Annotated in this window: 54 protein-coding genes and 2 pseudogenes (1 of these 56 running past the window's edge); 34 read left to right on the top strand and 22 right to left on the bottom strand. The window is 46.3% G+C overall.

Annotated features, from left to right (window positions below; all coding sequences use genetic code 11):
• On the top strand, positions 1 to 201 hold the 3' portion of the coding sequence (locus BUC01_RS18845) for a DUF3795 domain-containing protein (protein WP_051568851.1). The gene continues 192 nt to the left of window position 1, outside the view; 201 of the gene's 393 nt are visible here — the last part of the coding sequence; its start codon lies beyond the left edge, outside the window; it ends in the stop codon at positions 199 to 201.
• Between the two features lie 45 nt (positions 202 to 246).
• Here the strand turns inward: BUC01_RS18845 and BUC01_RS18840 are convergent, their stop codons facing one another.
• The 4 genes from BUC01_RS18840 to BUC01_RS18825 form a co-directional block, all read right to left on the bottom strand.
• On the bottom strand, positions 247 to 1,578 hold the full coding sequence (locus tag BUC01_RS18840; RefSeq protein ID WP_175560901.1) for an MATE family efflux transporter: 1,332 nt from the start codon (positions 1,576 to 1,578) through the stop codon (positions 247 to 249).
• A 50-nt stretch (positions 1,579 to 1,628) separates the two neighbouring features.
• Positions 1,629 to 1,904, bottom strand: a complete 276-nt coding sequence (locus tag BUC01_RS18835) for a putative quinol monooxygenase (protein ID WP_007667714.1) — start codon at positions 1,902 to 1,904, stop codon at positions 1,629 to 1,631.
• A 57-nt stretch (positions 1,905 to 1,961) separates the two neighbouring features.
• Positions 1,962 to 2,339, bottom strand: a complete 378-nt coding sequence (locus BUC01_RS18830) for a VOC family protein (protein ID WP_021968346.1) — start codon at positions 2,337 to 2,339, stop codon at positions 1,962 to 1,964.
• A gap of 120 nt (positions 2,340 to 2,459) precedes the next feature.
• The gene (locus BUC01_RS18825) at positions 2,460 to 3,263 is read right to left on the bottom strand and encodes an AraC family transcriptional regulator (protein ID WP_025834537.1); all 804 of its coding nucleotides are present in this window, start codon (positions 3,261 to 3,263) and stop codon (positions 2,460 to 2,462) included.
• A gap of 248 nt (positions 3,264 to 3,511) precedes the next feature.
• Between BUC01_RS18825 and ung the strand changes: the two genes are divergently transcribed.
• The gene (gene ung, locus BUC01_RS18820; RefSeq protein WP_025834538.1) at positions 3,512 to 4,174 is read left to right on the top strand and encodes a uracil-DNA glycosylase; all 663 of its coding nucleotides are present in this window, start codon (positions 3,512 to 3,514) and stop codon (positions 4,172 to 4,174) included.
• Between the two features lie 24 nt (positions 4,175 to 4,198).
• On the opposite strand, the gene BUC01_RS18815 is transcribed toward ung, so the two are convergent.
• A complete protein-coding gene (locus tag BUC01_RS18815) occupies positions 4,199 to 4,903 on the bottom strand; it encodes a TIGR02757 family protein (RefSeq protein WP_025834540.1) in 705 nt (234 codons plus the stop codon).
• Positions 4,904 to 5,088: 185 nt separating this feature from the next.
• Here BUC01_RS18815 and BUC01_RS18810 point away from each other — a divergent pair, with 185 nt between their 5' ends.
• Positions 5,089 to 5,949, top strand: a complete 861-nt coding sequence (locus BUC01_RS18810; RefSeq protein WP_025834542.1) for an AraC family transcriptional regulator — start codon at positions 5,089 to 5,091, stop codon at positions 5,947 to 5,949.
• 109 nt (positions 5,950 to 6,058) lie between these two features.
• Here the strand turns inward: BUC01_RS18810 and BUC01_RS18805 are convergent, their stop codons facing one another.
• Positions 6,059 to 6,493: a GNAT family N-acetyltransferase gene (locus tag BUC01_RS18805; protein ID WP_034524664.1), complete on the bottom strand. Its 435-nt coding sequence runs from the start codon at positions 6,491 to 6,493 to the stop codon at positions 6,059 to 6,061.
• A gap of 136 nt (positions 6,494 to 6,629) precedes the next feature.
• Between BUC01_RS18805 and BUC01_RS18800 the strand changes: the two genes are divergently transcribed.
• Positions 6,630 to 7,052: a DUF2867 domain-containing protein gene (locus BUC01_RS18800; protein ID WP_025834545.1), complete on the top strand. Its 423-nt coding sequence runs from the start codon at positions 6,630 to 6,632 to the stop codon at positions 7,050 to 7,052.
• Between the two features lie 153 nt (positions 7,053 to 7,205).
• Here BUC01_RS18800 and BUC01_RS18795 read toward each other — a convergent pair whose 3' ends face one another.
• On the bottom strand, positions 7,206 to 8,060 hold the full coding sequence (locus BUC01_RS18795) for a DUF6845 domain-containing protein (RefSeq protein WP_073314512.1): 855 nt from the start codon (positions 8,058 to 8,060) through the stop codon (positions 7,206 to 7,208).
• 268 nt (positions 8,061 to 8,328) lie between these two features.
• Here BUC01_RS18795 and BUC01_RS18790 point away from each other — a divergent pair, with 268 nt between their 5' ends.
• Entirely contained in the window at positions 8,329 to 9,210 is an 882-nt protein-coding gene (locus BUC01_RS18790; RefSeq protein ID WP_073314498.1) for a DMT family transporter, read from the top strand.
• 9 nt (positions 9,211 to 9,219) lie between these two features.
• Here the strand turns inward: BUC01_RS18790 and BUC01_RS18785 are convergent, their stop codons facing one another.
• Positions 9,220 to 10,260, bottom strand: a complete 1,041-nt coding sequence (locus tag BUC01_RS18785) for an N-acetylmuramoyl-L-alanine amidase family protein (RefSeq protein WP_025834546.1) — start codon at positions 10,258 to 10,260, stop codon at positions 9,220 to 9,222.
• 119 nt (positions 10,261 to 10,379) lie between these two features.
• Between BUC01_RS18785 and BUC01_RS18780 the strand changes: the two genes are divergently transcribed.
• From BUC01_RS18780 to BUC01_RS18760, 6 genes and pseudogenes are all read left to right on the top strand, one after another.
• The gene (locus BUC01_RS18780; protein WP_007667750.1) at positions 10,380 to 11,660 is read left to right on the top strand and encodes an O-acetylhomoserine aminocarboxypropyltransferase/cysteine synthase family protein; all 1,281 of its coding nucleotides are present in this window, start codon (positions 10,380 to 10,382) and stop codon (positions 11,658 to 11,660) included.
• Between the two features lie 132 nt (positions 11,661 to 11,792).
• Positions 11,793 to 12,908 (top strand): annotated as a pseudogene (locus tag BUC01_RS18775) (ATP-binding protein); the annotation flags it as partial.
• 165 nt (positions 12,909 to 13,073) lie between these two features.
• Positions 13,074 to 13,142, top strand: a pseudogene (locus tag BUC01_RS26245) (transposase); the annotation flags it as partial.
• A gap of 367 nt (positions 13,143 to 13,509) precedes the next feature.
• The gene (locus BUC01_RS18770; protein WP_139261890.1) at positions 13,510 to 14,097 is read left to right on the top strand and encodes a helix-turn-helix transcriptional regulator; all 588 of its coding nucleotides are present in this window, start codon (positions 13,510 to 13,512) and stop codon (positions 14,095 to 14,097) included.
• 122 nt (positions 14,098 to 14,219) lie between these two features.
• A complete protein-coding gene (locus tag BUC01_RS18765; RefSeq protein ID WP_240795330.1) occupies positions 14,220 to 14,390 on the top strand; it encodes a hypothetical protein in 171 nt (56 codons plus the stop codon).
• 90 nt (positions 14,391 to 14,480) lie between these two features.
• Positions 14,481 to 15,467, top strand: coding sequence for a hypothetical protein (locus BUC01_RS18760; protein ID WP_139261889.1), 987 nt, complete (start codon positions 14,481 to 14,483; stop codon positions 15,465 to 15,467).
• Between the two features lie 21 nt (positions 15,468 to 15,488).
• Here BUC01_RS18760 and BUC01_RS25260 read toward each other — a convergent pair whose 3' ends face one another.
• Positions 15,489 to 15,797, bottom strand: a complete 309-nt coding sequence (locus BUC01_RS25260) for a hypothetical protein (protein ID WP_139261888.1) — start codon at positions 15,795 to 15,797, stop codon at positions 15,489 to 15,491.
• Position 15,798: 1 nt separating this feature from the next.
• Here BUC01_RS25260 and BUC01_RS18755 point away from each other — a divergent pair, with 1 nt between their 5' ends.
• From BUC01_RS18755 to BUC01_RS18735, 4 genes are all read left to right on the top strand, one after another.
• Positions 15,799 to 16,182 carry a hypothetical protein gene (locus BUC01_RS18755; protein ID WP_025834558.1) on the top strand — a complete coding sequence of 128 codons (384 nt, stop codon included), beginning with the start codon at positions 15,799 to 15,801 and terminating at the stop codon, positions 16,180 to 16,182.
• Positions 16,183 to 16,443: 261 nt separating this feature from the next.
• Positions 16,444 to 16,914 carry an HU family DNA-binding protein gene (locus BUC01_RS18750; protein ID WP_073314496.1) on the top strand — a complete coding sequence of 157 codons (471 nt, stop codon included), beginning with the start codon at positions 16,444 to 16,446 and terminating at the stop codon, positions 16,912 to 16,914.
• 252 nt (positions 16,915 to 17,166) lie between these two features.
• Positions 17,167 to 17,361, top strand: coding sequence for a hypothetical protein (locus tag BUC01_RS18740; protein ID WP_007667778.1), 195 nt, complete (start codon positions 17,167 to 17,169; stop codon positions 17,359 to 17,361).
• Entirely contained in the window at positions 17,355 to 17,705 is a 351-nt protein-coding gene (locus BUC01_RS18735; RefSeq protein ID WP_007667779.1) for a type II toxin-antitoxin system RelE/ParE family toxin, read from the top strand. Before BUC01_RS18740 ends, BUC01_RS18735 begins: the two co-directional genes overlap by 7 nt.
• Positions 17,706 to 17,778: 73 nt before the next feature.
• Here the strand turns inward: BUC01_RS18735 and BUC01_RS18730 are convergent, their stop codons facing one another.
• A complete protein-coding gene (locus BUC01_RS18730) occupies positions 17,779 to 18,072 on the bottom strand; it encodes a nucleotidyltransferase family protein (RefSeq protein WP_025834561.1) in 294 nt (97 codons plus the stop codon).
• A gap of 223 nt (positions 18,073 to 18,295) precedes the next feature.
• Between BUC01_RS18730 and BUC01_RS18725 the strand changes: the two genes are divergently transcribed.
• Positions 18,296 to 18,619, top strand: coding sequence for a nucleotidyltransferase domain-containing protein (locus tag BUC01_RS18725; RefSeq protein WP_021968358.1), 324 nt, complete (start codon positions 18,296 to 18,298; stop codon positions 18,617 to 18,619).
• A complete protein-coding gene (locus BUC01_RS18720; RefSeq protein WP_007667786.1) occupies positions 18,616 to 19,008 on the top strand; it encodes a HEPN domain-containing protein in 393 nt (130 codons plus the stop codon). Before BUC01_RS18725 ends, BUC01_RS18720 begins: the two co-directional genes overlap by 4 nt.
• A 100-nt stretch (positions 19,009 to 19,108) precedes the next feature.
• Here the strand turns inward: BUC01_RS18720 and BUC01_RS25940 are convergent, their stop codons facing one another.
• Both BUC01_RS25940 and BUC01_RS25935 read right to left on the bottom strand, forming a co-directional pair.
• Positions 19,109 to 19,249: a hypothetical protein gene (locus BUC01_RS25940; RefSeq protein ID WP_244895767.1), complete on the bottom strand. Its 141-nt coding sequence runs from the start codon at positions 19,247 to 19,249 to the stop codon at positions 19,109 to 19,111.
• A gap of 159 nt (positions 19,250 to 19,408) precedes the next feature.
• On the bottom strand, positions 19,409 to 19,876 hold the full coding sequence (locus BUC01_RS25935; protein ID WP_244895766.1) for a hypothetical protein: 468 nt from the start codon (positions 19,874 to 19,876) through the stop codon (positions 19,409 to 19,411).
• On the opposite strand from BUC01_RS25935, the gene BUC01_RS25930 reads away from it, so the two are divergent.
• The 4 genes from BUC01_RS25930 (at position 19,757) to BUC01_RS18700 (ending at position 26,511) form a co-directional block, all read left to right on the top strand.
• Entirely contained in the window at positions 19,757 to 21,169 is a 1,413-nt protein-coding gene (locus BUC01_RS25930) for a tetratricopeptide repeat protein (RefSeq protein ID WP_394363925.1), read from the top strand. The genes BUC01_RS25935 and BUC01_RS25930 overlap by 120 nt on opposite strands.
• Positions 21,170 to 21,258: 89 nt before the next feature.
• Complete coding sequence (locus tag BUC01_RS18710) at positions 21,259 to 22,158, top strand: OmpA/MotB family protein (protein ID WP_073314495.1); 900 nt, start codon at positions 21,259 to 21,261, stop codon at positions 22,156 to 22,158.
• Between the two features lie 296 nt (positions 22,159 to 22,454).
• Positions 22,455 to 24,743, top strand: a complete 2,289-nt coding sequence (locus BUC01_RS18705; RefSeq protein WP_025834143.1) for an NADP-dependent malic enzyme — start codon at positions 22,455 to 22,457, stop codon at positions 24,741 to 24,743.
• Between the two features lie 430 nt (positions 24,744 to 25,173).
• Entirely contained in the window at positions 25,174 to 26,511 is a 1,338-nt protein-coding gene (locus tag BUC01_RS18700; RefSeq protein WP_025834146.1) for an NADP-specific glutamate dehydrogenase, read from the top strand.
• 65 nt (positions 26,512 to 26,576) lie between these two features.
• On the opposite strand, the gene BUC01_RS18695 is transcribed toward BUC01_RS18700, so the two are convergent.
• The 3 genes from BUC01_RS18695 to BUC01_RS18685 form a co-directional block, all read right to left on the bottom strand.
• Positions 26,577 to 31,400, bottom strand: coding sequence for a RecQ family ATP-dependent DNA helicase (locus BUC01_RS18695; RefSeq protein ID WP_025834148.1), 4,824 nt, complete (start codon positions 31,398 to 31,400; stop codon positions 26,577 to 26,579).
• Positions 31,401 to 31,515: 115 nt separating this feature from the next.
• Entirely contained in the window at positions 31,516 to 32,838 is a 1,323-nt protein-coding gene (locus tag BUC01_RS18690; protein ID WP_139261887.1) for an McrC family protein, read from the bottom strand.
• Positions 32,835 to 34,241: an McrB family protein gene (locus BUC01_RS18685; protein ID WP_159106528.1), complete on the bottom strand. Its 1,407-nt coding sequence runs from the start codon at positions 34,239 to 34,241 to the stop codon at positions 32,835 to 32,837. Before BUC01_RS18685 ends, BUC01_RS18690 begins: the two co-directional genes overlap by 4 nt.
• Positions 34,242 to 34,643: 402 nt before the next feature.
• Here BUC01_RS18685 and BUC01_RS18680 point away from each other — a divergent pair, with 402 nt between their 5' ends.
• Positions 34,644 to 35,258, top strand: a complete 615-nt coding sequence (locus BUC01_RS18680; protein WP_025834154.1) for an HU family DNA-binding protein — start codon at positions 34,644 to 34,646, stop codon at positions 35,256 to 35,258.
• Between the two features lie 14 nt (positions 35,259 to 35,272).
• On the opposite strand, the gene nadD is transcribed toward BUC01_RS18680, so the two are convergent.
• From nadD to BUC01_RS18650, 6 genes are all read right to left on the bottom strand, one after another.
• Entirely contained in the window at positions 35,273 to 35,842 is a 570-nt protein-coding gene (gene nadD, locus BUC01_RS18675) for a nicotinate (nicotinamide) nucleotide adenylyltransferase (RefSeq protein ID WP_025834156.1), read from the bottom strand.
• Complete coding sequence (locus tag BUC01_RS18670; protein ID WP_243462645.1) at positions 35,839 to 36,030, bottom strand: hypothetical protein; 192 nt, start codon at positions 36,028 to 36,030, stop codon at positions 35,839 to 35,841. Before BUC01_RS18670 ends, nadD begins: the two co-directional genes overlap by 4 nt.
• Positions 36,030 to 36,593, bottom strand: a complete 564-nt coding sequence (gene gmk, locus BUC01_RS18665) for a guanylate kinase (RefSeq protein ID WP_073314493.1) — start codon at positions 36,591 to 36,593, stop codon at positions 36,030 to 36,032. The genes BUC01_RS18670 and gmk overlap by 1 nt, the downstream gene beginning before the upstream one ends.
• Positions 36,594 to 36,614: 21 nt before the next feature.
• The gene (locus BUC01_RS18660; protein ID WP_025834158.1) at positions 36,615 to 37,493 is read right to left on the bottom strand and encodes a YicC/YloC family endoribonuclease; all 879 of its coding nucleotides are present in this window, start codon (positions 37,491 to 37,493) and stop codon (positions 36,615 to 36,617) included.
• 84 nt (positions 37,494 to 37,577) lie between these two features.
• On the bottom strand, positions 37,578 to 38,507 hold the full coding sequence (locus BUC01_RS18655) for a DUF3137 domain-containing protein (protein ID WP_025834159.1): 930 nt from the start codon (positions 38,505 to 38,507) through the stop codon (positions 37,578 to 37,580).
• Between the two features lie 15 nt (positions 38,508 to 38,522).
• Positions 38,523 to 39,074 carry a LemA family protein gene (locus BUC01_RS18650; protein ID WP_025834161.1) on the bottom strand — a complete coding sequence of 184 codons (552 nt, stop codon included), beginning with the start codon at positions 39,072 to 39,074 and terminating at the stop codon, positions 38,523 to 38,525.
• A gap of 225 nt (positions 39,075 to 39,299) precedes the next feature.
• Between BUC01_RS18650 and tsaB the strand changes: the two genes are divergently transcribed.
• The 7 genes from tsaB to rseP all read left to right on the top strand — a co-directional run bounded on the left by tsaB (position 39,300) and on the right by rseP (position 46,248).
• Positions 39,300 to 39,992 carry a tRNA (adenosine(37)-N6)-threonylcarbamoyltransferase complex dimerization subunit type 1 TsaB gene (gene tsaB, locus BUC01_RS18645; RefSeq protein WP_025834163.1) on the top strand — a complete coding sequence of 231 codons (693 nt, stop codon included), beginning with the start codon at positions 39,300 to 39,302 and terminating at the stop codon, positions 39,990 to 39,992.
• Between the two features lie 81 nt (positions 39,993 to 40,073).
• A complete protein-coding gene (locus BUC01_RS18640) occupies positions 40,074 to 40,694 on the top strand; it encodes a DUF4290 domain-containing protein (RefSeq protein WP_073314491.1) in 621 nt (206 codons plus the stop codon).
• An 82-nt stretch (positions 40,695 to 40,776) separates the two neighbouring features.
• Positions 40,777 to 42,081 (top strand): UDP-N-acetylglucosamine 1-carboxyvinyltransferase, encoded by a 1,305-nt coding sequence (murA, locus tag BUC01_RS18635; protein ID WP_025834165.1) that lies wholly within the window; start codon positions 40,777 to 40,779, stop codon positions 42,079 to 42,081.
• Between the two features lie 12 nt (positions 42,082 to 42,093).
• A complete protein-coding gene (gene rimM / locus BUC01_RS18630; protein ID WP_025834167.1) occupies positions 42,094 to 42,630 on the top strand; it encodes a ribosome maturation factor RimM in 537 nt (178 codons plus the stop codon).
• 33 nt (positions 42,631 to 42,663) lie between these two features.
• Positions 42,664 to 43,524: a M23 family metallopeptidase gene (locus BUC01_RS18625; RefSeq protein WP_025834169.1), complete on the top strand. Its 861-nt coding sequence runs from the start codon at positions 42,664 to 42,666 to the stop codon at positions 43,522 to 43,524.
• A 17-nt stretch (positions 43,525 to 43,541) separates the two neighbouring features.
• Positions 43,542 to 44,693 (top strand): 1-deoxy-D-xylulose-5-phosphate reductoisomerase, encoded by a 1,152-nt coding sequence (locus BUC01_RS18620; RefSeq protein WP_025834171.1) that lies wholly within the window; start codon positions 43,542 to 43,544, stop codon positions 44,691 to 44,693.
• 220 nt (positions 44,694 to 44,913) lie between these two features.
• Positions 44,914 to 46,248 carry an RIP metalloprotease RseP gene (gene rseP, locus BUC01_RS18615; RefSeq protein ID WP_025834173.1) on the top strand — a complete coding sequence of 445 codons (1,335 nt, stop codon included), beginning with the start codon at positions 44,914 to 44,916 and terminating at the stop codon, positions 46,246 to 46,248.
• 130 nt (positions 46,249 to 46,378) lie between these two features.
• Here the strand turns inward: rseP and BUC01_RS18610 are convergent, their stop codons facing one another.
• Positions 46,379 to 47,278 carry a diaminopimelate dehydrogenase gene (locus BUC01_RS18610; protein ID WP_025834174.1) on the bottom strand — a complete coding sequence of 300 codons (900 nt, stop codon included), beginning with the start codon at positions 47,276 to 47,278 and terminating at the stop codon, positions 46,379 to 46,381.
• Between the two features lie 251 nt (positions 47,279 to 47,529).
• On the opposite strand from BUC01_RS18610, the gene ruvA reads away from it, so the two are divergent.
• The 5 genes from ruvA to BUC01_RS18585 form a co-directional block, all read left to right on the top strand.
• Positions 47,530 to 48,135 carry a Holliday junction branch migration protein RuvA gene (ruvA, locus tag BUC01_RS18605; RefSeq protein ID WP_025834176.1) on the top strand — a complete coding sequence of 202 codons (606 nt, stop codon included), beginning with the start codon at positions 47,530 to 47,532 and terminating at the stop codon, positions 48,133 to 48,135.
• Between the two features lie 77 nt (positions 48,136 to 48,212).
• Positions 48,213 to 48,413: a hypothetical protein gene (locus tag BUC01_RS18600; protein WP_073314489.1), complete on the top strand. Its 201-nt coding sequence runs from the start codon at positions 48,213 to 48,215 to the stop codon at positions 48,411 to 48,413.
• Between the two features lie 26 nt (positions 48,414 to 48,439).
• A complete protein-coding gene (gene sov / locus BUC01_RS18595) occupies positions 48,440 to 55,909 on the top strand; it encodes a T9SS outer membrane translocon Sov/SprA (protein ID WP_073314487.1) in 7,470 nt (2,489 codons plus the stop codon).
• Positions 55,910 to 55,976: 67 nt separating this feature from the next.
• A complete protein-coding gene (locus BUC01_RS18590) occupies positions 55,977 to 56,978 on the top strand; it encodes a DUF3843 family protein (RefSeq protein WP_025834190.1) in 1,002 nt (333 codons plus the stop codon).
• A 328-nt stretch (positions 56,979 to 57,306) separates the two neighbouring features.
• Positions 57,307 to 57,671: transposase (locus BUC01_RS18585; RefSeq protein WP_139261886.1), on the top strand; the 365-nt coding region annotated here is incomplete at its 3' end.

Here is a 57,671-nt window from a genome sequence, read left to right as displayed (position 1 = left end):
AAGCGACTGAAATATTTAGATAAGCAATACCGACTAAAATACAAGATGAGTATTCTTGAAAATCTCGATTACATCAAGCAGAAAGGAGAAGAGGCATTTATTGCCAGTCAAAGCCAGAAATATACTTGTCCGGATTGCGGCAAACTAAGAACCGTACATTATGAATATTGCATCTATTGCAAACAGGAAAAGAAGAAATAACCTTCCGGATGCCTGAGGTAGTTTCAAGTCTTTTCTCTATGACTATCAGATACGTTTGTTCCAATCCCGATTCTTCAAATAGAAATAGGAAAGAAGCAGCAACATACCTCCATAAATATACTCGCTGGTCCAGGCTACGGCCACATCTACCTTGAAGTACATAACCATGACGACAACATAAACGACATAAACAGCAATCGTCATCAACATGATTCTCATGGACTGGTTCGTGTTTCCTGTTCCTGAAACCGCATTGAACAAGACTAATCCGGGGGCTGAAAGGAAATATCCCACCAACATGACGTAGGTAGTAGGCAAAGCTGCCTGCACAAGTTCCCCATTGTTTGTATAAATCTGCAACAGGGCAGTCGGAAATAACGCGGCCAGCAGCAAGAACGGAATTCCAATCAGATAAGTCAGCTTTATCGCCCGCCTGCATGCAAGCCGGATTTCACTTTTATCTTTGCCACTTCCCAAGAGATTACTAACCATAGAACTGGCCGTATCGGCAAATGCAAATATCACCATAAAGAAGCAGGTGTTAATGCTGCGCATAATATTAGCTATCGCCAAAGAACGCTCTCCCAAATGCTCTATCGCGATGAAAAACAGAAACCATTGCGATGGAAATAGTATGGATTGGAGCATCGTCCAACAAGAAATACTCCAAATCCGCTTGAACTCCGACAGCCGGAAAGCGAACCGCTGAAACAAGGCATATTTCTTTTTATCCACTTTCAACCAGGTATATACTACGTAAAACAGCAAAGACACCAGTTCGGCCAGCGACGAACCAATAGCCGCCCCCGCAATGCCTAATGCCGGAAAACCGAACTTTCCGAATATAAGAATATAATTGAAAACAACGTTACTGAGCACCATCACAACAGAGTTAAGCGTCAGCGTGCGTGTCTCAGTAATACCGATGTAGAAAGCGCGAAACAGGATAGCGATAAAAGAGAAGAAAAGCCCGTATCTTCTCCATTCCAGATAAGAAGCTGCGGCAGCATAAACCTGATCGGAAGATATCAGTCGGCCGAGAATATGCGTTGTGATATAGTCGCACAAGAAAAACATGACAGTGGCCAATGCCAACAGGAAAAAGGCGCCTTGCATGAATATTCTGCCAATTTCACCATACTTCTGTTCGCCATTTCTACGCGCTATCAGTATCTGAACCCCAATGCTAAATCCAAACCCAAGCATATAAATAGCCATATAGAGCACACCCGCCAGCGCAGATGCTCCCAACTCCACTTCGCCTACATGACCTAAGAATGCCGTATCCGTAACATTTATCATGTGTTCCATCAGCAAGCTGATGAGAATAGGATACGCAATTAACCAGATTTGCTTATAGCTGAAATTCATATATATAAGAGCAGTTCAGAGGATATCCCCCTTGTGGAGCATATCCTCTGTTGATATCAGAAATCAAACTTTTCGAGCTTCATGGAAGCCAATCCCTGTATTTTGGGAACCAACGTCACGAAATGTTCCGCTTTCTCATGGGCAGATAACGATTCTGCATCCTGCCATGTTTCGCAAATCATCAGGACATCATTACGGGTAGCGCTTTCAAAAACATCATAGGCAATGCAGCCTTTGTCTTTCAAAGAAGATGCTACCAACTCTTTTGCAGCTTCCAACACCGCAGCACGGTTACTTTCGCTTACTTGAATAAAAACATTCAGTCTAATCATATTTGTAGAATTTTAAAAGTACGCTGCAAATGTAAACAGAAAAGTCGGAACTCTGATTCACTTGTCTGCATAAATACCGATGCGGTTGCCTTCCGAATCGGCAAATACTGCAAAATAACCTTTGCCATCGGCTTCTATCTTCGTGCAGGGAATGAGCACTTTCCCGCCCTTCTGCAACACACGTTCAAGGGTAGTTGCTATGTTATCCGTATTGAAATGGATAAGTACACCTTTCTCAGAAGGCTGAAAATCGGGCAGGAGGTCAAAAGATTGTGAGATGGCTCCTACAGTCTCACCGTCTTCGGTGAAGCATGCCATCTTCTCCTGTTCACACTCAAAGACCGGAAGTTTCATGTTCAGCACGGTTTCATAAAAATCTACAGCCCGACGGAAGTCTGTAGCCGGAATCTCAAAAAATGCAATCAACTTTTTCATTTTGGTTTCTTTTTTAAGGGTTATTACTATGCCTTTGCAAAGACAGGACAAAAGTAGGGCAAGACGAGAAACCTCCATAGAAGAAAACGGACATCTTTAGAGAGAAGAAAAAAAGTGTCTTTAGAGAGTGGAAAAATAATCGGAAACGGGAGCACATACAGACAAGTATTCCGCAGGGGTGTAACCGGAGAAGAGTTTAAACTCTTTAATCATGTGCGACTGGTCGGAGAAGCCACATTCATAGGCCACTTGCGCGAAAGGTGAACCAGGATTCTGTTGCAGGACGTATAAGGCGCGCTGCATACGCACGATGCGAAGAAAATCTTTGGGGGTGGTACCGATATAATCGGTAAAGACACGGCCGAACTGCTTGGTGCTGAGACAAGCCACATCGGAAAGTTGCAAGGTGTTTACCTGCGGATGAAGATTGATTTCGTCCAGAACAGTCGATAACCGTTTCAGGTTATATTCGGAACCGGAGGCCAGGCGACGGAAAAAGAATTGTTCAATCAGCCGGATGCACTGGTCGTTATCCGGAGTATCTGTTATCCGGTAGGATAAATCGGAAAGTTCCCTGTCTTCCACTTCATCCGTGGAAACATTCTGTCCGTTGAAAAGATGCAGGGGAATTTGCAGAAAGACTTTTGCCGCATAGGGCTGAAAGACAACCGTTATCATTTCTATAACTCCTGTCGACACGACGTCGGAGAAACCGAAAGACTGGCCGCTAATAAAGGATTGCGGTTGCAACCGCGACTCTTGTAGGCACATCAAGCGTTTGCCTTTATGAAATACCAGTTGCACACAGCCGACGGGCAAGGTACGTTCCGATACCGGCAAAGCGGCATCATCCCGCAATATCCAGTAGTAACGGATATAGGGAGACAATGCAGGAGCTGGTTTTACGATACGGAAAGTTTGCATAGTGCAAATATACGGGATTTGATTATTGCGGCAAAGGTAGGCAAAGGGTTTTAGGGGGAATAGTAAAAAAGGGACATTATTTATAAGATCTGCCTGTTTACAGTAAAATGGAGTATCGCCAACTGCAAAGTTTGCAGTTGAAAATAAGCAAACGACTGAAAATATCAACGAAAGAAAAAGAAACAGAGCCCCCCATAACAACTTTTTTGTACTTTTGCCCTATCACGACCTGTAAACGCATAAAAACAATGAATGTCAAGATAGAGGCAAGCTGGCAAAAACGCCTGCAAGAAGAATTCGACAAACCTTACTTTGAAAGGTTAGTGACCTTCGTAAAAAGTGAATATGGACGGACAAATGTTCTTCCACCTGGTCATCTTATCTTCCATGTATTTAATTCGTGCCCTTTTGAGAATGTAAAAGTCGTCATCTTAGGACAAGATCCTTATCCTAACCCCGGACAATATTACGGAATATGCTTTTCTGTCCCCGAAGGAGTTGCTATTCCCGGTTCATTAAGTAACATATTCAAAGAAATACATCAGGACTTAGGCAAGCCAATCCCGACTTCCGGTAATCTGGACCGTTGGGTAGCTCAAGGTGTTTTTCCAATGAACTCCGTCCTCACAGTACGTGCTCACGAAACAGGTTCGCACCGAAATATGGGCTGGGAAACATTTACTGACGCAGTTATCAAGAAATTAAGTGACGAACGGGAAAATTTGGTATTTATGCTTTGGGGAGCGTATGCCAAAGAAAAGGCGGCTTTAATTAATCCGGAAAAACATCTTGTGCTGACCACAGTCCATCCTTCTCCCCGATCTGCCGATTATGGTTTCTTCGGCTGCAAACACTTCAGCAAGGCCAATGAGTTTCTGAGAAGCAGAGGGATTCAAGAAATAGATTGGTAATCCGGTAAAGTGTTTTTAACCTAACTATTTATTATTCACCCCATACCCGAACAAAGCGAAGTCTCCGAAACAGGGATCATCCGGAAATACTTCCGCCAATGCGGCAGTTATCCTTTGTGCGTTTTTCAGAGAAAAGGTTTCCGTCTCGGTCAGTTCCAGCAAGCGGGCTACACGGCAGACGTGTGTATCCAAAGGAATAATCAATTCCCGGCAATCAAAACTGTCCCAAATACCGAAATCAACTTCCGGTCCTCTCCGTATCATCCAGCGCAGGAACATATTCAGTTTCTTCTGCGGACTTTTGTACGAAACTTCCAGAAACCGGCAAAGCTTCTCCATCGGCTTTCCCGGATATACCAGCAATGCATCTTCCAGACTGTCATAACCCGAATAAGCCGTATGCAGGCGTTCAAAATAAGAATGGAAGTCCGCATACGAAAGCATCCGGTAAAAACTGCGCCGCTCTTTCACAGGGAAATCCTTCTCCCACCGACGCGAAAGAACATATTGATAAGGAGATGCCCCCATGCACGCATGCAATTCATCTGCTTTCTTCAGAATCTGCCTGCGGTTGCCAAAACTCATGATGGCGGTCAGCAGTCCGCTGATTTCTATATCCTGCTTCAGCGTATAGCGATGGGGGAACTGTACCGGGTCATTCTGAATAAAATCGGCACAATGATAGGTCGCAGCCCACTCTTGTAGTTTCTTTTTTATATCTTTGGTCATTTCTTTAAGATCAGGAGGATGCAAAGATAATGCAAATCGAATGCAGAACTTTCATGCTTGCATGAAAAAGTTATGCTGGGATGCCGCTTATCTTATTCCAAAGATATTGAATTTATAGCAACTTTGGACAAGTCCCCTATTCTATTTCCCCTTATTTTTGCATCGTGAAATTCAATAAAGAACCTATGGAACATAGCAAGAAGACAACGCGTGAAGAGTATCAGAAGTGTGTAAATGCAGTGGTAGACTACATCAATCTCCATCTTGGAGAAGAGATAGATTTGAAATCGTTGGCCAAGATTTCTCATTTCTCTCCGTTCTACTTCCACCGCATCATGAAAGCATTTCTGGGTGAGCCCATCGGGACGTTCATAGTCCGGACACGAACTGAAGCCGCCGCCCGCCTGTTGCGCTATTCGGATTTGCCGATAGCGGACATCGCTTATCGCATCGGGTATTCCTCACCGTCATCGCTGTCGAAAGTATTCAAACAGTTCTACGGAATTTCACCTAATGAGTATCGTAACAATAAAAACTTTGTAATTATGAAACCAGCAATTATCAGACCCGATTTAGAGTTAAAGAAAGAAATAAGAGAAGTGCCCGCCAGAAATGTGATTTATATCCGCTTGTTCGGAGATTATAAACTGAATGATTACGGTGGCACATGGATGCGTTTGTTCCAGTTCATCAAGGAGGAAAAGCTGCCGATGGGCGATATGTCTCCGTACTGCATCTATCATGATGATCCGAAGGTGACGCCTGCCGATAAATTGCGCACTGACGTTTGTATGGTGATGCCTATCGCCGTAACTCCGAAAGGTGATATCGGCTTCAAGCAATTGCCAGTCGGACGCTATGCGGTGTTTACCTATAAAGGCTCTTATGAACATCTGCAAAGCGTATACGACACGATTTACGGTAAGTTTATCCCTGAAATGGAATGTACGTTGAGAGATGAATCGAGCGCAGAACGCTATTTGAATGATCCGTGCGAGACAAAACCGGAGGAGTTGTTGACGGAGATTTATATTCCGGTGGAATAAGAGTCCGCCAGACTGAGTGTAGTCGGGGGATCCCTTTCATAAGGGCAAGAGAGGAGATCCTTTGACAAGCTCAGGATGACGGAAATAAATGGTAATAAAATCAGTTTTCTTATTCTCTTTTCATCGGTACATATCTCAACCCATTCGTCACCTGCGGCTCCTTTACTTCCTTAAAGCCCAGACTTCTGTAGAAAGGAACAGCATACGAAGATGAATTCACCGTCATTCCGGGTACGGGATTATCTGCAATAAGGGCGTCAAACAGTTTCCGTCCTATGCCTTTCCGGTGATATTCTTCCTTGATAAAGAAGAGAGAAATATGTTCTCCGTGGTTCTTCGTAGCCAGCACTCCCACCAGATTATCTTCATCGAACGCGCCATAAATGACCAGCCCGTTCACCACTGCTTTATCATTGACAAAGCTTTTGAAACTTTCCAGCCCCTGTTCGTCAAAATCGTCTTTGCCACACTGAAGGTACACTTCCAATGAAAGTGTTGCGGCATTCTCATATTCAGGCAGTTCTAATCTTCGGATAATTGTCATAGGAATCTAATATTACGGTAAATCACAAAGATATTGAATTTATGTATTGATTGCCCAAATATCCCGATTATTTCGTCCGGAAACACTACATTTGCAGAAATAAGTGCATCTTAACTAATCCCCCTCTATTCTGATTATGGAAAAGCTTATCGATAAATTCCTTCCGGCAGATTATCACGATACATTCGTTATCAAGGCCAGCAAACCTGCGGAACAGATTGTTCCTAAGGAACTAATCAAGAAAATATTCAATCACTCTCCGGCATGGCTTAGTTTCCTTTACAAAGTCAGAAATATCCTGGTGAAGCCTTTCGGTATCGAAGGCGGAGACATCCTGATATCGGAAGATTATATAATAGAAGATACAGAGAACGAAGCCATCATGAGGAAGGACGACAAGCATCTGTTGTTTTATGTTTCCATTGCCAAGATAGGAAATAACCTGATAGACGTGACGACGGTGGTTCAGTATCACAATGCGTTAGGAAAGGTTTACTTCTTCTTTATCAAACCTTTCCACAAGATGATTGTGCCGCGGGTGGTGAAAGAAATAATTTAAAACGGAAAAGTAATGAGTTTTCACCACAGAGTAACACAGAGTCTCACGGAGTTCTATTCTTTTGATTTCAAATTGATTAAACTCTGTGAGACTCTGTGTCCTCTGTGGTGAAAAGATTGATTCATAACCGCTCAAAAGTGAATTAAACCTACCTTATATAATACTCAATCCGTAGCTGCTGATATCATCAAAATCTTCCTCAGTATATGAGTTCTTCTGGCGGATATCCTGTACTATCTTCATGAACTCTTCGGTTTTCGACAAGAAATCCTTGAATTTCTCTGTCTGCTCCTCATGCCCTTCCACGGCAGGTAGTTTCTCGGCTGCATCCAATTGCAGTCTCAGTTCCACAATCTTCAGGTCCAGACGGGCTTTGTCTTCCACATGCTTGCGGGCATAGAGATTGATAATACTCTGCATTGTCAGGCTCATCTTTTTCATTGCAATAATCTGCTCTTTCACCGGATTCTCCGCCAGCAAGACTTGCTGGGCCTGCGCAACGATAGGACTTAGAATATCAAATATGTTCTGCTTGCATTCGGACATCTCCACACTCAGTTCATAATTGTCATTCAGCAAATCCGCTATTCCTTCCGTCTTCTTCTCTTTCAGCAGAGACAGGTATTTATTAAAATTAGCATAGAACTGCCCCCTTGACTGGAAAAGTTCGGTATAATTCTGTATCAGGTTCTGCCGTACATCGTCGCCAAAGTAGTCACCCGGCTGTATCACCGCCGCAGAATCTTTCTTAGAAATGACAGGAGACATGATATGCGAAAACATCTGTACCTTAGCCTGCTGTTCCATATACCCCAGAACCGCATTTACATCTCTCTCTTTCACCAAATTCTTCAACAGAGCCAATGAAGTATCGTAATATTTCACCACTTGCCCTGCATCTGCAATCTCTTCGGGGGTATAAGTCACCGCCTCCTTCTTACTGCCCGTACAGGACACCAACATAACAACGCTTACAAATGCGCCCAAGACTAACAATTTCTTTCTCATAGAATTTTTCATTTTAATTTCAGTTTCGTAAACACTCAACTTATTAGTTGACAAGGGGGATAGACCTTGAAACTCCGTTTCTAAAGAGGGCATGACAACCTCCCTCGTCAAGCCGTCTCCGCTCTCCTTATAAACTAAGAACACAGCCGGCGTTGAGCTTATAACAATATAAAAGCGATTTTGCTCTCGATTATGGATTTTTTCACCTTTGTATTTTGTACTTTTGCAGCGGATTTCAGAATCCTGTATGAAAATTTGAATCGGAACCATGAACAACATAAAAGGTTACATATACGCGGCAGCTTCTTCCTCCACATTCGGATTAGCCCCTTTTTTCACCATATCCTTATTGGCTTCAGGCTTTTCCTCTTTCGAAGTGCTTGCTTACCGTTGGGGAATCGCTTCACTCACCCTGGGAATATTTGGTGTACTATTAAGAGAAACTTTCCGTATCAGCCGGAAAGATTGGGGAACTGTATTTATATTGAGCCTGCTCCGGGCAGCAACTTCACTAAGCCTCGTCATAGCTTACCAACACATCGCCAGCGGAGTGGCATCTACCATTCACTTCATGTATCCGCTGGCCGTTGCCCTCGCCATGATATTCTTCTTCCGGGAAAAGAAATCGTTCTCCATTCTGTTTGCCGTACTGATTTCGCTGGCGGGTGCGGCATTGTTATCATCGGGAGAGATAGACTTTAAAGGTGGAAATACCACAACAGGGCTGATTGCCGCCACGCTATCCGTATTCTTTTACGGCGGGTATATCGTTGGAGTACGTAAGAGCCGTGCCATTCATATCCCATCTACCGCACTGACTTGCTACGTCATGGGGCTGGGCGCTTTATTCTTTATTATAGGGGGAAGTCTGACAGGCGGTATTCAATTGGCAACAGGCGGACAAACATGGCTGAATATCCTCGGACTGGCACTACCGGCAACAGCCATTTCAAATATCACGCTCGTAAAAGCCATCAAGTACATCGGCCCTACACTGACCTCCATCTTCGGAGCCTTAGAACCTCTTACGGCGGTAGCTATCGGATGTCTGGTCTTCAAAGAAAGTTTCACTCCGGGCACTGGTCTGGGCATATTACTAATATTGACAGCGGTCACCGTCGTCATTATGCACGAGAAGAAAACAAGCTGATAAGAGTGATTACTTACTCTTTTTATAATCAGTAATAAAGCCTTCCATCATCCACTTCGCCAAAGCCTGGCGATTGGAACTGATAACGAAACGGCGTTGGTCGAAGGTATTCTGAATATTTCCCAGTTCTACAAAAACCCCGGCAGGAGTAGAATTAGCCAACACATACAGGTTGCGCGGGCCTACCGTGCCCGTAAAGCCGCGATTAGGCTGATGTTTATCATACTTAGACTCAAAAGTATTCTTCATCGTAGTTGCCAGACGCTTGCTGTTGGCACTGTTGGGGGCATGATAAAAGAACACATCCGTCTGATGTCGCTTGCTGCGGCTATCCACATGCAGGAAGATGGAACGGCAATAGGTATAGTTCTTGCGGTCTTTTCTATAAAGTTCATTGATTTTGATGCAACGCTGGCGAAGGCGAGCCACTTGGTTCAGAGGGATAGCGTCTCCCATGCAGGTTTCGCGCTTACTATTATTAAGGTAGCGATCATCACGAATGCCGTCTTTGGCATCCTGAATAATGATATAAACCTTTGCCCCCTCTTCCATCAGATTACGGGCAAGACGCAGGGCGACATCATAAGCATACTCATCTTCATGGAGTTCAACGTTCCCTATCTTACCGATAGCACCGGGGTCGGGTCCTCCATGTCCGCTGACCACATAGAAGCAGGCACCCTTCAAACGGTTACCGGTCACCCGGACTTTAGCCAGTTCTTTTCCGAAAAGAGGTTCATGAATTGTTTTGCCGGAACCGGCAGCAGAGACAGAAGAAGTAGATGAATTTGCAGCAGTTTCAGTTTTGGATTTCAGTGGCGGAAGCAGGTACTTCACCCCTAAGCGCAATTCCTGTTTTCCGCGTAATTGCTTTTTATTCAGTTCAAGGAACTCCAGATAGTAGGCCTTACCGGGACGCTTATTGCGTTGCAAGAAGGCCGAAATGCCTTCACCAGACCTCGGTGCAGCCCTTTCCTCCTGCGCCGAAGCGTGGAAAGGAGTGAGAAACAGGAAAGAAGATATAAACAACAAAAATAATATCCGAACCATAATTACTCTGCTTTTAGCAAACATACTTCAACTGTTGCGGACAAAAATACAATTATTTTCCCTACTTTTGCGCCCATAAATGCGTTAATTGATAAGAAACTATAAAAATAGATAGCATTATGGCAAAACAATTAAAACCGGAGACACTCTGCGTACAAGCCGGATGGACTCCAAAGAAGGGTGAACCCCGCGTGCTCCCCATCTACCAAAGTACAACCTTCAAGTATGAAACCAGCGAGCAAATGGCACGCCTTTTCGACCTTGAAGAGAACGGCTACTTCTACACCCGCCTGCAAAACCCTACGAATGACGCCGTTGCCGCCAAGATAGCGGCCCTCGAAGGTGGTGTGGCCGCCATGCTGACATCCAGCGGACAATCTGCCAACTTCTACGCTATTTTTAATATCTGTCAGGCAGGCGACCACTTCGTCTGTTCATCTACCATCTACGGCGGAACCTTCAACCTCTTCGGTGTGACAATGAAGAAGTTGGGCATCGAAGTTACTTTCGTCAACCCGGACGCACCGGAAGAAGAAATCTCAGCCGCTTTCCGCCCCAACACCAAGGCACTGTTTGGTGAAACCATTTCCAACCCGACGTTGGAAGTGCTCGATATCGAAAAGTTCGCCCGCATCGCCCACAGCCACGGCGTGCCTTTGATTGTAGACAATACCTTCCCGACTCCTATTAACTGCCGCCCGTTCGAATGGGGCGCCGATATCGTGGTGCATTCCACCACCAAATATATGGACGGCCACGCCACCAGCGTAGGCGGTGCCATCGTGGATAGCGGAAACTTCAACTGGGATGCCTATGCCGACAAATTCCCCGGATTGTGTACGCCCGACGAATCTTATCACGGCCTGACTTACACAAAAGCTTTCGGCAAAATGGCTTATATCACCAAAGCTACCGCACAGTTGATGCGTGATCTTGGCAGCATTCAGTCTCCGCAAAATGCATTCCTGCTGAATATCGGTCTTGAAACGCTCCATCTGCGTATGCCGCAACATTGCAAGAATGCACAGGCAGTTGCCGAATATCTTTCCAAGAACGACAAGGTGGCATGGGTTAATTACTGTGGCCTGCCCGGAGACAAATATCACGAACTGGCACAAAAGTACATGCCGAACGGTTCGTGCGGTGTTGTCACCTTCGGCTTGAAAGGAGGTCGCGAAGTAGCCATCAAATTTATGGACTCACTGAAACTGGCAGCTATCGTCACCCACGTAGCCGATGCCCGCACCTGCGTGCTGCACCCCGCCAGCCATACGCACCGTCAGCTTTCGGACGAACAATTGATGGAAGCCGGTGTACGTCCCGACCTGATCCGTTTCTCGGTTGGTATCGAGAATGCGGATGATATCATTGCAGATATTGAACAGGCGCTGAACGCATAAGTACTGTGCTGCCGATCAGATAAAAAAACTGTATCTGACAAAGAGAAATCCAAAGAATAATATCCCCGACTCCCCAACCGGAGTACGGGGATAATTGTTATCTTTGCAAACAGTTCATCAAATCCAGTGGTTATGAATACAGATAATTTCACCCCGCGCAGACTTCCCGTCGGAATACAAAGCTTTGAAAAACTACGTAGTGAAGGTTTTGTCTATGTAGACAAGACGGCACTCATTTACAAACTCATCCAAGCAGGTGTGCCCTGTTTCCTGAGTCGCCCACGCCGTTTTGGAAAGAGCTTGTTGCTCTCCACTATCGAAGCCTATTTCAAGGGTAAGCGAGAGCTTTTCCGGGGATTGGCTATGGAACAACTGGAAAAGAATTGGTATGAATATCCCGTGCTGCATCTCAGCCTGAATGCCGAGAAGTACGATAGTAAAGAACGGTTGGCAGATATGCTTGAACGTCAGCTCCAAGCGTGGGAACAATTATATCAGACCGGCGGCAAAGGTATCACATATTCCGGCCGCTTCATGACCGTCATCAAGCAAGCCTACGAACAGACTGGTCGCCGTGTCGTAGTGCTTATCGATGAATACGACAAGCCACTACTCCGCTCCTTCGACAACTCCAAACTGCAAGACGAGTTCCGCGAAACGCTGACCGCCTTCTATACTGTATTGAAAGACGCCGACCCCTGGCTGCAATTCGTCCTCATCACCGGAGTGACCAAGTTTGCGCAGATGGGCATCTTCAGCAACCTCAACCAACTGAGCGACATCAGTTTCGACCTCGACTACAACACCCTTTGCGGCATGACATTGCCAGAAATTGAGACTACTTTTGTCCCCGAACTGGAAGCAATGGCACTGAAACAGAAACTCTCACACGAAGCCCTACTGGAAAAGATGACCCGTCTTTACGACGGCTACCGCTTCACCGATGATGAAGAATTCACCCCAATGTACAATCCCTTCAGCGTGCTCAATGCGCTGATGAAACGTGCCTTCGGTAGCTACTGGTTTGGTAGCGGCACCCCCACCTTCTTAGTGAATATGCTGAAAAAGACCAACTTTGACCTGCGCGAGATGGACGGCATACAAGTAGGGGCACTTTCGTTGAATGCCAATATGGTTGATACAAATAACCTTGTACCTCTACTGTACCAAAGCGGATATCTAACAATAAAAGAATATGATGAAAGATTTCAGATTTATACTCTCGGCTTCCCTAACGAGGAAGTAAAGTCACAGATTGACGAGAAAGCAATGCCACAGCTCCGGGGCTACATGAAGCATGCGAACGTTTGAAACTGGACCGAATGAAAAAAGAAGAACTCGAAGCATATTACCGTCACTTAGATAATATCGTCATTCTCCGTGACAATATATATACGGAGCGTGCAGAAGGAAGAAATGATGCTTAAGGTAATTATCTACGCCTACATGAATAATATCTATTCGTGCCGTAAAGAAGAAGAACGCTATTCTATCGCACGAAATTTAAAACAGCTTGGCGCTTCAGAAGAAGTGATAATCAAAGCTACCGGATTATCTTCCGAAGAGATTAACAAGCTATAGCCCCACCTTCATCAACACATATTTACATTTACTCATTTATTCCCCACTCAGGCGAAAGACCGAAAAGTCTTTCGCCTTTTTCGTTTCGTGCCCTCCTACTTCCGCTATTTTTCATAAATCATGCCGTTCACTTGCCATGTCACGGCAAAATTACACTACCTGTCCATCAAACTGTCCATAGACAAAGTGCGGTGGTTACACAGATAAGCCCTATCTTGAACTCGTAAGTTTTGCTGATTGGCAAAGCATGTACTGACAAACAAGAATATTGACAATGGATATAAACACCGCACTACTCACCATGGCCGCCTTTATGGGCGGATGTGCCCTTGCCATCATGGCACAGCAATGGTTGCAAACACACCGATGGCCCCGAATGCGCCGACGCATAGACACCCTGATAAAGCTACGCGTAGAACAGCAGTTGCACCGCCACGAGGCAGAATGCCCTATGGCACAGATGCACGCCCAGCGAAACACCCTTTACAGCCCGCCCGCCGTGAAGAGCCAAAGCCACCAGATGCTGGTGGGCTTCATGATGACCTACTACCCCGACTTCCTGAAGCAACTGACAGCACACACCGACGGCCGCCTTTCCGACAGCGAAGAGCACACCTGTTTCCTCATCAAGCTGGGTTTGCGAAACAAACAGATAGCCCAAAGCATGGGCATCACGCCCAACAGCGTGATAAAGACCAAGCAACGCCTGCGCCAGAAACTGAAAGGCCTGCCCGCCGACGAAGACCTGACACGATGGCTCCAGCTACTGGGCGAACCGCTGGACAAACTGCCGCCCGGACACATGATGTTCCTTGGAGAACACTCCGCCGAAGACAAAGAAACAAAAATCAGATAATGACAACATTTTTATTAACCCTTAAAAAACAATTGATTATGAGTACAGAACAAATGAAACAGTGCCAAGCCCCGGCCACACATGCCCCGGCCGGCAACAAGATGACCTACACGCCGCCGCAAATGGAAGTGATTAAGATGGACCTGGAAGGCGTAATAGCAGGCAGCGGAAACCTGAGTGACTTCACGTCCGGCTCCACTATCCGACAAAGCAGTACCCGCCGAGGCTACAACTCCGCATCGAGCAGCGACCTGGAAGACCTGATAAACGACATCCTCACCGTGGAGCAATAGCCCGAGCCGCTCCCTCTGATGCACGAAGCGGCAGCCCCATTCACTATAAAAACAAATAATCATCCTAAAAAACAGAAAGGAAACCAAACAATGAAATGCATATATAATAAGGTATATCACGCAGCAATGGCAGCCCTGATGCTCACCGCCGCCACAGCCTGCACCAGCGACAACGAACCCCTGCAGAACAACGACGTTCCCCCGACCGGACGCCCCGTTACCATAACCGCCACCTACCAAGGAACAGGCACCCCGGACGGGACGGATGCACAGACCCGAACCGGCTACAGCTACGATATGTTTAACAACACGGTGAAAGTAACTTGGAAAGCAGGAGACAAGATTTATATCATCAACTCCGAAAACTTAAAAGAAGGCAATACCCTCACCGCTGCCGGTTTTGAAGAATTCACGCTGGAAGGAGAAGCTGGAAAAGCAACCGGAACATTCAAAAACGAGAACAGCAATCTCGATATGGACAAGGAACTGTATGCAGTATATTGCGGAAACAACGCCTCGGACAAGATATCCGTTACAACCACCAGTGGAGTTAGTAGTAAAACCTACAGCTTCAGCATGACAGGGCAACGGCAAACCGCCAACTCCACTACCACCCATTTAGCAGACTACGATTTGATGTGCGCAACAGTAAATGCCAATGCCGCCACTAAATCTTTCAACTTCACGCACGTCAACGCAATATTACACCTCCACCTGGCACTTCCCTACGGCCGACATACGGTGAAAGAGGTGAAAGTAGCCTGTTCTGCAAACTCTTTAGCCCAATCAATCACAGTTAATCCTGCATTGAAAAAGGTACAAATTGCTAATCTTGCTAACAGCTGTATTCTAAAATATGGAAGCGGCGATAATGGAGTAACTGTTACTTCCGAAAATGCTATCCTAGCATTTATGATGGTCTCTTCAAATCCTATATATAAGAATAATGAGATTACTATAACCGCCACCTGCGCAGATGGTACATTTTCTACAAAGATTACACCGTCCGAAGACTTTGTTATGACCCGTGGCACATTGAATACCATCGAAGCCACCCTTACGAAGGAAAACAACTAAAAATTAATCGGCAATCCCCAACTAAACCCGCCCCCCCGAAATGCGGCGTGCAGAAAGAAGGAAATACAGACTGCCATCCTGGGTCATACGTCCCTGCCCGGATGGCAGCCTCACCCACAAAAAAAGGACGGAACACCCTAATCCGCCTGCATCAGGAAAGGAGGAAGACATCGCAGGAGAGGTCACACACAGAAAAGACTTCCCAAGCCGCCGGGGAATACAGTCGGCGGCACGCTGCCTCACCCTCACTCTCGTTTTTTTGCCATTCTTCCCTGTCGGGAAAGCTGCGAAGAGGAAGAGAGAGGGAAACACAGATAAAAACAAATTCATTATGAAAAGAGAAATTATACTATCAGGAGCAGAAAAAGGCTATGCCTTGTCATGGAGCGCTTTCACACGCGCCAGCCGCGCAATCACCATCAGCATGACGGACGAAACGGGTCATCGATATTTCACCCTCAACAAAGCCGACGAAGGCACAGGTCACTACGCCTACAAGTTCCTGGGCGAAGGCTCGGACACCTGCGCCGGCAACCAACTGAAGGTGAGTATTGAGAACTCCTATCCCGAAGAACTCCAGACCGTGGTCAGCGCCACCCAGATATACGGCAGCGACGGACGTCTGAAAGGCATCTCCTACACCGTGTGTGCCGAAGACTATACGGATGCTAACTTCAGCGACTTCTGCCTCAACGTAGTGGCCTGGCTGAAGTAACCGGAGAAAAGCACTTCTGATACGTCCCCCTTGATTGACGAATATTAAGATAAATCCTGACAACAAATGCAGACTTAGCGGAATACGGCTTCACCTCGCTGACACTTAGCACAAGTATCCCCGACACTTAGCACAGGTGTCCATGACACTTAGCACAAGCATCGCTGACACTTAGCACAAGTGTCAGCACCCCTAAAAAACCGCTCCACAAGCCCTCTGTACAAGGCTCAGGCAGATGTTTCACTTAAAAAACCATAGAATATGGCATTTTTCAAACCTATTTACAAAAAGTTGTCCAAGAAGTGGCATCCCCAAGCCGTGAGCGTGGGCAAACCCATCGAAATGGACGAGCTTTGCAAGCAGATAGCGCTCATCTCCACCGTGAGCAGCGCCGACACCAAAGCTACCCTCGAAGCCCTCGGCCTTGTGCTGGGGACATGTATGAACACCGGTCGCACGGTACACGTGGAGGGTCTGGGAACCTTCTACTACACCTGCATCTCCACAGGCAAAGGCGTGGACGCGGCCGAAAAGGTGAACGCCAACCAAATCTCCGGCACCCGCGTACGTTTCGTGCCCGAGTCGCATCGGCAAGGTAGCACCATCACCCGCGGCCTCATCGGCGAAAACGTGACGTGGGCAAATATCAACTCCATCAGCCAGTTGGACGGCACAGGCAGTGGCGGCAGCAGCGGCGGAGACGGAGGAATAGAGGAAAATCCGTTGGGATAACCGAAACCGAACTCCGTTGCGATAACCGGGCGGGAGGCGAACACGGCACTCATGCGCCCCTACGCCCTCCCCCGATGCAGAGAGAGGAACAGCAGCAGACAGGCGGACAGCTATTTGCTGTTGTTCTATTTAGAAACGAACTGATTTTAAGGGGATATTTCGTTAGAGTACACCTTTTTTTCGTACCTTTGGCATACCAAACCTCTAAGAGGAATATGGGTATAGAACATTTTATTACAAAGGAGAAAAATTATGAGAAATTACAAAATCATCAGTGAAGGTCAAGACCATGTCACGGTGGAAATAAGTAAAAGTTTCTTCAAGAGAATGATGCAATGGGAAGAAAGCTTCAAAGTGGCCAAAGCTATCCGCCGCGGCCTGAGCGAACGTGATAAATATCCTGAACTGAGTCGTGAGGAGGCTGAAAAGGAAATAGAAAAATGGTAAGAGAAGCTGTAAAGTTCCAGTTCTCGGACGATTTTAAGATCGCCTTCAAACGACTATTGAAAAAATATCGTACGTTGAAACAAGATTTGTTGAAGGTTATGGACGAAATTCAGGAATCTCCGTCGGAGGTCGGCGTTCCTCTTTTTGCAACCGTCCGTAAAATGCGTATGGCTATTTCAGCAAAAGGGCGGGGAAAAAGTGGCGGTGCTCGCCTCATCCTCAGTCTGTACCAACAAGAAGGGATTGTCTTCTTTCTCTTTATTTATGATAAGAATGAAATGGAAAATGTTTCAGATGAGTTCATTAAAGAGATTTTAAAAGATATGGAAGATGCGGAAAACTAAGAGAAAATAACCCCGCTCGACAGCCTGTTTCGCTTTCATCGTGAGGAACTCCATTCGCTCCTACACACTCATTTCAGATGTATATCGCATCACGTTCAAGGTTTTGGCAAAAACTATGGAACATGTTTTCGTGCAAGGTTATCAAATCTACTTTCCGATGGAATAGCTTCCGCAACTCTTCCTGAATGCCGAAGCACGTGAAGCAACTAGGACGACGCAACTTGATTATGACGTCAATATCGCTCTTCTCGTCCTGTTCCCCCCGCGCCACGCTACCGAACAGTCCCAACTGCTCGATGCCATACTTGTCGGCAAACTTTTCCTTATAAGCCCGCAGACGGTCGACGATCTCCTGGGTGGTTTCCATATCTTACTTCTTTTAGTGACAGGTACAAAGTTAGCGATTTCCTCAAGAAAGAGAAGACATACCGCCGAAAATATAGCGCTACACACTCCTTTTTACGACGTTTACCCCGGCACCTGTTATTATGGCACGTGAATAATCGGTCATTTTTAAGAGTTTATGTGCAGGGGTAACACTTTTTTCTTTATCTTTGTTTCACGAAAAAAGTATCCTAAAAAGAGACATTATGAAACGCAACGCCAATAAAGTACTCGAAAGCATCCGCCAGTCGCTGGCTCAACACCTGCCTTCCGGCGGACGTGCCGTGCTGTTCGGATCGCAAGCACGCGGCGACGCACGCCCGGACTCGGACTGGGACATACTTATCGTACTCGACAAGGAGAAACTCGAAACTGCCGATTACGACACTGTAAGCTATCCGCTCACCACGCTAGGCTGGGACTTGGGTGAACGCATCAACCCCATCATGTACACCCTGAAGGAGTGGACCGCAAGCCACATCACTCCGTTTTATAAAAACATTGAACAAGAAGGAATTATACTGGTATGAGTTTAAGTGAAGAAGAACGCAATGCCCTTGTGACATTGCAGATGGAAAAAGCACGGACTTTTCTGCAACAAGCAGATGAAATGTATGTTCTAAAATACTGGGACATAGCTTCAAACCGTTACTATTATGCATGTTTCCATGCTGTACAAGCATTACTGATTAAGCATGGATTGACGTGCCGGACACATGACGGGCTGATCGGCTGTTTCGGGTTGAACTTTATAAAAACCGGAATAATCAGTTCACACCTGGGAAGTTTTCTGTCACGCATCGAACAACTGAGGCAGAAAGGGGACTATAACTGCTTATATTCCATATCTGAAGAAGAAATCAGCGCAATGCGTGCCCCAGCAAGAGAACTTGTCGAAAAGATAAAGGAACTGATATGAGAAACAATCTGGTTATATAACTTTGTCAGCAAATTACGGTATAAACCTGAAAACAACCACCATGCATAAAATACCACAACCGATACTGCTGCTACTGTTACTACCATTGTGCCTCATCGCCTGCCATACCGGCAACGGAAGTGCAACCGTCATCGGAAATGCAGCCGCCCCTCTCCGTTCTCCCCGCTACCACGCCGACAGCCTGCGTTTCCTCGCCGCCACAGAGCCCCTCTACGACCAAAGGCGGGAGCGTGAAACCATCCCCTATCTCGACTCCATCTTCCTGCTGCCCGCCAGCCTCAATCCCGACGCCCCGCAGCACTCCGACACCCTCAGCACCGCCGAAGGCCGCCTGCTCTGCAACCGTGCCTTGCGCTACCTGATGGTAAGCTACAACCTGCTAATAGACTTTGAAGGCGGCTACCGCCACCTCGACAGCCTCCAACGCCTGCACCTCCCCTTTCTGGAACGCTACTGCCTGCGAGGCCTCCTCACCGCCAAAGCCCAGATGCTGATGCCCCTCGACCGCCACGCCGAAGCCCTGCAATGCCTCGACCAAGCCATGAAGCTCGCCCAGACAGAAGACAGTATCGCCGCCCCCCTCCCTTCCGGCCTCCTTGCCCGCGCACAAGCCACCGGACGCCTCGAATGTCCCGAGAACGACAGCTACTGGAGTGCCGCCACCGGCATCACCTACATGGGCGTGGACAGCGCAAGCACCCGTGCCGAGCAAGCCTTCCTGCGGGTTATCGACATTGCCCGCCGCACCGGTTTCCGCGGTGGCCTCTATCCCCATGCCATAGCCCGCCTCGCCGACATCTACCTGCACCAGGGCAAATATGAACAGAGCATCGCCCTCTGCCGCCAAGCCATTGCCTCCACTCCCTCCGACAAACCCGACGAACAAGGGCAATATATCGCCGCCGAAAACCTGACCGAAGCCTACCGCCGCCTCGGCCTTTACGACGAAGCCCTGCGCTACTGCGCCATCGTGACCGACGCCCCCAAAGACTTCGAGATACTGAACAACCTGCGCGGACGCTCCTACATCAACAAAGCCGCCGTCCTTGCCGAAATGAACCGTTCCGCCGATGCCCTCGTCGCCCTGCAACAAGCCGACAGCTGCTTCAACCGTACAGGCAACGATTACTATAAGCTGCAAGCCGCCCTCGAACGCGCCCATCTGCTCACTTTGCAGCCCGACTCACTGGAAGCAGGCCTGCGCATTTTCACCACCCTCGAAGGACAAATACCCGCCCATCGCCAAGCCTTCTACCTTTACTATTACGGAAGCGCCTGCGCCCAAGCCGGACAATACTCCCGTGCTATCCCCCTGCTGGAAAGTGCCGTGACGGAATCGGAGAACATTTCCGAACGCCTCATGGCCCACCAGGCCGCCCGTCTGCTCACCGAGTGCTACCGCCATACCGGACGTCTCGCCCTCCTTGCCGACTTCCTGCCCCGCTATCAAGCCCTTTCCGACTCCATAGCCAGCGACGCGAAGATACGCCAGCTTGCCGCCGCCAACATCCGCTTCGAAACCGAAAAGAAAGAGCAGGAAAACCGCGCCCTCACCGCCGAAGTGGCACTGAAGGACAGTCGCCTGCGCACCACCCTCCTCGTTGGCACACTCTGCCTGCTGCTGGCTGCCGGCACCATCGTCTGGGTAGTGATGAGGCATCGTGCCATCCGCATCCGGCAGGAAGCCGCCGCCACCCTGCTGCGCGAACAGGAAGCGCAACTGCACAGCCTCATCCGCGACCGCCAGCAACTCAACGACCGCAATCTCGACCTGGTCCGCCAACTCTCCGACATCCAGGCCACACACGAAAACACCTGCAACCTCGACAGCATCATGGAGAGCCTGCAACAAAGCCTTTTCAGCAAAGAAGACGCCGAACGCTTCCGCCAAAACTTCTCCGCCGTTTATCCCACAGCACTGAATCGTCTGCGGAGCCGTTGCCCCGACCTGACCTACAGCGACGAACTCTTCTGCATGCTCGCCATGCTGCAACTGGACAACTTCGAAATGGCACGCACCTTGGGTATCAGCAAATCCAGTGTCTCGAAAACACGATACCGGATACGCATAAAACTGGGATTGCCGGAAGGAGCCGATGCAGACACTGAAATCAGAAAAGTGATGTCTGTCAAGGAATAATTGCATAGTATTCACTATCTTTGCAACAGTTCAACCATTTGGAAACTGTTAGCGTTATATTACTTATAAACATTATAATAGAAAGATTTATGAAACGTACAAAATTAGCTGCATCCTTCCTGTTAGCCGGGACTCTGCTCCTGACGGGATGCGTGAGCAAGAAAGAATTAGTGAATCTTCAAACAGATTATAACAAGTTGAAGGACGAGAAGACTGCCCTCGATAAGTCCTATCAGGATGCGCAAATCCAGCTCGCCGAGTATCGCACACAGTCCAAAAGCCTGGAAGACCGCCTCAACGAAGCCCGGAAAAACAACCAGGAGCTGCGCAACAACTACGCCACTCTGCAAGGTTCTCTCGACAAGAGCCTCCAGCAGAACTCCCAAGGCAACATCAACATCTCCAAACTGGTGGATGAGATTAATGCCTCCAACCGCTACATCAAGCAACTGGTGGACACCAAGAGCAAATCGGACTCTCTGAACGTAGTGCTGACTAACAACCTCACCCGCTCCCTGAGCCGCGAAGAGCTAAAAGAGGTGGATGTAAAGGTCTTGAAAGGCGTGGTTTACATCTCCTTGGCAGACAATATGCTATACAAGAGCGGCAGTTACGAAATCAACGAACGCGCTGGCGAAACGCTGAGCAAGATTGCCAAGATTATCACCGATTACAAGGATTACGAAGTATTAGTGGAAGGTAACACAGACAATGTGCCCATCTCCCGCCCCAATATCCGTAACAACTGGGACCTGAGCGCCCTGCGTGCCTCATCCGTAGTGCAAGCCTTGCAGAATCAATACGGCGTCGACCCCAAACGCCTTTCCGCCGCCGGCCGTGGAGAATATAATCCTCTCACGGATAATGACACCGAACTGGGCAAGCAACGCAACCGCCGTACGCAAATTATCATCACTCCGAAGCTCGACCAGTTCCTGGAGCTGATAGACAAGGCGCCGGAAGCGGAAGGAGAAGAAAAAGCCGAATAAAGTAAAGACTGCCTGCAATTACTTAACCTACAAGCAGAAACATAGGGAAAAAATATAATTCCAAAAACAAACCTCAGACTGTCTCTAAATAGGAAGAAGCCTATCACTCTGTCATCCGGAGCAAAATAACGGCAAGTTGCTATTCAGAGGCAGTCTGTTTGTTTTTTCCCTTCTATAAGCCCTGAATAAGTACAATTTAATAGTTTTTATCGCACACGCACTTACATTTTATCACATTTATTCCTACCTTTGCGCCCAAATTATAACTTTTAACTAACAACTCATAATCAACTACCATGGCTAAGATAACCAAAGAAGCTGCCTTGCTGTATCACTCACAAGGCAAACCAGGTAAGATAGAAGTAGTGCCCACCAAGCCCTACAGTACCCAAACCGACCTTTCACTTGCATACTCCCCCGGTGTGGCGGAACCATGTCTTGAAATAGAAAAGAACCCGCAAGATGCATACAAATATACAGCGAAGGGTAATCTGGTAGCTGTAATCTCAAACGGTACCGCAGTGCTCGGTCTGGGCGATATAGGCGCGTTGAGCGGCAAACCCGTAATGGAAGGTAAAGGATTGCTTTTCAAGATTTACGCCGGTATCGACGTGTTCGACATCGAAGTGAACGAGAAAGACCCTGAGAAATTTATCCAGGCAGTCAAAGCCATCGCCCCTACTTTCGGTGGCATCAACCTGGAAGACATCAAAGCTCCCGAATGTTTCGAAATAGAACGCCGCCTGAAGGAAGAACTCGACATCCCCGTGATGCACGACGACCAACATGGTACAGCCATCATCTCCAGTGCCGGACTTGTGAACGCTTTGCAGGTAGCAGGCAAGAAGATTGAAGATGTAAAAATCGTTGTGAACGGTGCCGGTGCATCGGCCGTATCCTGCACGAAGCTGTACGTTTCGCTGGGTGCCCGCCTGGAAAACATCGTGATGGTGGATAGCAAAGGCGTTATCAGCAAGACACGTACCGACCTCAACGAACAGAAGCGTTACTTCGCCACCGACCGTACCGACATCCATACTCTTGAAGAAGCCATCAAAGGCGCAGACGTATTTTTGGGATTATCCAAAGGCAATGTACTGTCACAAGACATGGTACGCAGCATGGCCCCGTCTCCTATCGTTTTCGCACTCGCCAACCCGACACCAGAAATCTCTTACGAAGATGCCATGGCAGCCCGCCCCGATGTATTGATGGCAACCGGACGTTCGGACTATCCGAACCAGATTAACAATGTAATCGGTTTCCCCTATATCTTCCGTGGCGCGCTCGACACTCAGGCAAAGGCCATCAACGAGGAAATGAAAATAGCCGCCGTACACGCCATCGCCAACCTGGCAAAACAGCCTGTGCCCGATGTTGTGAACGAGGCTTACCATGTAAACAACTTTAGTTTCGGCCCTGAATACTTCATCCCGAAACCGGTTGACCCGCGCCTCATCACCGAAGTTTCCTGCGCCGTGGCACGTGCAGCCATGGAAAGTGGTGTAGCCCGCAAGAACATCGAAGACTGGGATGCTTACTGCGTACAACTCCGCGAACTGATGGGTTACGAAAGCAAACTCACCCGTCAGCTTTACGACACCGCCCGCCGCAATCCGCAACGTGTGGTATTTGCCGAAGGTTCCCACCCCAATATGCTGAAAGCAGCCGTAGAAGCCAAAGCCGAAGGTATCTGCCATCCCATCGTTTTAGGTAACGACGAGACCATCGAGAAACTGGCAAAGGAACTCGACCTCAGCCTGGAAGGCATCGAAATCGTAAACCTGCGCCATCCGAACGAAGCAGCACGCCGCGAACGCTATGCCCGCATCCTTTCTGAAAAACGTGCCCGCCAGGGTGCCACCTACGAGGAAGCCAACGACAAGATGTTCGAACGCAACTACTTCGGTATGATGATGGTGGAAACAGGCGATGCGGATGCATTCATCACCGGTCTTTATACGAAATACAGCAACACTATCAAGGTAGCCAAGGAAGTCATCGGCATACAGCCGCAATACAAACATTTCGGTACGATGCACATCCTGAACTCCAAGAAAGGTACGTATTTCCTTGCCGACACGCTAATCAACCGTCATCCCAATGCCGAAACATTGATTGACATTGCCAAACTGTCAGAGCACACCGTACGTTTCTTCAACCATACCCCAGTAATGGCCATGCTGAGCTACTCCAACTTCGGCGCAGATACCGAAGGCAGTCCGGTAAGCGTACACGAAGCCGTAGAGTACATGCAGCAGAACTATCCCGACCTCGCCATCGACGGTGAGATGCAGGTAAACTTCGCCATGGACCGCAAGATGCGCGACGCCAAATATCCTTTCACCCGCTTGAAAGGCAAGGATGTGAACACCCTCGTATTCCCGAACCTGAGCTCTGCCAACTCCGCATACAAACTGTTGCAAGCCATGAATACGGAAATGGAGCTAATCGGCCCGATACAGATGGGACTGAACAAGCCTATCCACTTCACCGACTTCGAAAGTTCCGTGCGCGACATCGTAAATATCACCGCAGTAGCCGTTATCGATGCTATCGTGGACAAAAAGAAAGCAGGTAAATGAGACGTCCGTTATCGAAATCACAAAGTGTTTGCATTGTGCTGCTTTGGGCAGCACTTTGCTACATAGTTCTGACTACTGTCGAACGAATTGATGGACCAGTCATCATGACGCTTATCATTTCGGCAGCGTTAGTATTCATTCCGGTAATAAAATCATTAAAGAGAGGATAAATAATGTCTTTTTATTCCTTTTTGCGGTAGAAAACAATAAAAATGTTGTTTTCTACCGCATTTTCTTTATAAATTGTTTGTTTGTCTCATTTTTATGTGTACTTTTGCAACCGCAACAGAGAAAAAGGGAAGCAAGATACGAGGAAACAAGTTACAAGAAATTCCCTGCGGCAGCGCAAATGCCTTATCAACTGAACCCCTCGTCAACTTGTCAACTGAACTCTCGTCAACTGAAAAATAACCAATAAAAGAAATAGATTATGAACGCAGCTAAGGTATTAGAAGATTTGAAGAGACGGTTCCCCAACGAACCAGAGTATCATCAGGCAGTGGAAGAAGTACTTTCTACAATTGAAGAAGAGTACAACAAACACCCGGAGTTTGACAAAGTCAATCTGATTGAACGTCTTTGCATCCCCGATCGTGTTTACCAGTTCCGCGTGACTTGGATGGACGATAAGGGTAACATTCAGACCAACATGGGTTACCGCGTTCAACACAACAACGCTATCGGCCCGTACAAAGGTGGTATCCGTTTCCACGCTTCTGTAAACCTTTCAATCCTGAAATTCCTTGCTTTCGAGCAGACTTTCAAAAACTCACTGACTACGCTGCCTATGGGTGGTGGTAAAGGTGGTTCCGACTTCTCTCCGCGCGGTAAATCCAATGCCGAAGTAATGCGTTTCGTACAGGCATTCATGCTGGAACTGTGGCGTCACATCGGTCCTGAGACTGACGTTCCTGCCGGTGATATCGGTGTAGGTGGTCGTGAAGTAGGTTTCATGTTCGGTATGTACAAGAAACTGACTCGTGAATTTACCGGTACATTCACTGGCAAAGGCCGTGAATTCGGCGGTTCACTGATTCGTCCTGAAGCTACCGGTTACGGTAACATCTACTTCCTGATGGAAATGCTGAAGAAGCAAGGTACTGACTTGAAAGGCAAGACTTGTCTGATTTCAGGTTCCGGTAACGTAGCTCAATACACTGCTGAAAAAGTATTGGAACTGGGTGGTAAAGTACTCACCATGTCTGATTCTGACGGTTACGTTTACGACCCGGCAGGTATCGACCGCGAGAAACTGGACTACATCATGGAATTGAAGAATCTCTACCGTGGACGTATCCGCGAGTATGCAGAGCAATATCCGGGTGTGAAGTATGTAGAAGGAGCTAAGCCTTGGGGTGAAAAAGCTGACATCGCTCTGCCTTCCGCAACTCAGAACGAACTGAACGGCGACCATGCTCGCCAGTTAGTAGCAAACGGCTGTATGGCTGTTTCCGAAGGTGCTAACATGCCTTCTACCCCGGAAGCTATCAAAGTATTCCAGGATGCCAAGATTCTGTACGCTCCGGGTAAGGCTGCCAATGCAGGTGGTGTATCAGTATCCGGCCTGGAAATGACTCAGAACTCTATCAAACTGAGCTGGAGCTCTGAAGAGGTAGACGAGAAGCTGAAGAGCATCATGAAGAACATTCACGAAGCCTGCGTACAGTATGGTACGGAAGCTGACGGTTATGTGAACTACGTGAAAGGTGCTAACGTTGCCGGATTCATGAAGGTGGCAAAAGCTATGATGGCACAAGGTATCGTGTAAGAAAGCTATAGTTGTTATATATGAGAATCCCCTTTGCACTCGGTGTGAAGGGGATTCTCTTTTTCTCAGATTCTCTTCAAAATAATCTTAGGTAGTACGATTCTGACTTCACCCACATTATCATCTTGTTTTTTCCAGAATACGACAAAATTGACAGAGGCTTCATGCAAGCTATACCCTTTCTCCTGCCAATGCTTTATCACTGCATTAAACTTAGAAGAAAAACGTAAAATTTCAGTTCCATCACCATCTGTACATCCTTTATCTGTCAGTTGCAGGAAACTTCCACTCCTTAATTTTTCAATTATATCCTGACGAAAAGGATAAAGAAAAAAGTCGAGCACAATATCCTTATGAGTCAACGAAAAATACAAATATCCCGGCATAGAGTACTCCTGAGTATCCATTTGGAAGTTTGCATATTCTTTAGGAATAAGATTCAAATAAGAATCATTTAGATGTATTGACAAATATTGTTTTGCACGAGTAATAGCTACATAAATCTCACGTAATCTACTCTCATAGTATTTACAGTCATCATTCAGTAATAGAAAAACATTTTCAAACTCTTTACCTTTTGCCTTATGAATAGTAGAAACATACACTTCACCTCCCTTATAAGAGTAAAAGTCTTCCAAGCTGGATTCAAACAGGAATACCTCCCAATCTGAGCGATATTTGCGATCTCTATAAAGAAACTCAAACTTTTCAATCATATTAGAACATATTTCCCATGAAGGAGTATCATAATAGTTTCTTCTTAATTCTCTTTTCGCTAATTCCCAACGTTCAGCTTCTATCAGACAAGCATCTACTGATAGCCCCAACAGGTCATTAAAATAGTGGATTTCATTCAAATCAGATAAACGGAAACCATCATTTGATTGAACCAGACGAACCGGCATACCTTTTTCTTGCAAAAGAAATGCAATCAGCATAGCATCTTCATTGGTCAAAGTTAGCACACATGTACTGCCTGTCAGAGAACTTTCACAAACATTCCGGACTAAAGGAAATGTCATTTTAGCAGATTTGTAATGTGTGATATGGATAATTCCGTCTTTCAAATCTCTGGAAACGACAGACGAATATTTCATCCTATCAGGTAACTGACTAATAAATAATCCAGCAAACAAAACCAAATTGTTTTTGCTGCGATAATTCATTAATAGTTCATAGGTATGCGCCTCATACTTATCAACAAGTTTTCGCATATAGCGAGAATCTGATCCTCGGAATCCATAAATATTTTGATCATCATCTCCCACCGCAATCACCCTAAGTTCTTCATTTTTCTGCATCAAAGCTTCTACTAACTCAAACTCCTGAGATGTCATATCTTGAGCCTCGTCCAGAACCAATACAGTTTTAGTAATCCGGTTACTTTCTACCTCTCCACTATTAATTTTTCCTACAGCATCGGATACCACAGACGCAGATCTTGCCAATGTCCCTTGGCGTCCTAATAAATCAAAGCAATAAGAATGGAATGTTTTTATCTCAATGTATCCCACAGCATTACCAATCAACTTATGCAATCTCTCTCTGAATTCATTAGCTGCCGCTCTAGAAAAAGTGAGCATAAGTAACTGTTCATGTTTCACATCCTCCATCAGCAACAATGATGCCAATTTATGGACAAGAACTTTCGTCTTTCCACTCCCAGGGCCGGCCAAAACCACAATATGTCCTGGTGAACTATCTTTTACCACAGACAATTGGGTTTCAGATAACTCTCCGAATATCTGTTCATATTTAGAACGAGTCATACGCAAACTTATTTCATTCTTCCTATTACCAGGAAAGTATTTTTTCAAAAAGGAGGAGTTATTAAGATTGAAATAATCATCAACAAACTGCAGAGCTATCTGATAATTTTCTACCATCTTCTTTGCATATTCACCAACTATGTGAATTTGCTGGATTTTGTTTTCATAAAACAATTCCAACTTCCGATAATCTTCTTGCTTATATTTTATCTTATTACTACGCTCGACCCGATTGACAACAAGCTTATTATACACTACTAGAAAACCACCTTCAATTTGCAAAGCACCTATACGCGAAAGGTAGAAAAGTGCATCTTCTACATCTTCCACCGAAACTTCCTGTCGGAACATATTACTTTGTCGTTTTTCCTCTTCTTCAAACCTCTCCTTTAGTTCCAATACAGAAAATTCTACTAAAGCTTCCTCTTTGGTAGCATTCTCAACTTTGACATCCACTTTATCAAATAAAGCGTTTATAATAAAATCAGATAAAACATATCTGCGATCCGCTTTTTCCTGAAGTAGGCTACGATCTTGTTCAACTAGCATGATAGCTACATGATTTCTTGCAGCATCCTGATACTCGCGCTTTATCCAGTTTTTTTCCGCCCAGAAGTTGATAAGCGCTTTAAGCTTATCAGGACTGACACTCCTGCCTACTTCTTGCTCAGCAAGTTCCCGCAATTCTTTCAGATTAAAAAGGTTCTCTCCTTCTGTGAAAGTTCCAAGTAAAAACCTGTCTAACCGATTGAAAAATCGTACTATATCGAGTGAACGGTTGCATGATTCGTTTCTCTTTATATATGCAGTCAAATCCTGAGCATCAGCCAATATTTTTTCCTCACGCAATAACGTAACAACTTGTATCACGTCTTCACGAGTGATGCCCAGATGATCGGAAATATAATCAACCCGTGCTTCTGGTATTTCATTATTCAAATGCTTCCGACTCTTTGTCGCTATTAACTTTTTAATAATGCGAATAGCCTGTTCTCTCTGCTTTTCAGAAAATCTTTCGGAAAAATTAATCTTATCAATGGCCTCTTGAGCTGTCTGTGCCATAATACTATTAGCAAATACCTGTGGCATATTTTGACCACGTTGTATATATCCCGCCTCCTCTAAGGCTGCTATAGCCGTAGTTACACGAGTTTCCACATCAGCTATATTATCATCCCATCCTGCTTTGCGCGCTATTTCAAGTGCAGATTGCGAAACGGTGGAACGAAAATGAGTAAGATCCTTCACAGCTTTCCACACCTGCTGTATTTCCTTTATATGTAATTTCGTTTGATTCAGCAGAATAAAATGCTTGTTCAGGTCTTCTTCATTAAAAAGAATGAAACAATCAGCTGTGATATGTTCATCCCTCCCTGCTCTTCCAGCTTCCTGTACGTAATTCTCCAAAGAATCGGATATCTCATAATGAACAACAAGACCAACATCTTTCTTATCTACCCCCATACCAAAGGCTGATGTTGCCACCATCACCTGCACTTCTCCAGCAATAAAAGCATTTTGGTTATCCGTCTTATCACGTACATCCATCCTACCATGATACGGCCTTGCTTCAATGCCATCTTTTACTAACTGAGCAGCTAGTTCAGAAGCCGTTCGGGTACGTGAAACGTAAACAATGGTCGGACAATGGTGTTCTTCTATTATCTCCCTCAGACTATTATATTTTTCTCTTTTATCCTCCCTTCTAAATACTTTATATCGCAGATTCGTACGATTTGACCCCGCACGGAATAACTCAAAATCAATATCTAATTTATTCTTGAAATATTCCTTTATATCTTCTATCACTTTTTGTTTTGCTGTAGCCGTGAAACAGGACACAGGAATAGATTGTGTCAGATTCTTTTTCTTTTGTAGTTGCTTCAGAAAATCACCGATATAGAGGTAATCTACCCGAAAATCTTGTCCCCAAGCTGAAAAACAATGTGCTTCATCTATTACAAAACGAACAATTTTCCGCCCCAACAGTAACCTCTCAATACTTCTTGAGCGCAAAGACTCAGGAGAAATATACAAAATGGAAGCAGACCCATCTTCTATTCTTTCAAAAGACTTGGCACGATCTACAGGATCCAACAGCCCATTGATAGTTACAGCATCCGTAATATTATGTTTTCGCAAATTATCAACTTGATCTTTCATTAAAGATTGCAAAGGAGAAATAACTACAGTCAACCCTTTCACCATTTCTCCACACATAAGAGCAGGAACCTGAAAAGTAATAGATTTACCACCTCCGGTAGGGAATACAGATAAAATAGATTTCCCTTTCACAGCAGCTTCCACAGCTTTAGCTTGTAGAGGTTCGTTATCATAAAGACGATACGAATCAAATCCAAAATATTTTTTCAGTCCTAGATGAATATCGAAAGCTTTATTGCAATAGGGACATCCTGTAATGCAGAGTGTGCTTCTCAACTGAACCATTAGTTTATCCACATCAGGAAAAGTATGAAGAACCCAGGGAGGAGTAATCGAATAACGGTCTTTACAGTTTATTAAGGCTAAAGCATAAGCTAGTTCCAAAGGATAATGCACAATCATATCAGTCAACGGAGCAGACTCACATATTTCTCCATTAAATCTATGGAGTAAAATATCTGGCAAACTCTCAGTCTTATCCGGACAATATTCTATAAATCGAAAAAACGATTCAAATTCAACCGAATTTTCTAAAAGACAATAGTATATATATTTTAGGTCTTCATCCAATCTTTTAAAAGTAGCCACTTCTTCCTTAAATAGTTCAAAAGCCTTTATAGAATCATTTAGTGGATTGTTTAGACTATCTGTGAGTAGCTTATCATCCTTAAGAAGACGATGATAAGGACGTTCTGGAAATAACAGTGGAGAGAGATAGAGCGTATCTATTATCTGAGGAAGCCGGCATCCTACTTTCTTATATAATGGAGCAAGATATGTCAAATCATGTTTCATTATATTGTGTCCACCTATATAATCCATCGGATTTAGAAACGCAAGTAAACGCTCAAAGGAATTTTCATGAAAATGCGCTCCATTACTACATACTGCTCCCATATCCTCAATTTGCAAGCGGTCGGAGTTCGTTTCTAAGTCTATGAATGCTATGTTTTTCATAAATAAAAATCTATTTTACAAAGAAACAAAAGAAAAAGATAATGACAAGCAGTTTTTTTTAATAATTAATCAGGTAGTCATCTTTATTTCCACAGGAAACAAATCATAAATGAAATTACAAATGAATTTTAGCTTGAATAGTATCAGACAACTTGTTTACCATGTTCTTAATCTCTTTTGAATTAAAGGGTAATCCAACTAATGTTATTCTATTTCTAATACTAGTGTAACCACTACTTGCAGATAGTGGAATAGACTTAAATTTATTGCACGGATATAGAATCATAGCATCTTTATTTTTTGCTAAATCAAAAGCACTATATGCTAAAACTTGATGTAAATCCTGGCGGAACGAATCTTTTAGACTATCTGTCGATACGGAAGTATTAAACATATGGGCTTTATATTTAGCATCAATGGTACAAAGATATCCTCCTTTAACTAGAAGAATGTCTGGTTCCAGATACCTTAATGTCCAGGCAGGATTATTTGCTCCAAAGATCTGATAACGAGCATTGGATTCCGTTCTTGCCCCAAGTTTCTTGCCTACCTCATGCATTATATATTGTGCAAAACGTTCGAACAATTCAGCTGAGTCTATTCTCCAGGATAACTTATTCCTAGCTCTATGATTCAATAGTTTATTTGCTTGAATCTTTAACTCTTTTATCGCCATAGGGTCGAAATCATGAATAATAAAAGCAGTAGTCGTAGGTTCTAAATTATGGCTAGCTGAATACAATCGTAACTTGTCGACCAGAGTCTTTGCCTTAAATTTAATAGATACAGGTGTAAGTGGCGTCTGAAAGAGATCGATTGCCAGCTTTAATATATAGGTTAATTTATACCATTCAGAATGATTCTTTGATTGTATATTCTTTCGATTTTCAAATTCGAAAGTATTCATAGGATTGTATGAGTTACTAACATACTTCATCCAATTTGTCGACGAGGTAGGAACATTTTCTATTTGTTTGATTGTATCAAATTTATTCCAAATGCATTTCATTGCATTATTAAAAGAATTGAAATAATTAATGCAATCCAAGTATACCGGAGCTCTCATTTCACTACTGCTCACTAATGTCATGTCACCATATTCCGGTTCTAAGGTACTTTGCAGCAAATTAGCTATATCTGCAATATCCTCACCAAAGCGAGACGTTACCACAAAATCCAGATAATATTTACCATTAACAGGAGTACGTAATGGAGCGCACCCAACAAACTTACCCGAAGTAAAAGCAAGTCCTACATGACCTTCTCTTTCCTGAATAGCAACATTAACGCCTAAGAAAGAGAAAGCCTTATGATTAAGAGTGATAAATTTCTGAAGTGCCTGCTCAGGATAGCGTTTATCACATCTTTTATTCTTATTCAGTTCTGTAAAGGTGATAAAACGGCTGGACAAGCATTGCATCTGAATATTTGCCATCACTTGTACAAAGGTTTGTGAATTTCTTGATAGAAGAGATCGCTAAAATCTGTTTTAGCACCAGACAATAGACCTTCATCAAAATATTCTTTCATCAAAGGCATCAATTCATATTCTATTTTGGCATTAAGTTCCTCTCTATTATCTGCAATAAAATAAGAACCACCAGGTTGAAGATTAAGCTCTGAATCAGATGCATGCTTTTCAAATAGTCGCGATACTTTATCGAAAAGTTCCTTTCCCTCACCTTCACCAAAAAATCTGGGTTCAATAGTATACCATGCAAAACGACGACGTAAAGCGAAATCAACAACCGCAATACTCCTATCAGCAGTATTCATGGTGGCAACAACGTGTAGATTGTCTGGAACCTTATTTAATATGGTATCGCCCATAGTTTCTAGCCTTAAACCCTGACCAGCTACACTTTGTCTCTTAGGTTCAAAAAGATAGAATACAGGTCCCAACACATTTGAAAGATTTGCTCGATTAATCTCATCAATTATGAGAAGCACTTTTTCATTAGGATTGTCAATTGCGTGTTTAATAGCTTCAACGAGTATACCCTCTTTTCGTTCATAAACGACACTATTTGTAATGCCGAGTTTCGGCATTATTCCTTCCACTAAATCCGAATATGAAGTTTCTGCATGGAACTGAGTTAAAAATATCGTGTTATACTCTTCCTTAGCGATCTTTTCGGCCAAGTATGTCTTGCCTGTCCCGGGAGCACCTTGCAAGATTACAAATTTTCTGCTTTCCAAAAGATCAACAACATCTCTTTCTTGTTGCTCCTGATTTTTCCCTTGCTGACGGCATTTACTAATGGCTTGTTCTGCATTATTTCTTTGGAGCTTAGTAGATGCCCAGCCTCGCAATTCTGCATATTGCGCAATCCAAGCATACACATAATCCAGATCTTTCTCCTCCTCGATGTTTATTAGACAACCTATCGAGAGTACTGATTTATATTTTTCTAGATTCACTTCAGAATCCACTATAGTGTCGCCAAAAGCAATGGCTGTCTCAATATCTGTAAAATCAGGCTTACAGAAAGCACTATAACGAAATTCCTGAGGCAATATCTTCAAAAACATTCGTCTTGTCCCCGGCTGACTAGCTAATTGATAATCATTCCGGAATCCCTCTGAACCAACACCAAGAGACATTACATATAAATTGCTATCTATAGTGGCAGGAAAGAATACGAGAGAAAAATCTGAATATGGTCCAGAAAGTTGCTCTTCTGGACGAATGAATCCAAAATAAGGGACATTACCAACATCAGAAGATATATTCTTTCTGATTACTACATTCTTCTTTTTTTTCGTAGCTTCTCCATTATCTACCATGCCAAGGTTCTTAGCGAATTCAATGGCTTTTTCAAGAAAGTCTTTTGTTTTCATATTGTGGATGTACTCCATTGCGTTCATCGAACACAAAGATATTGATTATTCAAGAATTGACAAAAGAAGATATCGGATTTTGCGCATTTTATATCACATTTATCACCGACAGAATTCATGTATCTCTATAAAACTAATATCAAACCTACTACAAACTAATCCCCGCACCGCAAGGAACTAATTTCTTGTTGCCTAAAAACTATTCATACATCAACTGTTGTAAGAAAGTTCTATAATTATTGTAAGTAAATAGAACAATTATTGTAAGAAACTACTATATTTGTAGTATGAATACTTTTTAGTATGAAAAATATTAGTTCGTAGCACATCCGACATTAGTTTCTTGCAGTCTCGGTGCCAGTTTGTTTCTACGGAAGTATAAACCTCTTAAAAACATATATTATGAGTACTTTCTATGACCTCTACGAAACACCGGACCCCAGTGGCGAAGGAAAAAAAAGACCGTTACATGCACGTGTGTGCCCCAAAGGCACCATTACCGCAAAAGAGTTTCAGGAACGGGTGATGAAGGAGCAGCACATGCCGCATGCCATGATAGTGGGCATCATGCAAGCCATCAGTAATGCACTGGGCGACTGGCTTGCCGAAGGCTACAATGTGGAGTTGGACGAATTGGGCTACTTCAGCACTACACTGAAATGCACACGACCCGCCATGAACAAAAAAGATATCCGCGCCGAGTCCGTACGGTTCGAAACGGTAAAGTTCCGTCCAAGCAAAGACTTCAAAAAATACGTGAGGCATCAAATGCATTTAGAAAGACTGGACAAGAAGATGGCGACCAAGAAACCGGCAGTTCTCCCCGAAAAAAGAAAAGAGATGATGCTGAAATTCCTGGAAGCAAACGTCTGCATCACACGCGCCGAGTACTCCCGACTAACAAATGTGACCGACCGCCGTGCCATCTGCGATTTACAGGAATATCTGGCGGAAGGCATTATCCGCAAACGGGGCGGAGGACGCTCAGTGGTTTATATAAAGAAGAATCAAGAATAAAGCATTATATCCTTTCAGCGGGAAAACGCAGAAAGCAATGCCTCATAAACCGCCGGATGGAGGAAGTAACGAACATCTTTTCCTTCCTCCATCGCCTGACGGATGAAAGTAGAACTGATTTCGAAAGTAGGCGAAGAAGCCACCTTCACATTCGCCGGAAGAGAATCTGAAGGAACCGGATAACCGGGACGAGGATAAACAAGAAGATGGTTTTCGGCAAGAATACGTTCCGACTGATACCAACGGTGGAAAAGTTCCCAATTGTCCGAACCGATAATCAGATGAAACTCCCGGTCGGGATAAGTCTCTTTCAGTTTATCCAGCGTATGGATGGTATAGGACGGGCGGGGTAAATGAAATTCAATATCAGAAGCCTTAAAACGGGGATAACCGGCTATGGCCAGTTGAACTAACTTCAGACGGAGCTCGTCATCCATCAGTTCGGCCTCTATTTTCAGCGGATTATGAGGGGTCACAAGAAACCACACTTCATCCAGTCCTTCATATTCACACAGGTAGTTGGCAAGAGCAAGATGTCCGATGTGCACCGGATTGAAAGAACCGCTGAAGATACCCGTTTTCATTTTAGCCTCTTTTTCCATTGCAAGAAATTAATGGTTTGCAGGGCAATCACAAACGTCATACCAATAGCAATAATCCATTGCTGCATAGTGATTGCCACAATGTCCAAAGCCAATGCTGCTAAACCAATGACAACAGCAACCACCATCATCCGTCTTGCCGTTTTCTTTGAATCCTTAACCGCCATCATTATTTTTCCACAAATTCTCTGACCACCTTCAAAGCCTCAGCCTTAGCCTTTTCCAAGTCATCATTAACTACCACGACATCAAACTTATCGGCAAACGTCAGCTCATACTCCGCTTTGGCCACACGGGCATCTATTACTTCGGGCGCATCCGTTCCACGTCCTACCAGGCGCTTACGCAATTCCTCTACCGAGGGGGGCTGAATGAATACCGACAAAGCACGGTCGCCATAATACTTCTTTATATTGCAACCGCCCACAACGTCCACATCGAAAACCACATTCTGTCCGGTAGCCAATTGAGTCTCTACCTGGGATTTCAATGTTCCGTAATAACGGTCCTTATAGACTTCTTCATATTCCAGAAATTCGTCATTGGCAATGCGCTGACGAAATTCATCGGGAGAAAGGAAGAAATACTCCACACCGTGCTGTTCTGTTCCGCGCGGCGGACGGCTGGTGGCAGAACAAGAGAATGCAAGATTGAGGTTCTGCGTCAGCAGATAGTTGATAATGGTTGATTTGCCTGAGCCTGAGGGGGCTGAAAATATAATGAGCTTGCCCATACGTTAGAATTATTATTTCTTTTACATCACATTCAATACCTGTTCCTTGATTTGTTCCAGTTCATCCTTCATCTGCACCACGATCTTCTGCATTTCGGCATGATTGGACTTACTGCCAAGCGTATTGATTTCACGTCCCATCTCCTGAGCGATAAAACCTAATTTCTTGCCTTGTCCGTTTCCTTCTTCCATCGTATTGATGAAGTATTTCAGATGGTTGCCGAGACGTTGTTTTTCTTCGTTGATATCCAGTTTCTCAATGTAGTAGATGAGTTCCTGTTCCAGACGGTTCTTGTCATAATCCACACTGATCGTTTTTTCCAAAGCATCGGTAATACGCTCTTTGACTTTCTCCACACGCTCCTTTTCGTAAGGATCAACGGTAGTCAGCAAATGGGCGATATTGGAGATTTTCTCGCGGAATTTCTTCTCCAAAGCCGCACCTTCCTGTTTGCGGAAGTCCACCAGACTTTGAACAGCTTGGAGTATGGTAGCATGAACAGCATTCCATTCTTCTTCGCTCAGTTCCTGTATATCATTCTTGGTCATCACATCCGGCAGGCGAAGCAAGGTGGCAAACCAGTCCTCGGGCACGGGGATACCGGTAGTTTCGGAGATGGTACGGATGCGCTCGTAATAAGCCACAACCACATCCTGATTGATGGGAGTCACAAGTTCGCAGGCATCCTTCTTTTCAATCCACAGACTGAAATCCACCTTTCCACGTTCCAGCGCTTTAGCAATCTCGTTGCGGATTTCTATTTCTTTTTCCCGGTAAAGGGGAGCGATGCGGGTTGACAGATCCATCGCTTTACTATTGAGCGATTTGATTTCTACATTGATTTTTTTATCGGGCAGTTCAGCGGTTGCTTTACCGTAACCCGTCATGGATTGTATCATAAGATTCTTTTAGTTTTCCGCAAAATTACATGAATAATTTCATTGGCGAAAATTATTCATGAAATAAGTGATATGGTTTACTGTTTACTCTTTACTCCAAATGCGTGTGTTCAGGTTTAATTCATCCACAATAGCCAACAAGGACTGAAGCACTGCAAAGTCTGATTTAAGAAGGTTCATATCATTCAGAGAACTCCACACGTCGGCTTCAAAACGGTTCTTAGAATCCGGTATGGCAACCAGAATCGTTGAATTACGAAAACTGATGGTAATCCCTTTCTTGAAGTTATTATCCAGCTTCAACATTCTTTCCATCATAGACGGAGTAATCAGATAACGGGCCTCAATCTGGTCAGTGGAAAAGACATCAAAAACTTTTTCAAACTCAGGATTCTCCATCTTCACCCTCGATGCTCCCATTTTAAGTTTGAACAGACTGTTCCGCAAAATGGTGGTCTCCCCCTGAAAATCTTTATGAAAATCAGCTATAAAAAGAAATCCCTTGAAGATATCTACCCAATAATGCTGCACCCCATTTTTAGTGGAACGTGTCCTGCGCTCTTCCGCATGTACTTCCGAACAGACAAAACTGGTTTTACCCAAACAACCTTCTATCAGGTCTTCTGCATGATAACGGTCGGGGGAGATGAACAAGCCGCAATTTTCAAAAACACTCTCATCTATTCCTGAATCCGGAGTAAATGTAGCATCCGGACAAAAGGCATGAATGACTTCGTTTACCACTTCCTCTTTATAAAAAGAAGAAACTATTTTCGACTTATTATTTACACAAGTGAAGAAAATAATCACTGATATGACAGCAATAACTATCAGAGCAAAGATTCCCTCCAATTTTAATATTATCAGGATAATAACTCCTACTATCAGAAAAAGGGCAGCATAACGCGCCCCTTCGGAACAACCTTTCTTCAAGAGTTCCTTACGCTTACCCTCCAGAACCTGTAACGTGGGAGTCAGTTTCTGCGCCAGAGAGTCAAAGTCGACATAGCCCATTGCCCGGTTGTCTTTTTATGAATTAAATAAATTCTTCACATTCGGGGTTGCTCGTTCCGCTTCCGAAATCGTCAGCACTTCTTTTCTCGTAAAGCCAAACATACCTGCCAGCAGATTTGTGGGGAACGACTGGACTGCATTATTATATTCGGTTACAGAAGCATTATAGGTGCGGCGCGCAGCAGCCAGTTGTTCTTCCGTTTCATTCAGCGAACGTTGCAGCTGAAGGAAGTTTTCTGACGCTTTCAATTCGGGATAATTCTCCGCTACGGCGAAAAACTGTGTACGGGCTTTGGAAAACATCTTGTCAAAGTCCGCCTTCTCACTGTCATTAAGAGCAGTGTAAGTTTTATTTCGCATTTCCGTTATTGCCGAGAAAGTATCAGCTTCATGCTTGGCATATTGCTGTACTGCCGCCACCAGATTAGGGATTAGGTCAAAGCGTTGTTTCAACATCACATCAATAGTGGCAAAAGCATTTTCTATCTGATTTTTCTTCCTCACCAACGAATTGTACATGGAAATCACCACCAAAACCAAAACTACGATAATAATAGCTATAATCATAATTACAGATACAACAGCCTCCTTGTGCCAGTTATTTTATGTTAACGAATTCTGCATTTATTCCTAAAATCGGAAGCAAAGATAGAAATAATCTAAAAACACTCCCAATAATGCCGTAAGAAAGATACTGAACCCTTTTTAGATTCGCTTGTGTATCTGAAAATAAACCTGTAAATTTGCCACTTTTAAAACAAGAATAAAGAAGCGATTAATAATAGGAAAGCTATGTCGTGCATTTTACATATCGAAACGTCCACCTCTGCATGCTCCGTTGCCGTGAGTGAAGATGGACAAAATGTTTTTACGAAAGAAGACCTCAACGGCCCTTCACACGCAGTTTTACTGGGAGTATTTGTAGACGAAGCATTGTCGTTTGCCGACAGCCACGCGATGCCGATTGACGCCGTAGCGGTGAGTTGCGGACCGGGTTCTTATACCGGACTTCGCATTGGCGTATCTATGGCGAAAGGTGTTTGCTACGGACGCAATATTCCGTTGATAGGACTTCCGACGTTGAAGGTGCAATGCGTGCCCGTGTTGCTCTATCACGATGAACTGCCCGATGACGCGTTGCTGTGCCCGATGATTGATGCACGCCGCATGGAAGTATACGCCGCCATCTACGACCGTGCCCTGAAACCAGTACGCGACATCGCCGCCGACATTGTAGACGAGAACTCTTATACGGAATTCCTGGACCAGCATCCCGTTTATTTCTTCGGAGACGGAGCGGAAAAGTGCAAAGGTAAAATCACGCATCCCAATGCACACTTTATCGACGACATCCGCCCGCTGGCAAAGATGATGTTCCCCCTTGCCGAGAAAGCAGTAGCTGAAAAGGACTTCAAGGATGTAGCTTATTTCGAGCCGTTCTATCTGAAAGAATTCGTGGCCTCCCAACCCAAGAAGCTCCTCTAATTCATTTTGTAGTCTTTAATTAGCCTCGCTCAAGACCTTATTTGATTTTAACATTAAAATATAGTTTCAATTTAACCAAGTATGCAATATAACACTCAACAAAAACGGATGCCCCTGCCGGAATACGGACGCAGCATCCAGAACATGGTCGACCACGCTTTGACAATCGAAGACCGTACTGAGCGCCAGCGTTGTGCCAACACCATTATCAACATTATGGGTAATATGTTTCCCCATTTACGTGATGTACCCGATTTCAAACATAAGTTGTGGGATCACCTGGCTATCATGTCCGATTTCAAGCTGGACATCGACTACCCGTACGAAATCATCCGTAAAGATAATCTGAACACCAAACCAGGACCTATCCCCTATCCCAGTACAAAAATCCGCTACCGCCACTACGGCCGTACATTGGAAGTGCTGATAAAGAAAGCAATCGAATTCCCCGAAGGTGAAGAAAAACAAAACCTGATTGCCCTGATTTGCAATCACATGAAGAAAGACTTCATGGCCTGGAACAAAGATACCGTAGACGACCGCAAGATTGCAGAAGACCTTGACGAATACTCCAACGGCAAACTGCAAATGACGGACGACATCATCCGACTGATGGCTGAACGTATCAACCAGAATTACCGTCCGAAGATGAACAACCAGAATAACCGGAGAGACAACCGGAACAACAAACGGAAATACTAATTGATTTATAATTTCAGATTTATGATTTATAAGCCGGCAGTCCGTTCATAAATCATAAATTAAAAATCTAAAATCACAATATATGGCATCATTTGTAATTGAAGGAGGACACAGACTATCCGGCGAGATTCATCCGCAAGGCGCAAAGAACGAGGTATTGCAGATTATCTGCGCCACGCTGTTGACAGCCGAAGAGGTGACCGTACACAACATTCCGGACATCCTGGACGTCAACAATCTCATTCAACTGATGCGTGACATGGGTGTCACGGTATCCAAGAAAGGCATCGATACATATAGCTTCAAAGCGGAGAAACTGGATTTAAGTTATCTGGAAAGTGATGAATTCCTGAAAAAATGTTCCAGCTTGCGCGGTTCAGTGATGCTTATCGGGCCGATGGTGGCACGTTTCCACAAGGCCATGATTTCCAAACCTGGCGGGGACAAGATAGGACGCCGCCGTCTGGATACACACTTCATAGGCATACAGAATCTGGGAGCCGATTTTTCCTATAATGCCGAACGTGAGGCTTATGAAATCTCTGCCCGCGAACTGAAAGGGACTTACATGTTGCTGGACGAGGCTTCGGTTACCGGAACAGCCAACATCGTCATGGCGGCAGTACTTGCCAAAGGAACCACCACTATTTATAATGCTGCCTGTGAGCCGTATTTGCAACAACTTTGCAAGATGCTGAACCGCATGGGTGCCCGGATACAAGGCATCGCCTCCAACCTGTTGACGATTGAAGGCGTGGATGAGTTGCACGGTACGGAACATACCATACTTCCCGACATGATTGAAGTGGGCAGTTTCATCGGTATGGCAGCAATGACGCAGAGTGAACTGACTATCAAAAACGTATCATACGAGAATCTGGGCATTATCCCCGAAAGTTTCCGCCGCCTTGGCATCAAGCTCGAACAGCAGGGAGATGATATCTACGTGCCCGCACAGGAAACGTATCAGATAGAGTCGTTTATCGACGGTTCCATCATGACCATCGCCGACGCTCCCTGGCCTGGACTGACGCCGGACTTGCTGAGTGTGATGCTCGTTGTCGCCACTCAGGCTAAAGGCAGCGTACTTATTCATCAGAAGATGTTCGAAAGCCGCCTGTTTTTTGTGGACAAGCTGATAGATATGGGAGCACAGATTATCCTCTGCGACCCTCACCGTGCAGTTGTCATCGGCCATAACCATGCAATGCGCCTGCGGGGCGGGAACATGACCTCACCCGATATCCGCGCCGGTATTGCATTGCTGATTGCCGCCATGAGTGCGGAAGGAATCAGCCGGATTCATAACATAGAACAGATTGACCGTGGCTATCAGGATATTGAAAGAAGACTGAACGCCATCGGAGCAAGAATAACAAGAATATAATATATTAGGTAAGTGATAAAGAAAGAAGACGTATATAAGATAGGAGTGTTCAACAAGCCGCATGGCATTCATGGCGAGTTGTCATTCACATTCACCGATGATATCTTCGACCGGGTGGAAGCGGAATATCTCATCTGCCTGCTGGATGGTATTTTCGTACCTTTCTTTCTGGAAGAATATCGTTTCCGCTCCGACTCCACCGCGCTGGTGAAGCTGGAAGGAGTGGACACGGCGGAACGTGCACGGATGTTTACCAATGTGGAAGTTTACTTCCCTGCCAAACATGCCGGGGATGCCGGACCGGGTGAACTGACGTGGGACTTCTTCGTAGGTTTCCGGATAGAAGAAGTAAAACATGGAGATTTGGGAGAAGTGACGGAAGTAGACACTGCAACCATCAACACTTTGTTTGTAGTAGACCATCAGGGAGAAGAATTGCTGATTCCTGCACAAGAAGATTTCATCATCAACATTGACCAGGAACATAAAGTAATTACAATGGAACTACCGGAAGGTTTGCTGGCACTGGATGAGACTGAAGAAGTGTAAAATAGTGATAGAGTAATAAAGTGATTAGCGCGTATGGTGAAAAAGAAACGGCATAAAGCTTTTTGGAGCAACATCAAGTTTAAATATAAACTGACCATTATCAACGAGAATACACTTGAAGAAGTGGTAGGTATCCGTGTGTCCAAACTGAACGGTATCTCTGTGTTGCTTTCCGTGCTGACGGTCCTGTTTCTGATTGCCGCCGCCATCATTACTTTTACTCCTTTGCGCAACTACCTGCCGGGGTATATGAACAGTGATGTCCGCGCCCAGGTAGTGGAAAATGCTCTGCGTGCCGACTCACTCCAACAATTGGTGGAACGTCAGAATCTGTATATAATGAATATACAGGATATCTTCCGCGGAACTGTGCGTGTAGACACAGTACAATCTATGGATTCGCTGACCACCGTGCGTGAAGATTCATTGATGGAGCGCACACAGCGCGAAGCTGATTTCCGCAAGCAATATGAAGAAACGGAAAAGTATAACCTGACAAGCATCACCACCCGCCCCGACATAGAAGGACTGATATTCTATCGCCCTACACGGGGTATGATTACGGATAAATTTGATGCCGACAGGAAACATTACGGTACGGACATCGCCGCCAATCCCGGAGAAAGTGTACTCGCTACGCTGGACGGTACAGTCATACTGAGCACCTACACCGCCGAAACGGGATATGTGATAGAGGTACAGCACAACCAGGACTTCGTATCCGTGTACAAGCATTGCGGCTCCCTGCTGAAACGGGAAGGTGATGCCGTGCAAGCCGGAGAAGCCATTGCCCTGGTAGGAAACAGCGGACAACTGACCACCGGTCCCCACCTGCACTTTGAATTGTGGCATAAAGGACGGGCGGTAAATCCGGAACAGTACATTGTATTTTAGTGATAAGTGATATATAGATGAAAAAACAAATTGCGATACTCGGTTCTACAGGTTCCATCGGTACACAAGCGTTACAGGTGATTGAAGAGCAATCCGACCAGTACGAAGCATATGTGCTGACAGCCAATAACCGGGTAGAAGAGCTTATTGCCCAGGCACGCAAGTTTAAGCCTGAAGCAGTGGTCATAGCCAACGAAACAAAATATGCCCAACTGAAAGAGGCGCTCGCCGACCTGCCTATCAAAGTATATGCAGGCACAGACGCCATCTGCCAGATTGTGGAAGACTCTGAGATTGATATCGTCCTGACGGCCATGGTGGGTTACGCCGGACTGAAACCGACAATGAACGCTATACGTGCCCGTAAGCCTATCGCCCTTGCCAACAAGGAAACGCTTGTTGTGGCCGGAGAGTTGATAAACGAGCTGGCGCGCCTTTCCGGTACACCTATACTGCCGGTAGATTCCGAACATTCGGCTGTTTTCCAGTGTTTGGCAGGAGAACTTGACAATCCGATAGAGAAGGTTATTCTTACGGCATCCGGTGGACCGTTCCGCAGTTGCACGATGGAGCAACTGGCTACGGTTACCAAAGCTCAAGCCCTGAAACATCCCAACTGGGATATGGGGGCGAAGATTACGATTGACTCCGCTTCGATGATGAACAAAGGATTCGAGGTGATAGAGGCTAAATGGCTGTTTGGTGTACGGCCCGACCAGATTGAAGTGGTAGTACATCCTCAATCCATCATCCATTCGATGGTGCAGTTTGAAGATGGCGCGGTGAAAGCACAATTGGGTATGCCGGATATGCGTTTGCCCATTCAGTATGCATTCTCTTATCCGCAACGTCTGAAAGCATCATTCCCACGGCTGGACTTCAAGATGTGCACGAACCTGACGTTTGAACAACCGGATACGACACGTTTCCGTAATCTGGCATTAGCCTACGAGGCTTTGCATAAGGGTGGAAACATGCCTTGCATCGTTAATGCGGCGAATGAAGTGGTGGTAGCCGCTTTCCTGCGGGATGAGATTTCATTCCTCGGAATGAGTGATGTGATAGAAAAGGCGATGTCGATTGTATCGTTCGTAGAGAAGCCTGAATATGAAGACTATGTGGCTACGGATGCGATGACGCGCCGGATTGCACAGGAGTTGATAAAATAAATCATACAGGTATAAATAGAGTATCTCAATTCCCCTCTTCCTCGGAGGAGGGGTGTCCGAAGGGCGGGGTGGTAGGTAAGAAAAGCTTCCTTAACCTCGATAGTTAACAGGTATTCTATTTTTGCCTACCACCTCCCCTCCCTACGGGGTGCTCCTCCTCCTGGGAAGAGGAGAATTAAGATAGTAATAGTAGTTAATAGTAAAATAGAAAGTTTATTAGATGGAAACATTTTTGATTCGTGCCCTGCAACTCATTATGAGCCTTTCGTTGCTCGTTATCGTTCATGAGGGAGGGCACTTCCTCTTCGCCCGCCTCTTCAAGACCCGGGTAGAAAAGTTTTGCTTGTTCTTCGATCCCTGGTTCACTCTGTTCAAGTTCAAGCCCAAAAACAGTGATACAGAATATGGCATCGGTTGGCTGCCGTTGGGTGGCTACGTGAAGATATCAGGTATGATAGATGAGTCTATGGATACCGAACAGATGCAGCAACCCATGCAACCGTGGGAATTCCGTGCCAAACCGGCATGGCAACGATTGCTGATTATGGTAGGCGGCGTGGTGTTCAACTTCCTGTTGGCGTTGTTCATATACTCCATGATACTCTTTACATGGGGAGATGAATATGTCCCGGTACAGAAAGCCCCGCTGGGTATGGAATTCAACGAAACAGCAAAAAACATCGGTTTCCGCAACGGTGATATACTGATATCTGCCGATGGCGTACCTTTCGAACGCTATGACGGTGACTTGCTGACAAGTATCGTCGATGCCCGTCAAGTAACCGTGCTGCGTGGTGGAGAACAAGCCTCGGTTTATATTCCCGAAGACATGATGGAACGTTTGCTGGCCGACAGCGTACGTTTTGCCTCATTCCGCTATCCGTATGTGATTGACAGCATCTGTGCCAATCGTCCCGCCGCCCTTGCCGGACTGCAGCCGGGTGACAGCATCACGCAATTGGATGGAGAGAACATCGCTTATTTCGATTTTAAAAAGGAAATGCTACGCCGACAGAAAGACGGTTCGGCTCCTCATGATATCACGTTGACATATGTGCGTGCCGGAGTAACAGATACGATAACTCTTGCCACAGATTCTTTGTATGAGATGGGTGTAGTAGCGCGTATAACCACCAATCAATTGCTTCCCGTAGTGAGAAAAGAATATAGTTTCCTGGCTTCTCTCCCTGCCGGTGCGGCATTGGGTGTGAAAACGCTGAAAGGCTACGTAGGACAAATGAAATATCTCTTCTCCAAAGAAGGAGCCAAGCAACTGGGTGGCTTCGGAACCATCGGCAGTATCTTCCCCGCTACATGGGATTGGCATCAGTTCTGGTACATGACGGCATTCCTTTCCATTATTCTTGCCTTCATGAATATTCTGCCTATTCCGGCATTGGATGGCGGACATGTGCTGTTCCTTATTTACGAGATTGTGGCCCGACGCAAGCCAAGCGATAAGTTTATGGAACGTGCGCAAATGGTAGGTATGTTCCTGCTGTTCGGATTGCTGCTTTGGGCAAACTTCAATGATATTCTGCGGTTCCTGTTCTAACATATAGTCTACCTTATAAAAACAGATGGTCTGTTCGGATGAAACAGACCATCTGTTTAAAGCAAATAGACCATCTATCCGATTGGAATAGATGGTCTATTTTATTTAGCTGAATATCAATCGTATTTATTTACACCAAGTGTCCGATCCACTCTTCACGGTCTCCCGGCAAAAGATCAATAACGGGAACCTCGACCATGGTGTAGCAACCCGGTTGCTGACGCATGGAAGCACGAGCCACACAAACCAGTACCTGAGCAGTAAGCGCAGGGTTATTGATGCGCATATTGAACTCGAACAGTTGGTTCTGGGTTTTACCTGAAACACCTTTGCGTGTGAGGTTTACGCCATGCCCCATATCGAGCAGAGCATCCACACTGGGAACTTGTTTCACATGTGTCTCATCGTTCACAAAGTATGGGTCCGCCTTGATTGCAGCAGCTACTTTGTCGAACTCATAACCTTCTTTCAGTTCGATGTAAACCATACGGCGATGAATGCCTGTTCCCGTAGGAATTGTCATAGAAAGGGCCGCTTTCACACCGTCAACAGCTTTTACAGCAACGGTATGTCCCATGCTCATTCCCGGACCGAAGTTGGTGTATGTGATTCCTTTCGGAGCAATAGCTTCCAACATAGTACGCACGATAGAGTCACTTCCCGGATCCCAGCCTGCGGAAATGATAGAAACTGCGTTATGTTCTTTGGCAGCAGCATTCAGTGTACGGCGCAAATCTACGATACCTGTATGGATATCAAAGCTATCAACCGTATTGATGCCGAGGGCAAGAATCTCTTTAGCATAAGTTTCTACGCTACGGGTTGGTGTGCAAAGAATCGCTACATCAACGCCTTCCAATTCCTCGATATTCTTTACAACAGGATATTCACTCAGTTCCGCGGGACGGTTCTCTGCTCCTGCACGGCGCACAACACCGGCAATTTCAAAGTCGGGAGCTGCTTGCAATGCTTCGAGCACGTATTGCCCGATATTGCCGTAGCCCACGATGGCTGCTCTTACTTTTTTCATTCTTTTATTGTATTTATTTATCAGTTTTCTATTTTATCGGCGCAAAAGTAATCATTTTCATTTAAAACCACCACAAAACGACACATAGTTCCACGGAGTTTTTTTCTTTATTAAGACTTGTTTCAAACTCACACAACTTCAATTACCTACTTCTCTAAAACAATTTCCAGCGGAAAAAGTTCCGTAAAACTCTCTTGACTCTATTGTGAGGAAACACAATATTCAACGCGCGCGCCCGTTATATAAGCATTATGATAGAATACATCAGAGGCGGACTTGCCGAGCTCAGCCCGGCAACCGCAGTTATCGACTGTAACGGATTGGGATATGCCGTTAATATTTCATTGAATACATATGCTGCTATCCAGGGCAAAAAGGAGTGTAAATTATATATCTACGAGGCTATACGCGAGGATGCCTATATTCTCTACGGCTTTGCGGATAAGCAGGAACGGGAACTGTTTCTGTTGCTGATTTCCGTATCGGGTATCGGTGGAAACACTGCACGGATGATACTTTCGGCACTCTCACCTGCAGAGTTGGTGAATGTGATCAGTACGGAAAATGCGAATATGCTGAAATCGGTAAAAGGTATCGGACTGAAGACAGCACAACGGGTAATTGTGGATTTGAAAGATAAAATCAAAACAGGTGCCGCAGCTGCCGGAAGTACGATGGGAAGTCTCGGCGGAATGCTGACGGCCGCCAACGCACAGGTGCAGGAAGAAGCAATTGCCGCATTGACGATGTTAGGTTTTGCACAGGCTCCGTCACAAAAAGTGGTGTTGGCGATACTGAAAGAAAAACCGGACGCACCAGTGGAACAGGTTATCAAACTGGCACTAAAAAGGCTTTGATAAATGATAATTTACCAGCGTGCATCCCCTAAGCCTGAAAGGCTTTTATCTTACAGCCCAGGGTAACACCCTGGGTAATGGATGATCCCACAATCTTACGCCCTGTAAGGGCAAAAGCCCATGTGGGCTGTTATGCCCTTACAGGGCGCAAAGAGAAACACATGGCAATCTCCCAGGGCGTTGCCCTGGGCTATAAGATAAAAGGCTTTCAGCCTTCAGGCACTATCACGTCAATTAGTATGCCGAAAGGAAACCTTGCTCCAGCGCTACGCTGGTAAATTATCATTTATACAACTGAATACACATGAAATCTTCCCAAATACGACATATAATCTGGTTATTGCTGCTATGGCTGACGCCCGGCAGCTTTGTCGTTATGGGACAGAATGTACAGCAAGGCACAAATGTAACTCATACGCAAGAGGCAACAACTTCGCTAGATAGCATCCCTCCGCGATATTCCGTCCGGAAGACAGTGCCAGGTACACTGAAAGACCTTTCACCCCGTCCTGCCGACCTCCAGTCGCCGACAAACCTGCGGACCGAAGCTGAATATGACGCCAGGACAGACAAATACTTCATACGTACCAAACTGGGAAATTCAGAAATCGGCGTCCCCATGATACTCACCCCCGAAGAATATCTGGACTGGACTCTGAAACAATCCATGCAGTCATATTACCGCCAAAAGAACGGAGAACAAATCGGTAAAGGAAAAGAAGCCTTCGACTTTATGGACATGAAGTTCAACCTCGGTCCGGCAGAGAAGTTATTTGGGCCCGGTGGAGTACAGATACGCACGCAGGGTAATGCAGAACTCAGTTTCGGCATGAACTACAAAAACGTAAAAAACCCTTCACTGCCCGAGAGCCAGCGCAAAACACTCGGCTTCGACTTTGATGAGAAAATCAACATCAACGTCAACGGAAAAGTAGGCGACAAAGTGAACATGAACATGAACTACAATACCGACGCCACATTCGATTTTGATACCAAGCAACTAAAACTGAAATATGAGGGAAAAGAAGATGAAATCATCAAGTTGATTGAAGCGGGAAATGTGAGTATGTCTACCAACAACTCGCTAATACGGGGAGTATCGGCTCTTTTCGGTATTCGCACGGATCTTCAATTCGGTAAGCTGAAATTGCAGGCAGTCATCAGCCAGCAAGAAAGCGAGGCCAAAACCGTGACAAGCCGCGGCGGTGCGCAAACCACGACCTTCGACTTCTCTGCCGATAATTACGAAGAGAACCGCCACTTCTTCCTCGCCCATTACTTCCGGGATGTGTATGACAAGAATCTGGCGCAACTCCCGAATATCCTTTCGGGAATTACCATCAACCGCATCGAAGTATGGGTGACCAACAAGCGGAACAATTACGATAATCCAAGAAACATCGTTGCACTGACTGACCTTGGAGAAGCTTTCCACATCGGCAACAGTGCCGAATGGCCGGGAACCGGAAACCCGGCAAACCCGACCTCGAACCTCAATGCCCCGGCAAACAATGCCAACACCCTGTATACGCAAATGATAAGCCAGTATGCCGCCGCCCGCGACATCAGTCAGGCGAGCGTTACCATGAACAGTATCAATGGTGTGGAAGCCGGTATGGATTACGAAAAGATAGAAAGCGCCCGCCTGCTCACGTCCTCCGAATATACACTGAACAGCAAGCTGGGATATATCTCGCTGAAACAAACCCTGCAACCGAATGAAGTGCTGGCAGTCGCCTTTGAATATACACTCGGAGGAAGAAGCTATCAGGTAGGTGAATTTTCTTCGGACATCAAAGAGACGGGGCAGAGCTTGTTTGTGAAACTGCTGAAAAACACCGCCAATTCACCGGATGCCGCCTGTTGGGACTTGATGATGAAGAACGTTTACAGCCTCAACGCCTATTCCGTCCAGAAAGAGAAGTTCCAGTTGAATATCACTTACCAGAGCGATACGACAGGCGTATATCTGCGTTACATCCCCGAAGGCAAGATTGCCAAGATGCCCCTGTTGCGTGTCATGAACCTCGACCGCCTGAACAGCCAGAATCAGACGGGCGCTGACGGCTTCTTCGACTTTGTAGAGGGGTACACTGTCACGGCATCCGACGGCCGCATCTATTTTCCGGTTGTAGAGCCTTTCGGCAGCCACTTGCGCAAGGCCATCGGCAATGATGCGTTGGCGGACAAATATGTGTTTCAGGAACTGTACGACTCCACCCGCACCGTAGCACGACAGACGGCAGAGAAGAATAAATTCCGCCTGACGGGAGAATACCGCGCCTCGAATGCCAACGAGATACGACTCGGGGCCATGAACGTTCCGCAAGGCTCGGTACGGGTGACGGCAGGCGGCATGACGCTGGTTGAAAACTCGGACTACACAGTGGATTATACGCTCGGCGTAGTCACCATCCTCAACCAAAGCATCATTGACGCAGGCACTGCCATCAGCGTGAACCTGGAAAGTAACACGCTCTACAGTATGCAACGCAAAACAATGATGGGGTTGAATTTCACCTACGACTTCTCGCCGGATTTCTCCTTCGGCGGAAGCATCATGCACCTCAGCGAAAAGCCGCTGACGAGCAAAGTGGCAATGGGTGACGAGCCGCTTTCAAATACTTTGTGGGGACTGAACGCTTCCTGGAAAAAAGAAAGCCAATGGCTGACGAACATGTTGGACAAACTGCCTTTCGTCACCGCCACCGCCCCCAGCAGTATCAATCTCGGCGTAGAATTCGCCCACCTCATTCCGGGACATGCCAAAGGCTTGCAACAAAACGCATCGTATATCGACGACTTTGAGAGTACGCAAAGCGGCATCGACCTGCGCCAACCATCGTACTGGATGCTGGCAAGCACGCCCAACAATCCCACTCTTTTCCCCGAAGCATCCCGCAGCAACGACATCGCCTACGGAAAGAACCGCGCACTGCTGGCGTGGTACCACATCGACGGCCTGTTCACCCGCCGCAACTCTTCGCTGACTCCTACACACATCAAGAACGACCTCAACCAACTCAGCAACCACTATGTGCGCGAAGTGTACGAGCAGGAACTCTTCCCGAACAAAGAGACTCCTTATCAGGAATCCGCCGCCATGAACGTGCTGAATCTGGCGTATTATCCGCAAGAACGGGGACCCTACAATTTGGATACGAACCTGAATGCGGACGGTACGTTGCGTAACCCCAAGCAACGTTGGGGAGGAATGATGCGCAAACTGGATACAAGTGACTTCGAGGCGGCTAACATTGAATACGTCACGTTCTGGCTGCTCGACCCGTTCATCTATGAGGAGGGGGGTAGTAATCCTGCGGGGGTGCAAGATAGTACCCCTGCGGGTAGCATCACCGGAGGCGACCTCTACCTCAATCTGGGCGAGGTGTCCGAAGATATCCTGAAAGATGGCAAGAAGTCCTTCGAGAACGGCCTGCCCATCGACGGAGACGTGACAAAGACAGAAGAAACCGTTTGGGGACGCATCCCTCGCGACCGCAGTGTGGTATATGCCTTCGACAACTCCGCCGGTGCCCGCCGTCGCCAAGATGTCGGTCTGAACGGACTCTCTACCGAAGACGAACGCACGTTCCCTACCTATCAGACGTATCTGTCGCAAGTGCAAAGGCTGGTTGACGCCGACGCCTACCAAAAGTTCTACAACGACCCTGCGGGTGACAATTACCACTACTTCCGCGGCAGCGATTACGACCGTGAAGAGCGTAGCATTCTCGACCGCTACAAATACTACAACAACACCGAAGGCAACTCCACCGCTTCGGAAGACTCTCCGGAACGGTATGACATTTCTTCCAAAACCGTGCCCGACGTGGAGGACATCAACCAGGACAACACGCTGAACGAAACGGAGAAGTATTTCCAGTACCGCATCCGTCTCACTCCCGCTGACCTGAAAGTAGGACATAACTACATCACTGACAAGCGAACCGTCAGCGTCCGCCTGCGCAACGGGCAGACGGAGGAAGTAAGCTGGTATCAGTTTAAAGTCCCCGTGCGCAGTGGCGAAGCGGTGGGCAGCATCAAGGATTTCAAGTCCATCCGTTTTATGCGTATGTTCCTTACCGGATTTGAAAAGCCCGTCGTGCTGCGCTTTGCCACGCTGGAACTGATACGCGGCGAGTGGCGCACATACACCGATGCACTGAACAACACGCAACAAGGAGCCGTCACCACCAGCTCCGCCACTCTCGACGTGTCCGCCGTAAACATCGAAGAAAACGGCGACCGCACCCCGGTAAACTACGTGATGCCTCCCGGAATCTCCCGCGTCATCGACCCCGGACAGCCGCAACTCCGCCAGCAGAACGAGCAAGCCATGAGCCTGAAACTGGAAAAGCTGGCTCCCGGCGATGCCCGTGCCGTCTACAAGAATACAGGCATGGATATGCGCCAGTACCGGCGCCTGCAAATGTTTGCCCATGCCGAAGCCCTGCCCGACCTCAGCACCGATCCGCAGGATGGCGAACTGTCCGTATTCATCCGCCTCGGCTCGGACTATCGCAGCAATTATTATGAATATGAGATACCCCTCACCCTCACCCCGCATGGAGAATACAATGGAAGCACCACCGCCGGTTGCCTTGCCGTCTGGCCCAAAGACAACAATCTGGACATCGACCTCAGCACGCTGACCAACGTCAAGAAGGGACGCAACCGCCTGAAGAACATCCCGAACAGTGGCGTCACTTACGCCAAAGTCTATTCTGAATATGACCCGGAGAAGCCCGCCAACAAAGTAAGCGTCATTGGCAATCCCTCACTGGCGGAAGTGAAAACCATCATGATAGGAGTACGGAACAACGCCCGCACCGTGAAATCGGCAGAAGTCTGGGTAAACGAACTGCGCCTCACCGAGTTCAACGAAGATGGCGGTTGGGCGGCACAGGGCAACCTCAACGTGCAACTATCCGATATCGGCAGCATCAATCTTGCCGGACACGTGGAGACGGCTGGCTTCGGCGGACTGGAACAAAGTGTCAGCGAACGCCGCCTGGACGATTATTACCAGTATAGCTTCACCACAACGTTCGACCTCGGCCGTTTCTTCCCCAAGAAAGCCCGCCTGACCGCACCGATTTACTTCTCATACTCCAAAGAAGCGACCACCCCCAAATACAATCCGCTGGATAAAGATATGTTGCTGGACGATGCCCTCGATGCCTGCACCACCGATTGGGAACGCGACTCACTGATGAGTATCGCCCGTGAAATAACCACTTACCGCAACTTCAGCCTCAGCAACGCGCGCCTGGGCATCATCAGCAAGAATCCAATGCCTTACGATCCGGGTAACTTTACATTCAGCTACTCCCGTTCGCTGCGTCACAACCAGGGCAGCACCACCGCTTACGAGAACGAAACAGACTGGCGTGGCGCCATGACCTACAATTATGCTCCCGTCTACCGCCCGTGGGAACCGTTCAAAAGCATGAAAAGCAAATCTCCCTGGATGCGTTTCGTCAAAGAATTCAACTTGAACTGGCTCCCCCAGAGCATCGCGTTCAACACCGACATGACCCGCCATTACTACGAACTGCAACTCCGCGACCTGGAAGCCCTGACAGCCGGAACATCCGTAAGCGGAGATACCGGCATCGAAGGCATCCCCATCTCCGTAGCCAAAGAGTATCTCTGGAACCGCGACTTCGCCCTGCGCTGGGACTTGACGAAAAACCTGCGCCTCAACTTCACCTCCGCTACCCACGCCGAGATTGAAGAACCTTACGGCGTGGTAAACAAGGACTTATATCCGGACGAATATACCGCCTGGAAGGACACTGTGCGCCGCAGCCTGTTGTCGCTCGGCCGCCCCATCGACTTCCAGCAGACATTCAACGCCACCTATAAACTTCCGTTCGACAAATTCCCCATCACTGACTGGATCAGTGCCGACCTCCGTTTCGCTTCTTCTTATAACTGGGACCGGGGTGTCTCCCTCTCCGACGGCATAGAAATGGGTAACACCGTCAGCAACCAACGCAGTATCGACGTGAATTCTCGCTTCAACCTTGAAGCTTTCTATAATAAGATACCTTATCTGAAAAATGTGAACCGCCGCTTCTCCGCCTCCTACCGCAAACCTGTCCCGGCCCGGGAACAAAAACCCCGACGCTTCGACAAAGAAGTACAGTTACAGGCAGATACCACGCTGACCATCAATCACGGCATGAACTCCCGCCGCCCCAAAGTCAGCGCCCTCACGGTGGACGGACGTCGTTACCCGATACGTTACAAAGTTCTGAATGCCAATACCCTGCGCATCGATACACAAGATACGGCACGCATCAAGCTCACCGTCGTCCCCGGCCCCAATCCGGAAGACGGCTGGTGGTATAAGTTCGGCCAGCACGCTGCCCGCTTTGCCATGAGTGTACGCAACTTCAGTTTTACCTATAAGAATACATATGCCATGACGCTGCCCGGTTTCCGTCCCGAAGTAGGCGATATGTTCGGACAGAAGAAGCACGGAGGCTTCCTTGCTCCAGGACTGGATTTCGCTTTCGGCTTCACCGGCGACAGCTACATCGACCGCGCCTTGCAAAACGATTGGCTCATCTGCAATGACTCCGTCGTCAGCCCTGCCAGCAGCAATGCCCTCGAAGACCTGCAACTGCGCATCTCCCTTGAGCCGATACGCGACCTGAAGATAGACCTCACCGCCAACCGTACCCGTAACCGCAGCCGCGAAATGCAATATATGTTTGCGGGGACTCCGGACACCCGTAGTGGTAATTTCTCCATGAGTATCATCTCCATAGGCAGCGCCTTCGAAAGCCATAATGCAAACGACGGCTACCATTCCGGCACCTTCGAGCGTTTCCGCAACAATCTTGAGGTTATCCGCAACCGGGTGGAAGCCCAGTACCTCGGCAGCCAGTACCCGCAAGGAACCGCCCTTGCCGGAAAGACATTCGACCCGGCAAACGGCACCGTCAGCAAGCATTCACCGGACGTCATGATACCCGCTTTCTTTGCCGCCTACACCGGAAGAAGCGCCCGTAACTCCGCCCTCGACTTCTTCCCCAGCCTGTTTTCCATGATGCCGAACTGGCGCGTCACCTACACCGGACTTACCAAGATAGCCTGGTTCAAGAAGAACTTCCGCAGCGTCAATCTGAACCATGCCTACCGTAGCACCTACAGTGTGGGCAGCTATAACACCTTCCAGAGTTTCATGAGCTATATGGGCGACATCGGCTTCGTGGAAGATGTGCAAACAGGAAATCCCATCCCTTCCTCGCGTTTTGACGTAAGCATGGTGTCCATCAACGAGCAATTCTCACCGCTCATCGGCATGGACGCCACCCTTAAGAACGGCCTTACCGCCAAAGTAGAATACAAAACCAGCCGCATCCTCAACCTTAGCATGAGCGCCTGCCAACTGGTGGAAACCGCTTCCCGCGACTTTGTCATCGGCCTGGGGTATAAGATTATTAACTTCAACCTGTTCAGCCGCCGCAACGTGAAGGACAGCAAAAACCGCATCAGCCACGATCTCGCCTTGCGTGCCGACATCTCATTCCGCAACCAGTCCGCCCTCTGCCGGGATGTCCAGCAAGGCTTCGCGCAAGCCACCAATGGCAACAAGGCTCTAAAGATTTCCTGCTCGGCCGACTATACCCTGAGCCGCCTGCTGACCCTGCGCCTCTACTACGACCGCCAGCAAAACACCCCGTTAGTATCTTCCAGTTCATACCCGGTGGTCAGTGCTGATTTCGGTTTCAGCATGAAATTCTCCCTAACCCGGTAAATAATCTCGACGATTGGGGATATGTTTGAGAGAAAGCCCTATCTTTGCAGGATTAACAACAAGCGATATGAAACAAGCAAGAATTTACATGAAGCGTTGGTTAGGAGCTAACGAACGCGACAAACAAGTATCGACAGACTCCTGGTATCTGAACTTCGCCAACCAACTACTTTCCCTGATTGACCAATCCCCTCTGTACAGAAAAAAAGCTGAAGACGACAAGGTGGATGCCGCCCTCTCCCTAGCTCTTTATCTGCAAGATGCCATCGCTCAAACAGGCGGTTGGAAAGAGTTCTCGGATGGATATCATACATTATACCAATCTTATCTGCCATTCTACAAACTGACAGATTCGTATGTTCCCGACGAAATCAATGTAGAGGATATTTCGTTCATCCAATGGACGCTTCTCTCCCGGTATGCAATTTTTATGGAAGACCCAGTCATCATCCAGAATCCCCATGATCCTGATTTGTTGGAACTCAGCCAAAAAGTATATGATGTTATGGATGCCTCTTTTGAAGAAGCGCCCATTTGCGAGGAGCCGTCGTCTTTTCTTTGGGTGATGGGGCCTGATTTACTGGAAATGCCTTTGGTCCCACTTCCCGAAATCAAACCCGGCATGCCACTTAAAAAGGATGTAAAAAGATGCCTGGCATACAGCAAAGGAGAGCCGCTACTTTATTTTGCCACTTACGATGAACTGCGCAATTTCTTTGTAGAGGAACTGAAATGGGAGAACAGAAATGAGTGTTTGCTGCCTGACTTAAAGGACGAGAAGAATTTTGTGATTTATGCCAATGCCAAGGGTATGCTGGTAGCGCCGAATACCTCTTATTGTTTCCGCGACCCTAATAATCCGACCTACGATGCAGCAAAAGCCGCAACGAGAGGATATAAATTATTCACACACCCGGGCGCCTGTCCTTTTGACCTCTTGAAGTATGGTATGACAAAAGGCCTGTTCCCCGATTTACAACTTCCTTTCCCCGGCGGAAAAGAGGTACTACAAGAGTTCTGGGACTTCATTGCACGATACTTCTTGTGTGAATATTACGAAGGAGTGTAAGGATGATTATCAAATATTAATTATTAATGCGAATCAGGAGTTGAAATTAATGCGAATCAGGAGTTGAAATTAACTCTTTCTTGCAGGGATTTGAATCAAACGGACTATCTCCACTCCCCTCCTCCAGTTGGAGGAGGGGTGCCCAAAGGGCGGGGTGGTAGGTGGGAAAGAATTCCTTTTTTATGATTAATAGGTAGGGATATTCCTAAAATAATAAAATTTAAGGCAACTAATTCATTGCGAGTTAGTTGCCTTTTTTGTATCTTTAAGCATTCCCCCCAAAAAACGGTTTGACGGCCAAAACGGGGGTAATCTAAACTAAAAACACATGGTAAAGATACAAAAAATCTCAGAAATCGAACCTCGTTTAGGTTTTACCGAGTTCGATATGCTAAAAAAATATCGTCAAAGTTTTGCTACGAGTGAATTAGGTCGCCTCCATGCTCTGTTTCCTTTCTCGGAACTGGCCCGACAAATGCATTTGAAGTCCTCTGCTTTGGGGCGTAAAAGTTATTTTTCTCCTGAGGGTAAAATAGCCTTGATGCTCCTGAAGTCCTATACCAACTTTTCAGATTCACAACTGATTGAACATTTAAACGGGAATATTCATTACCAGTTATTTTGTGGTGTTCAGATTGATCCGCTTCATCCACTGACCAATCCTAAAATCGTCAGTGCAATTCGTCAGGAACT

It is taken from the genome of Bacteroides stercorirosoris (genome assembly GCF_900142015.1).
Lineage (GTDB): Bacteria > Bacteroidota > Bacteroidia > Bacteroidales > Bacteroidaceae > Bacteroides > Bacteroides stercorirosoris.
The sequence above is the reverse complement of the archived record's forward strand: the minus strand, read 5'-3'. Positions and strand labels throughout refer to the sequence as shown.

What these genes read in the sequence shown, in the direction of transcription:
- BUC01_RS18835 (WP_007667714.1), bottom strand. Translation starts at nt 1,904, where the DNA reads ATGATTAGACTGAATGTTTTTATTCAAGTAAGCGAAAGTAACCGTGCT.
- BUC01_RS18830 (WP_021968346.1), bottom strand. Translation starts at nt 2,339, where the DNA reads ATGAAAAAGTTGATTGCATTTTTTGAGATTCCGGCTACAGACTTCCGT.
- BUC01_RS18825 (WP_025834537.1), bottom strand. Translation starts at nt 3,263, where the DNA reads ATGCAAACTTTCCGTATCGTAAAACCAGCTCCTGCATTGTCTCCCTAT.
- ung (WP_025834538.1), top strand. Translation starts at nt 3,512, where the DNA reads ATGAATGTCAAGATAGAGGCAAGCTGGCAAAAACGCCTGCAAGAAGAA.
- BUC01_RS18815 (WP_025834540.1), bottom strand. Translation starts at nt 4,903, where the DNA reads ATGACCAAAGATATAAAAAAGAAACTACAAGAGTGGGCTGCGACCTAT.
- BUC01_RS18810 (WP_025834542.1), top strand. Translation starts at nt 5,089, where the DNA reads ATGGAACATAGCAAGAAGACAACGCGTGAAGAGTATCAGAAGTGTGTA.
- BUC01_RS18805 (WP_034524664.1), bottom strand. Translation starts at nt 6,493, where the DNA reads ATGACAATTATCCGAAGATTAGAACTGCCTGAATATGAGAATGCCGCA.
- BUC01_RS18800 (WP_025834545.1), top strand. Translation starts at nt 6,630, where the DNA reads ATGGAAAAGCTTATCGATAAATTCCTTCCGGCAGATTATCACGATACA.
- BUC01_RS18795 (WP_073314512.1), bottom strand. Translation starts at nt 8,060, where the DNA reads ATGAGAAAGAAATTGTTAGTCTTGGGCGCATTTGTAAGCGTTGTTATG.
- BUC01_RS18790 (WP_073314498.1), top strand. Translation starts at nt 8,329, where the DNA reads ATGAACAACATAAAAGGTTACATATACGCGGCAGCTTCTTCCTCCACA.
- BUC01_RS18785 (WP_025834546.1), bottom strand. Translation starts at nt 10,260, where the DNA reads ATGGTTCGGATATTATTTTTGTTGTTTATATCTTCTTTCCTGTTTCTC.
- BUC01_RS18780 (WP_007667750.1), top strand. Translation starts at nt 10,380, where the DNA reads ATGGCAAAACAATTAAAACCGGAGACACTCTGCGTACAAGCCGGATGG.
- BUC01_RS18765 (WP_240795330.1), top strand. Translation starts at nt 14,220, where the DNA reads ATGGAAGTGATTAAGATGGACCTGGAAGGCGTAATAGCAGGCAGCGGA.
- BUC01_RS18760 (WP_139261889.1), top strand. Translation starts at nt 14,481, where the DNA reads ATGAAATGCATATATAATAAGGTATATCACGCAGCAATGGCAGCCCTG.
- BUC01_RS25260 (WP_139261888.1), bottom strand. Translation starts at nt 15,797, where the DNA reads ATGAATTTGTTTTTATCTGTGTTTCCCTCTCTCTTCCTCTTCGCAGCT.
- BUC01_RS18755 (WP_025834558.1), top strand. Translation starts at nt 15,799, where the DNA reads ATGAAAAGAGAAATTATACTATCAGGAGCAGAAAAAGGCTATGCCTTG.
- BUC01_RS18750 (WP_073314496.1), top strand. Translation starts at nt 16,444, where the DNA reads ATGGCATTTTTCAAACCTATTTACAAAAAGTTGTCCAAGAAGTGGCAT.
- BUC01_RS18740 (WP_007667778.1), top strand. Translation starts at nt 17,167, where the DNA reads ATGAGAAATTACAAAATCATCAGTGAAGGTCAAGACCATGTCACGGTG.
- BUC01_RS18735 (WP_007667779.1), top strand. Translation starts at nt 17,355, where the DNA reads ATGGTAAGAGAAGCTGTAAAGTTCCAGTTCTCGGACGATTTTAAGATC.
- BUC01_RS18730 (WP_025834561.1), bottom strand. Translation starts at nt 18,072, where the DNA reads ATGGAAACCACCCAGGAGATCGTCGACCGTCTGCGGGCTTATAAGGAA.
- BUC01_RS18725 (WP_021968358.1), top strand. Translation starts at nt 18,296, where the DNA reads ATGAAACGCAACGCCAATAAAGTACTCGAAAGCATCCGCCAGTCGCTG.
- BUC01_RS18720 (WP_007667786.1), top strand. Translation starts at nt 18,616, where the DNA reads ATGAGTTTAAGTGAAGAAGAACGCAATGCCCTTGTGACATTGCAGATG.
- BUC01_RS18710 (WP_073314495.1), top strand. Translation starts at nt 21,259, where the DNA reads ATGAAACGTACAAAATTAGCTGCATCCTTCCTGTTAGCCGGGACTCTG.
- BUC01_RS18705 (WP_025834143.1), top strand. Translation starts at nt 22,455, where the DNA reads ATGGCTAAGATAACCAAAGAAGCTGCCTTGCTGTATCACTCACAAGGC.
- BUC01_RS18700 (WP_025834146.1), top strand. Translation starts at nt 25,174, where the DNA reads ATGAACGCAGCTAAGGTATTAGAAGATTTGAAGAGACGGTTCCCCAAC.
- BUC01_RS18695 (WP_025834148.1), bottom strand. Translation starts at nt 31,400, where the DNA reads ATGAAAAACATAGCATTCATAGACTTAGAAACGAACTCCGACCGCTTG.
- BUC01_RS18685 (WP_159106528.1), bottom strand. Translation starts at nt 34,241, where the DNA reads ATGAAAACAAAAGACTTTCTTGAAAAAGCCATTGAATTCGCTAAGAAC.
- BUC01_RS18680 (WP_025834154.1), top strand. Translation starts at nt 34,644, where the DNA reads ATGAGTACTTTCTATGACCTCTACGAAACACCGGACCCCAGTGGCGAA.
- nadD (WP_025834156.1), bottom strand. Translation starts at nt 35,842, where the DNA reads ATGAAAACGGGTATCTTCAGCGGTTCTTTCAATCCGGTGCACATCGGA.
- BUC01_RS18670 (WP_243462645.1), bottom strand. Translation starts at nt 36,030, where the DNA reads ATGATGGCGGTTAAGGATTCAAAGAAAACGGCAAGACGGATGATGGTG.
- gmk (WP_073314493.1), bottom strand. Translation starts at nt 36,593, where the DNA reads ATGGGCAAGCTCATTATATTTTCAGCCCCCTCAGGCTCAGGCAAATCA.
- BUC01_RS18660 (WP_025834158.1), bottom strand. Translation starts at nt 37,493, where the DNA reads ATGATACAATCCATGACGGGTTACGGTAAAGCAACCGCTGAACTGCCC.
- BUC01_RS18655 (WP_025834159.1), bottom strand. Translation starts at nt 38,507, where the DNA reads ATGGGCTATGTCGACTTTGACTCTCTGGCGCAGAAACTGACTCCCACG.
- BUC01_RS18650 (WP_025834161.1), bottom strand. Translation starts at nt 39,074, where the DNA reads ATGATTATAGCTATTATTATCGTAGTTTTGGTTTTGGTGGTGATTTCC.
- tsaB (WP_025834163.1), top strand. Translation starts at nt 39,300, where the DNA reads ATGTCGTGCATTTTACATATCGAAACGTCCACCTCTGCATGCTCCGTT.
- BUC01_RS18640 (WP_073314491.1), top strand. Translation starts at nt 40,074, where the DNA reads ATGCAATATAACACTCAACAAAAACGGATGCCCCTGCCGGAATACGGA.
- murA (WP_025834165.1), top strand. Translation starts at nt 40,777, where the DNA reads ATGGCATCATTTGTAATTGAAGGAGGACACAGACTATCCGGCGAGATT.
- BUC01_RS18625 (WP_025834169.1), top strand. Translation starts at nt 42,664, where the DNA reads ATGGTGAAAAAGAAACGGCATAAAGCTTTTTGGAGCAACATCAAGTTT.
- BUC01_RS18620 (WP_025834171.1), top strand. Translation starts at nt 43,542, where the DNA reads ATGAAAAAACAAATTGCGATACTCGGTTCTACAGGTTCCATCGGTACA.
- rseP (WP_025834173.1), top strand. Translation starts at nt 44,914, where the DNA reads ATGGAAACATTTTTGATTCGTGCCCTGCAACTCATTATGAGCCTTTCG.
- BUC01_RS18610 (WP_025834174.1), bottom strand. Translation starts at nt 47,278, where the DNA reads ATGAAAAAAGTAAGAGCAGCCATCGTGGGCTACGGCAATATCGGGCAA.
- ruvA (WP_025834176.1), top strand. Translation starts at nt 47,530, where the DNA reads ATGATAGAATACATCAGAGGCGGACTTGCCGAGCTCAGCCCGGCAACC.
- BUC01_RS18600 (WP_073314489.1), top strand. Translation starts at nt 48,213, where the DNA reads ATGGATGATCCCACAATCTTACGCCCTGTAAGGGCAAAAGCCCATGTG.
- sov (WP_073314487.1), top strand. Translation starts at nt 48,440, where the DNA reads ATGAAATCTTCCCAAATACGACATATAATCTGGTTATTGCTGCTATGG.
- BUC01_RS18590 (WP_025834190.1), top strand. Translation starts at nt 55,977, where the DNA reads ATGAAACAAGCAAGAATTTACATGAAGCGTTGGTTAGGAGCTAACGAA.